The 57,671-nt window shown below is 60.0% G+C and carries 39 protein-coding genes (1 of these 39 running past the window's edge); 16 read left to right on the forward strand and 23 right to left on the reverse strand.

The window, feature by feature from the left end; all coding sequences use genetic code 11:
- The first annotated feature begins 214 nt into the window (after positions 1 to 214).
- From PY649_RS20575 to PY649_RS20590, 4 genes are all read left to right on the forward strand, one after another.
- On the forward strand, positions 215 to 895 hold the full coding sequence (locus PY649_RS20575) for a sugar transferase (protein WP_285870504.1): 681 nt from the start codon (positions 215 to 217) through the stop codon (positions 893 to 895).
- Positions 896 to 974: 79 nt separating this feature from the next.
- Positions 975 to 2,249: a polysaccharide biosynthesis/export family protein gene (locus tag PY649_RS20580; RefSeq protein WP_432761384.1), complete on the forward strand. Its 1,275-nt coding sequence runs from the start codon at positions 975 to 977 to the stop codon at positions 2,247 to 2,249.
- 9 nt (positions 2,250 to 2,258) lie between these two features.
- Positions 2,259 to 3,551: an O-antigen ligase family protein gene (locus PY649_RS20585; RefSeq protein ID WP_285870505.1), complete on the forward strand. Its 1,293-nt coding sequence runs from the start codon at positions 2,259 to 2,261 to the stop codon at positions 3,549 to 3,551.
- Positions 3,548 to 4,549: an acyltransferase family protein gene (locus PY649_RS20590; RefSeq protein ID WP_285870506.1), complete on the forward strand. Its 1,002-nt coding sequence runs from the start codon at positions 3,548 to 3,550 to the stop codon at positions 4,547 to 4,549. The genes PY649_RS20585 and PY649_RS20590 overlap by 4 nt, the downstream gene beginning before the upstream one ends.
- Positions 4,550 to 4,556: 7 nt before the next feature.
- Here the strand turns inward: PY649_RS20590 and PY649_RS20595 are convergent, their stop codons facing one another.
- The 9 genes from PY649_RS20595 to PY649_RS20635 form a co-directional block, all read right to left on the reverse strand.
- Entirely contained in the window at positions 4,557 to 5,336 is a 780-nt protein-coding gene (locus tag PY649_RS20595; RefSeq protein ID WP_285870507.1) for an anti-sigma factor family protein, read from the reverse strand.
- Entirely contained in the window at positions 5,333 to 5,860 is a 528-nt protein-coding gene (locus PY649_RS20600; protein WP_285870508.1) for a sigma-70 family RNA polymerase sigma factor, read from the reverse strand. The genes PY649_RS20595 and PY649_RS20600 overlap by 4 nt, the downstream gene beginning before the upstream one ends.
- A 94-nt stretch (positions 5,861 to 5,954) precedes the next feature.
- A complete protein-coding gene (locus PY649_RS20605) occupies positions 5,955 to 7,415 on the reverse strand; it encodes a YncE family protein (RefSeq protein WP_285870510.1) in 1,461 nt (486 codons plus the stop codon).
- 13 nt (positions 7,416 to 7,428) lie between these two features.
- Positions 7,429 to 7,923: a DUF305 domain-containing protein gene (locus tag PY649_RS20610; protein ID WP_285870511.1), complete on the reverse strand. Its 495-nt coding sequence runs from the start codon at positions 7,921 to 7,923 to the stop codon at positions 7,429 to 7,431.
- A gap of 158 nt (positions 7,924 to 8,081) precedes the next feature.
- On the reverse strand, positions 8,082 to 9,053 hold the full coding sequence (locus PY649_RS20615; RefSeq protein ID WP_285870512.1) for an ABC transporter permease: 972 nt from the start codon (positions 9,051 to 9,053) through the stop codon (positions 8,082 to 8,084).
- Positions 9,054 to 9,098: 45 nt separating this feature from the next.
- The gene (locus PY649_RS20620) at positions 9,099 to 10,649 is read right to left on the reverse strand and encodes a sugar ABC transporter ATP-binding protein (protein WP_285870513.1); all 1,551 of its coding nucleotides are present in this window, start codon (positions 10,647 to 10,649) and stop codon (positions 9,099 to 9,101) included.
- Between the two features lie 103 nt (positions 10,650 to 10,752).
- Positions 10,753 to 11,742, reverse strand: coding sequence for an ABC transporter substrate-binding protein (locus tag PY649_RS20625; protein ID WP_285870514.1), 990 nt, complete (start codon positions 11,740 to 11,742; stop codon positions 10,753 to 10,755).
- Positions 11,743 to 11,975: 233 nt separating this feature from the next.
- Entirely contained in the window at positions 11,976 to 12,995 is a 1,020-nt protein-coding gene (locus PY649_RS20630) for an aldo/keto reductase (protein WP_285870515.1), read from the reverse strand.
- Positions 12,996 to 13,085: 90 nt separating this feature from the next.
- Entirely contained in the window at positions 13,086 to 14,591 is a 1,506-nt protein-coding gene (locus tag PY649_RS20635; protein ID WP_285870516.1) for a UxaA family hydrolase, read from the reverse strand.
- Positions 14,592 to 14,843: 252 nt separating this feature from the next.
- Between PY649_RS20635 and PY649_RS20640 the strand changes: the two genes are divergently transcribed.
- Positions 14,844 to 15,770, forward strand: coding sequence for a GntR family transcriptional regulator (locus PY649_RS20640; RefSeq protein WP_285870517.1), 927 nt, complete (start codon positions 14,844 to 14,846; stop codon positions 15,768 to 15,770).
- Between the two features lie 63 nt (positions 15,771 to 15,833).
- Here the strand turns inward: PY649_RS20640 and PY649_RS20645 are convergent, their stop codons facing one another.
- From PY649_RS20645 to PY649_RS20660, 4 genes are all read right to left on the reverse strand, one after another.
- Entirely contained in the window at positions 15,834 to 16,601 is a 768-nt protein-coding gene (locus tag PY649_RS20645; protein ID WP_285870518.1) for a response regulator transcription factor, read from the reverse strand.
- A 279-nt stretch (positions 16,602 to 16,880) separates the two neighbouring features.
- On the reverse strand, positions 16,881 to 17,588 hold the full coding sequence (locus tag PY649_RS20650) for a Crp/Fnr family transcriptional regulator (protein WP_285870519.1): 708 nt from the start codon (positions 17,586 to 17,588) through the stop codon (positions 16,881 to 16,883).
- Positions 17,589 to 17,821: 233 nt separating this feature from the next.
- Positions 17,822 to 19,084, reverse strand: a complete 1,263-nt coding sequence (locus tag PY649_RS20655; protein WP_285870520.1) for a polysaccharide pyruvyl transferase family protein — start codon at positions 19,082 to 19,084, stop codon at positions 17,822 to 17,824.
- Positions 19,081 to 20,517: a hypothetical protein gene (locus PY649_RS20660; protein WP_285870521.1), complete on the reverse strand. Its 1,437-nt coding sequence runs from the start codon at positions 20,515 to 20,517 to the stop codon at positions 19,081 to 19,083. The genes PY649_RS20655 and PY649_RS20660 overlap by 4 nt, the downstream gene beginning before the upstream one ends.
- A gap of 156 nt (positions 20,518 to 20,673) precedes the next feature.
- On the opposite strand from PY649_RS20660, the gene PY649_RS20665 reads away from it, so the two are divergent.
- The 6 genes from PY649_RS20665 to PY649_RS20690 all read left to right on the forward strand — a co-directional run bounded on the left by PY649_RS20665 (position 20,674) and on the right by PY649_RS20690 (position 37,594).
- Positions 20,674 to 21,513: a glycoside hydrolase family 16 protein gene (locus PY649_RS20665; protein WP_285870522.1), complete on the forward strand. Its 840-nt coding sequence runs from the start codon at positions 20,674 to 20,676 to the stop codon at positions 21,511 to 21,513.
- Positions 21,514 to 21,848: 335 nt separating this feature from the next.
- Positions 21,849 to 23,768: a non-ribosomal peptide synthetase gene (locus PY649_RS20670; protein ID WP_285870523.1), complete on the forward strand. Its 1,920-nt coding sequence runs from the start codon at positions 21,849 to 21,851 to the stop codon at positions 23,766 to 23,768.
- Complete coding sequence (locus tag PY649_RS20675) at positions 23,765 to 31,879, forward strand: non-ribosomal peptide synthetase/type I polyketide synthase (protein ID WP_285870524.1); 8,115 nt, start codon at positions 23,765 to 23,767, stop codon at positions 31,877 to 31,879. Before PY649_RS20670 ends, PY649_RS20675 begins: the two co-directional genes overlap by 4 nt.
- The gene (locus PY649_RS20680; protein ID WP_285870525.1) at positions 31,876 to 34,350 is read left to right on the forward strand and encodes a condensation domain-containing protein; all 2,475 of its coding nucleotides are present in this window, start codon (positions 31,876 to 31,878) and stop codon (positions 34,348 to 34,350) included. The genes PY649_RS20675 and PY649_RS20680 overlap by 4 nt, the downstream gene beginning before the upstream one ends.
- Before the next feature lie 47 nt (positions 34,351 to 34,397).
- A complete protein-coding gene (locus PY649_RS20685; protein WP_285870526.1) occupies positions 34,398 to 35,999 on the forward strand; it encodes a glucosamine inositolphosphorylceramide transferase family protein in 1,602 nt (533 codons plus the stop codon).
- An 86-nt stretch (positions 36,000 to 36,085) separates the two neighbouring features.
- Complete coding sequence (locus PY649_RS20690) at positions 36,086 to 37,594, forward strand: arylsulfatase B (protein ID WP_285870527.1); 1,509 nt, start codon at positions 36,086 to 36,088, stop codon at positions 37,592 to 37,594.
- Positions 37,595 to 37,664: 70 nt separating this feature from the next.
- Here PY649_RS20690 and PY649_RS20695 read toward each other — a convergent pair whose 3' ends face one another.
- The 8 genes from PY649_RS20695 to PY649_RS20730 form a co-directional block, all read right to left on the reverse strand.
- A complete protein-coding gene (locus PY649_RS20695; protein WP_285870528.1) occupies positions 37,665 to 38,429 on the reverse strand; it encodes a 4'-phosphopantetheinyl transferase family protein in 765 nt (254 codons plus the stop codon).
- Positions 38,416 to 39,600 carry a DegT/DnrJ/EryC1/StrS family aminotransferase gene (locus PY649_RS20700; RefSeq protein ID WP_285870529.1) on the reverse strand — a complete coding sequence of 395 codons (1,185 nt, stop codon included), beginning with the start codon at positions 39,598 to 39,600 and terminating at the stop codon, positions 38,416 to 38,418. The genes PY649_RS20695 and PY649_RS20700 overlap by 14 nt, the downstream gene beginning before the upstream one ends.
- A 340-nt stretch (positions 39,601 to 39,940) precedes the next feature.
- Positions 39,941 to 40,762 (reverse strand): methyltransferase, TIGR04325 family, encoded by an 822-nt coding sequence (locus PY649_RS20705; protein WP_285870530.1) that lies wholly within the window; start codon positions 40,760 to 40,762, stop codon positions 39,941 to 39,943.
- A 60-nt stretch (positions 40,763 to 40,822) separates the two neighbouring features.
- A complete protein-coding gene (locus tag PY649_RS20710; RefSeq protein WP_285870531.1) occupies positions 40,823 to 42,343 on the reverse strand; it encodes an oligosaccharide flippase family protein in 1,521 nt (506 codons plus the stop codon).
- Positions 42,344 to 42,776: 433 nt separating this feature from the next.
- The gene (locus tag PY649_RS20715; protein ID WP_285870532.1) at positions 42,777 to 43,469 is read right to left on the reverse strand and encodes a sugar transferase; all 693 of its coding nucleotides are present in this window, start codon (positions 43,467 to 43,469) and stop codon (positions 42,777 to 42,779) included.
- A gap of 149 nt (positions 43,470 to 43,618) precedes the next feature.
- Positions 43,619 to 44,917 (reverse strand): glycosyltransferase family 4 protein, encoded by a 1,299-nt coding sequence (locus PY649_RS20720; RefSeq protein ID WP_285870533.1) that lies wholly within the window; start codon positions 44,915 to 44,917, stop codon positions 43,619 to 43,621.
- Positions 44,918 to 44,921: 4 nt separating this feature from the next.
- Positions 44,922 to 48,188 carry a nucleotide-binding protein gene (locus PY649_RS20725; protein ID WP_285870534.1) on the reverse strand — a complete coding sequence of 1,089 codons (3,267 nt, stop codon included), beginning with the start codon at positions 48,186 to 48,188 and terminating at the stop codon, positions 44,922 to 44,924.
- Positions 48,189 to 48,220: 32 nt separating this feature from the next.
- On the reverse strand, positions 48,221 to 49,555 hold the full coding sequence (locus PY649_RS20730; RefSeq protein WP_285870535.1) for a polysaccharide biosynthesis/export family protein: 1,335 nt from the start codon (positions 49,553 to 49,555) through the stop codon (positions 48,221 to 48,223).
- Between the two features lie 316 nt (positions 49,556 to 49,871).
- On the opposite strand from PY649_RS20730, the gene PY649_RS20735 reads away from it, so the two are divergent.
- The 3 genes from PY649_RS20735 (at position 49,872) to PY649_RS20745 (ending at position 52,385) form a co-directional block, all read left to right on the forward strand.
- Positions 49,872 to 51,104 (forward strand): glycosyltransferase, encoded by a 1,233-nt coding sequence (locus tag PY649_RS20735; protein WP_285870536.1) that lies wholly within the window; start codon positions 49,872 to 49,874, stop codon positions 51,102 to 51,104.
- Between the two features lie 69 nt (positions 51,105 to 51,173).
- Positions 51,174 to 51,455: a type II toxin-antitoxin system RelB/DinJ family antitoxin gene (locus PY649_RS20740; RefSeq protein WP_285870537.1), complete on the forward strand. Its 282-nt coding sequence runs from the start codon at positions 51,174 to 51,176 to the stop codon at positions 51,453 to 51,455.
- A gap of 120 nt (positions 51,456 to 51,575) precedes the next feature.
- A complete protein-coding gene (locus tag PY649_RS20745; protein ID WP_285870538.1) occupies positions 51,576 to 52,385 on the forward strand; it encodes a phosphate/phosphite/phosphonate ABC transporter substrate-binding protein in 810 nt (269 codons plus the stop codon).
- Positions 52,386 to 52,401: 16 nt separating this feature from the next.
- Here PY649_RS20745 and PY649_RS20750 read toward each other — a convergent pair whose 3' ends face one another.
- Entirely contained in the window at positions 52,402 to 54,645 is a 2,244-nt protein-coding gene (locus tag PY649_RS20750) for a glycoside hydrolase family 2 protein (RefSeq protein ID WP_285870539.1), read from the reverse strand.
- 224 nt (positions 54,646 to 54,869) lie between these two features.
- On the opposite strand from PY649_RS20750, the gene PY649_RS20755 reads away from it, so the two are divergent.
- Together PY649_RS20755 and PY649_RS20760 are read left to right on the forward strand one after the other, a co-directional pair.
- Positions 54,870 to 56,273 carry an aminotransferase-like domain-containing protein gene (locus PY649_RS20755; protein WP_285870541.1) on the forward strand — a complete coding sequence of 468 codons (1,404 nt, stop codon included), beginning with the start codon at positions 54,870 to 54,872 and terminating at the stop codon, positions 56,271 to 56,273.
- A 223-nt stretch (positions 56,274 to 56,496) separates the two neighbouring features.
- Positions 56,497 to 56,919 carry a DUF983 domain-containing protein gene (locus PY649_RS20760; RefSeq protein ID WP_285870543.1) on the forward strand — a complete coding sequence of 141 codons (423 nt, stop codon included), beginning with the start codon at positions 56,497 to 56,499 and terminating at the stop codon, positions 56,917 to 56,919.
- Positions 56,920 to 56,925: 6 nt separating this feature from the next.
- Here PY649_RS20760 and PY649_RS20765 read toward each other — a convergent pair whose 3' ends face one another.
- Positions 56,926 to 57,671, reverse strand: the 3' portion of a protein-coding gene (locus PY649_RS20765) for an AraC family transcriptional regulator (protein ID WP_285870545.1). The gene runs 157 nt beyond the window's last position; 746 of the gene's 903 nt are visible here — the last part of the coding sequence; the start codon falls outside the window, past its right edge; its stop codon occupies positions 56,926 to 56,928.

Below are 57,671 nucleotides of genomic sequence, written 5' to 3' on the forward strand. Positions count from 1 at the left end.
ATACAATACTTTCTTTAGTATAATCGTTATATAAGAACTATCTAAACTTACCAAATCTGCCATATTCGCGGTGGGCCCGTACCGCAAATCCGTGTTGCCATAAAAATTTGGCTTAAAAAATCATAATCGCTACCTACACTCCGTCATGCACAGCGCTAACTAAGGCGCCCGAGACATTCCCGACCAATTCGCCAACATGAATGGAGTCACCTCTATGAAGTCTGCGACGAGATCGGCCACATCGGCTTTTTTCAGCGCTCCGGAAACCGACGTCTTTCCGCCAACAGGCGGAGTCCTGAAAAGGATGTTCGACGTTACGACTGCAATGACGGCGCTGATCTTCATCAGCCCCATCTTCCTTATGTTGATGCTCCTGGTAAAGCTCTCGGACCGCGGTCCTGTCTTTTACGGCCACCGCCGCATCGGACATAACGGCAAAACCTTCCGCTGCCTGAAGTTCCGTACCATGGTTGTCGACGGCGACAAGGTTCTGCAGGCCTATCTGCAGGCCAACCCCCGAGCGATGGAAGAATGGCGTGCAACACGCAAACTGCAGAACGATCCCCGCGTCACCCTTGTCGGCGCGGTGCTCCGCAAGCTCAGCCTCGACGAGTTGCCGCAGCTGATCAACATCATTCGCGGTGAAATGAGTGTCGTCGGGCCGCGTCCTGTCGTTGAGGATGAGCTGGAACTCTACGAAACCGCTGCGATCTACTACCTTCAGTCTCGCCCGGGCCTGACGGGTCTTTGGCAGGTCAGTGGGCGCAACGACGTATCCTACGCCAGCCGCGTCGCCTTCGACACGCATTACGTCAAGAACTGGTCACTCAGCAGCGATGTGGTCATCATCGCCAAGACCATTCCTGCTGTCTGCCTGTCACGCGGCAGCTATTAAGGACGAACGCAGATACCGCAGGAGAGTTCCTGCGGTGTCCCGCAAATGCGGGCTGCTCAAATAACAGGGAAGATCCTGCATGATTGAAATTCAGTCTCCTGGTAAGTTTGTTGGCAAAGCCACACCTCTTCGTTGCACCGCGCTAGTTCTTCTCAGCCTGTGCATGCTATCGGGCCGCAGCTATGCTGATAATCTGCCTGGATATCATCTGGGCGTCATGGACAAGCTGCACATTCGCGTTGCCGAATGGCAGACTGCGGAGGGCACGATCCGTGACTGGTCGACGATCTCAGGCGACTACACCGTCGGCCCCTCCGGCTCCGTTTCCGTTCCCTTTATTGGCGATATGCCGGCTGTCGGTAAGACAACGGACCAAATTGCCGAAGCGATCGGTGTCGGCCTGCAAAAACAATTCGGCTTGCGCGATCGGCCGTCGGCCTCTGTAGAGCTATCGCAATTCCGGCCGATCTACCTCGCCGGCGAAGTTCAGAACCCGGGCCAATATCCATTTGTACCCGATCTCACTGTCCTCAAGGCAGTCAGCCTTGGTGGCGGCACCCGACGTACCGATGCTGGCCAGCGTTTCGCACGCGATTTCATCACCGCCAAGGGCGACGCGGTCGTCCTCATGGCGGAACGCGGACGGCTGCTGATGCGCAAGCAGCGTCTGTTGGCTGAGCTCGCAGGGAAGGATCAGATCGATGTTCCGCCGGAGCTGAAAAAACTGCCGCAATCAGCTGAGCTGCTTGCCAGCGAAGAGGCCCTGATGAAAGCGCGTAGCGTCCGCTTGTCGACACAATTGCAGGCGCTGGGGGACCTGAAGGTGCTGCTGCAAAGCGAGGTCGAGTCGCTGGGGAAGAAAACCGATACGCTAAGCCGCCAGCTCGACCTGGCCAAGGCGGACCGCGACAAGGTCGAGAGCCTGGCGGAAAAAGGATTGGAACTTGCCTCGCGTAAGATTTCGGCCGAACAGCGCGCTTCCGACGTGGAGACCAATCTTTTGGATACCGACAGGGCATCGCTGAACGCCAAGCAGAGCATAAGCAAGGCCGATCAGGACGAGGCCACGCTGCGCAACGATTGGCAAAATTCGCTTGCCCAGGATATGCAGGATACCGACACCCAATTGGAAACCCTGCAGCTCAAGCTCTCCACGAGCCAGTCGTTGATGCAGGAAGCGGTCGCGCAGTCGGCCGATGCCAGCAATATTGATCCCGGCGGCCAGGACGTCAAAGTTTCCTATACCATCGTGCGGGATGACAACGGCCAGGCGAAGGAAATTCAGGCGGACGAGACTACCCAAGTTATGCCTGGTGACCTCATCAAGGTCAGCGCCGCTTTAGCCATGCGATAAGGAGGGTCGATGCAGATCGCCAAATCGACCTTTATTCGCCCAGGCAGCAACAGCACCTATGGCATGGTGGCTGTTGCGCTCTCTTTCTTCGTCTTTGCGTATTCATCCATCTTCGGCCAGCCGTCCATCCTTGTCTATTATGCGCTCTGGTTTCCGTTGGTACTGATCGACTACCGGCACGCGCTCGGCAGTTACCAAAAGCAGCTCTGGCTCTTCGCCTTCGGCGTTTTCACTTGCCTTTCGATCTTCTGGTCGGCCGTGCCGTCAGTGACGGCGCGTGCCGCAATCCAGTACGTGACGCATATCGTGTGTGCACTGATCGCCATGCGCACGCTCGATATCCGCACGCTTTCGCGCGGCGCGATCGCCGGTACGGGCATCGTTTTGATCTATTCGATCCTCTTCGGCTACACGGCTTATGATCCGCTCGACGGCACTTATAGCTTCGTTGGTGCTTTTGCCTCGAAGAACCAGCTCGGCTTCTATGCATCGCTCGGCATCTATTTCGCTTTCGCCGCCATCTTCATCCTCGGCGAGCGCCGCATCTGGATGGTTGGGGCGGGCATCGCCGGTCTGCTATCCGCCTATTGTTTGCTCAAGTCGGGATCGGCGACATCGGTGTTGGCCACCGCGGTCGTCGTCGCGCTCGGCATCGGCATGCGCGCCATCCTGTTCCTGTCGCCCAGGCAGCGTACAAGGCTGTTTGCCGTCTTGGCCATAACCGGTCTCGCGGTCGCTGTCGCCGGTGTCAATCTCGGCGGCGTCGATCTGGTGCTCGGTGCCTTCGGCAAGGATTCGACGCTGACGGGTCGTACCTATCTATGGCAACAGGGCATCGAAGCCGCCGCCCAGCATCCCTTCTTCGGTGTCGGTTATCAGGCCTATTGGGTACAAGGCTTTTCCGAGCCAGAGCGTCTGTGGGAAGAATTCTACATCGGCTCCCGCGCCGGTTTCCATTTCCACAACACCTTCATCGAAACGACCGTCGAGACCGGACTGATCGGCGTCTCCCTGCTTGCGGCGATCCTGCTTACCGCCTTTATCGGCCATCTTAAGCGGTTTCTGAACGATATCAGAAACGATGAATCCTATGTCCTTTTCGGCGTAGCGGCACTCCTTCTGATCCGTGCCTTCGTCGAGATCGATATCCTCAATCCCTACCACGTCGGCTCGTTCCTGTTTTATTTCACGGCGGGTAAGCTGGCGATGAAAACCCGGGCGACACGGGTTGTTCCGCTCGCTCCCGACGATCGACTGGAATTTGCGCAGCCGGTGAGCTGGGAGCAGCAGATCAGCAGATGAAAACTCTTTATGGCATTCAATACCTGCGCGGCTTCGCCGCTCTCGCGGTGGTCCTGTTCCACGCTGCAGAGCGCACTGACGACCATTTCGTCATCGGAGCGGCCGGCGTCGACGTCTTTTTCGTCATCAGCGGATTTATCATGTGGACGATGAGCGAGCGCCGGCCGGTGACGCCGTCGCGCTTCCTGCTCGATCGTCTGCAGCGCATCGCACCATCCTACTGGATCGTCACGGCCATCATGATTGCCGGCGCAATCGCCGGCTTGTTTCCGAATATGAAGCTGACGATCACCCACATCCTGGGCTCGCTGTTTTTCATCCCCGTCCGCTCGCCGAGCAACGGTGCGATCTGGCCGGTTCTCGTGCAGGGGTGGACGTTGGATTTCGAGATGTTCTTCTACGTCATATTCGCCGCGACCCTGTTGTTGCCGCGCCGCCTGCGGCTTCCCAGCATGGCCGGCATCTTCCTTGCCTTCGTCATTGCCGGCAGCATCTTCAATCCGCAGTCGTCGTTGCTGCTCACCTTTACGCGGCCGATCATCCTGGAATTCGTCGCCGGCGCGATCCTTGGCTGGCTATGGCTATCGGGCAGAATACCCGGCGCCGGCCTCGGCCTTGCTTTGGTCGTCCTCGCATTGTCGGGTTTTGCCGCCATCCAGCTTTTCGGCCTGGCCTTCAACGAACTGACCTGCGGCCCACTTGCCGTGGCGCTGGTGTGTGGCGTGGTATCGCTGGAGCGCAGTGGCAAGCTCGCGAATATTCCGCTGCTGACCTATCTCGGCAACAGCTCCTATTCGATTTATCTCTGGCACACGCTGGCAATTTCGGTGGTGGCAAAACTGGTGGCGTCGACGCAAATGCCCTCTGACGTCGCGACGTTCATCTGCGTCATTGCGGGCACATTGGTGGGCATCTGCGCCTACGAAGCGGTCGAAAAACCGCTGCGTAACCTGTTGAAGAGCTTGAGCTGGCAAAGGTCGCGCCCATCGCCGGCATGACGGACGCTCAAATCCTGGTCTCGACCTGATGCCGTATATCGTTCGCCAAGGGGTGCAGATCTCTCGACGTTGACGGGCCAACGAGGCTGTAGCCCATGCCGTCGTTCGCCCAGGTGACGCCGCTGGTCGTGCCCTCGGAATGTTCGGCCATCGGCTTGTTCTGGTCTACCAGCATAGGTCGGGTTAGCAGAACCAGGCGCGTGCCGTGGTCATTGTCATACATCAGCATCAGCCCCGGCCCGTGCGCTGTCGCGATCATCCGCCCGCCCATCAGGCTATATCCGGAAGCGGAAAGATCGGGAAGCATGACAGGGCGCTGCAGCCGCTCCGAGGCCCAGGCGACCAATTTGGCGCTGTCGTCCGCACGCAGTTCGACCGGGCGAACACTGTCGGAGGCGTAGGCGCCATAGGTGTTGGCCGCTTCGCGCTCCAAGGCGAGGACGCCTTCGTTTGCCGGCAACGACAATCCATGCAGCCACCAGCCACCGCCGCCGCCGAGAACAAGCAATGCGGCGGCTGCCGCCGCCATCCACCAGGGCGTCATAGGTGCCTTTTGCCGCCGGGCTTCGATCATATGCGCGAGATTGAGCCCTGTCGGGACGGGCTCCTCGGCTATCGGATCGAAGACGTCGCGCAGCTTCAGCCGCTGCGAATGGTAACTTTCCACGCGGGCGGCCACGTCGGCATGGCTTTCCAGATAGGCTGCGACTTCCGCCCGCCGCGCCGTACCCAGCGCATCGTCGATATAGGCTTGGAGATCGTCCTCGGTAATCGGTTGCATGGTCATTTTATTCTCCGCAGATGTGCGCCCGAGCGGGCGGCTCCGCCTTCTCCTTCCAGTAGATGTCGCAGCCGCTCGCGGGCTCGCGCGAGCCGCGACATGACAGTGCCGATGGGTATGCTCAGCACTTCGGCGGCCTGGGCATAGGACAGATCCTCCACGGATACCAGCAGTAGAACGCTACGCTGCTCTTCCGGCAGAAGCGCCAAGGCTGCAACGATGTCTCGCCGCATCAGCGCATCCTCCTGCGCCGGCGGCCGCGACAACATGGCATCTTCCGCATCCTCCAGCGGCACGTGCACGCCGCGCCGCGCCGACTGGCGCAATCGGTTGATCGCAAGATTGTGCAGAATGGCAAAAACCCAGGTGCGCGGATCTCCATCCCGACGGCGTTGGTGCCAGTGGCTGATCACCCGTTCCAGGCAATCCTGCACCAGGTCGTCCGCTCCCGTCGCATCGTGCAGCAGCGCCCGCGCATAACGGCGCAATGCTGGTATCAGCGGCTCGACAAGACGGAGAATGTCATTCATGCGCGTGAGACCCTCTGGCCAATCCAAGAAATGGACACCGCCCGCCATTCTATATCACGGCAGAAGACGGGCGGATCATTCTCATATTTCTGGCTCAATGCTTCTGGATTTGAACGATCGCTCCCGGCCGGCCATCCGCACCCGCGGATGCGATCACCAGATAACGCCGTTCAGCCTTTGCGTCGTTCTGGACGATCTGGCGGATCGGCCCGACGGCATTGACGATCGCGGAACCCGCCGGATTCGTCATGAAGGAAGAAAGCGGCTCCAACATGCCGCTGCCGTCGGCATGCGAAGCAAGCGCCAGAATAAAAGGCTTCTTCGGCTCAAGGCCGGTCACGGATGCCTGCAAGACCTGAGACAGTCCCTGATCGAACAGCGTGACACTCGTCGGCACCTTGTCGCCTTCGGCCTTGCCTTTGGCCACCATCTGCAGATGCGCGGACTGGCCGGCGACGCCGAGAGGCTGCAAATTCTGGGCGCCGTCGCCATCGGGAACCGCATTCGGTACATAGGCGACAGCTTGCGGCGCCTGGCCGATCGGGATGGTGGCGATAACCTTGTTGGTCAGGGTATCGATGGCGGCGAAGGCGTCGGCATTTTCAAGGCCGACATAGACGCGCGTGCCGTCGCCCGAGGGCCACACGCCATGCGGCAGGTTGCCGACCGGAATGGTTGCGACCTGCTCGAAATCGTCCGTGCGGAAGACCTTCACCTCGTTCAGACCGCCAACCGTGACATAGGCAAACGTGCCATTGGCATTGTGCACGATGTTGACGTGGTTGGTGATCGGACCGGTATCCAGCGTCTTGATGGCATCGAACGGCGCTTGCGCGTTAAAGACCTGGGTCTTGCCGATGTCCTTCAGCGTGAACCAGACCTGCTTGCCGTCCGGCGTGGCGGCGATGTTGGGGCAGAAGGGGCTCTCCTGTTTCACATGGCCGACGATCTGGTGATCGGCGACGGAGACCACCACCGTATCCGGGTTGAAGGACGAACAGATGTAACCGTATTTGCCGTCGGGTGAGAAGATCTGCATGCCGGGACCTGCCGGCACCTTGATCTGCAGCTTTTCCTGATAGGTCTTGGCGTCGATGACCGAAATGTAGTCTTCGCCACGGACCGTCACCCAGACCTCATTGCCATCGGGTGTAAAGAAGGCCTCGTGCGGCGAGCGACCGACATAGGTCGTGTGCTTGACTGTGTTCGTCGCAGTGTCGATGAAGGTCACCGAATTCGAACCGATCGAGACGACCGCGAGCGTCTTGTGGTCCGGCGAAAAACCCATGCCGTGCACCAGAACCTGGCCTTTATAGAGGGGGCTCAGATTGCCCGGCTGCGGATCGCCGAGCTTGATAACCCCGAGCAGCTTGTTGTCGGCCGGATCGGTCACCGACACGGTGTTGGAAAACTGTTCGGCCGCATAGACGCGATCCTTGTGGCTGATCGCGATATCCGGGTCGGCAGCGGCGCCCGGCGCCTGGCCGGCAAAGCTCGCGACGGGCGCGAACATCGTGCCGGCGAGCAGGCCGAGGGTGAGGAGGGTAGGCTTCATGGCGGGGTCCTTTTCAATTGCCCATTTTCATATTCATCATGGACATGCCCGAGGACATGGACGACGAATTCTGACCGGAGGAGATGGGAGGGGTATTCGGGTCGACCTGCGTCGGCGCGGCCGTCGAGGGCGGCAGGGGATCGCCAAGTGCCAGCCGCATCGCAGCGATTTCCTGCTGCTGATCGACGATGATTTCCTGCGCGATGCGCTTCAACTGCTCGTTCGTGCCGTAACGCAGATAGGCCTGCGCCATGTCGATGGCGCCCTGATGATGCGGGATCATCATCTCGACGAAGTCGCGGTCGACGTTACCGGTCGGCTTGACCGCCATATCGTTCATCATCTTCGTCATCGCCGCATCGTTTTCCGTGAGATAGGGCGCCTCCGCCTGAATGGCTGGCGATGCAGGCGCCTGTGATGCGGGCGCATCCTGCGCGAACGCGAATGTTGTGGACGAAAGCGTTGCGGCGATGATAGCCAGATTTCGAATAGGAAGGGATTTGCTCATGTCGTGCCTCCTGAAGGGGTTGCCGAGCGGCTTCATGGAGGTAGACAAACGTCACCGCGGTTTATTCCGCGGCAGGGGAATTATTTTGTGGCGGACCAAAAACGCCGATCGGCGAGCCTTTCGGCCCGCCGACATCCATTATTCGGTTTCGAGGGTCCTTAGAGACGCCGCCGCCGCAGCTGATCGAAATAGACGATCACGATGATCAACACGCCGGTGATGATGCGTTGCCAGAAGGAATTCAGATTCAGCAGGTTGGCGCCGTTATTGATGGTGGCGAGAATGAAGGCGCCGATCAGCGGGCCATAGACGGAGCCGACAGCGCCGAAAAGGCTGGTGCCGCCGATGACGGAAGAGGCGATGGCCTGCAATTCCCAACCATCCGCCTGGGTCGCATTGCCGATGGCGATGCGCGAGGCGAGCAGGACACCGACGAAAGCGGCGCAGGTTCCCGACAGAATATAGGCGAGGTAGATCATCCAGGTGACGTTGACGCCTGAGAGACGCGCGGCTTCACGGTTCGAACCGACGGCAAAAAGATAGCGGCCCCAGCGGCTGAGATGCAGGAAGATGAAAGCCGGTATGGCCACCAGGATGACCATCCAGAACAGGCTCGGAATGCCCAAGAAATCGGAGACGGCGAAATTGGTGAAATCGTCGTTGACGATATTGATCGTCGCGCCGTTGGTGATAAGCAGGCCGATACCACGCAAGGATGTCAGTGTCGCTAGCGTGATGATGAAGGGCGGCAGGCCCATGCGCACGATGCCGAAGGCGTGGAATGCGCCGATCAGCACGCCGAAGGCCAGCGTAATGAGAATGGCGGCCGAAACCGGAAATCCGGCCTGCAGCAGCCAGGCGATAATGACCGTACAGAAGCCGACGATGGCGCCGACGGACAAATCGATGCCGGCTGTGATGATAACGAAGGTCTGGCCGAGGGCCAGGATCGCCGTCATCGAGCCCTGGCGCATCAGGTTGGTGATGTTGAGCGGCGTCCAGAACTTGTCGGTCCAGAAGCCCAGGACGATCCAAAGAGCAAGCAGGAGAAGGATAAGCGTCAAGCTGAAGAGGATGTTCATCTTGCGCCGCGGCGCAACTGTGGGGCCTTCGGTAGTATTCACGGCCATTGTTCTTCTCCCAATTTCTATTCTTGTCTTCTTTGTCTTTGTCGTTCAGACGCCGATTGCTTCGCCGAGGACTTCCTCATGTGTGGCGGCGTGGAAATCATGGCTGGCGACGAGCTGGCCGCGGCGGAAGACATGGAGCTGGTCCGCAAGCTCGTAAACTTCCGGCAGATAGGACGAAATGACGATGATGCCCGCGCCACCCCGCAAAAGCTTGGCGAACAACCGGTAGATTTCCGCCTTGGTACCGACATCGACCCCGACTGTCGGCTCATCGAAAATGAAGAGCTTGGCGCCGTAGCTAAGCCACTTGCCGATGACGACCTTCTGTTGGTTGCCGCCGGACATGGCCGAAACGAGAACGCGCCGGCTCGGCGTCTTGATGCTGAGGTCGCGGATTTGCTTGTCGGCATTGGCCGCTTCACCACTGCGATTGATAACCGGCCCCTGGCTCAGCCGCTTGAAGACCGGCAGATTGATGTTGAGCCCGATCGGCAGGTTGAGGCATAGCCCCTGGTCGCGGCGGCTTTCCGGCGCTAGCGCTATGCCGAGCTCCATCGCATCCCGCTCGCTGCGGATATTGACCTTCCGGCCCTGCCAGTAGATCTCGCCAGCAGACAGTGGCTGTCGGCCGTAAAGCCCAAGCGCGAACTCGCTGCGGCCCGCGCCGATCAGCCCGTAGAGCCCAACGATTTCACCGGCCTTGACGGTCAGCGAGACATTTTCGAAGCCCGGGCCGGAAAGGCCGCGGGTTTCCAGGATGGTCTCGCCGATCGGAATCTCTTCCTTGTGATAGATCTGCTCGATCGAACGGTTGATCATCAGCTTGATCAGCTCGTCCTCATTGGTCTCGCTGACCTCGCGCGTGCCCACATGGGTGCCGTCCCGCAGGACCGAGACGCGGTTCGCCAGTTCGAAGACCTCTTCCATGCGGTGGCTGATATAGACGATCGTGACGCCTTCGCTCTGCAGGCGACGAATGAGCTTGAACAGTTGCGCCGATTCCTTGCGGGTGAGGTAGGCGGTCGGTTCGTCGAAGATCAGGAACTGCGTGCCGCGCATCGCGGCGCGGGCGGTGGCCACGAGCTGCTGCTGACCGATTGTCAGCGAGCTCAGCAGCTCGCCTGCCGGCAGACCGAAGCCGAGATCGTCGAGCACGGTCTGCCCTAGCTTCTCCATCTGCTTCTTGCGCATCAGCCCAAAGCGATTGACCTCGTCGCCAAGAAAAAGATTGGCCGCGACCGTCAGGTGCGGGCAGAGCACGACCTCCTGATGCACGGCATTGATGCCGCGGGCGATCGCCTCGTTCGGATTGGCAAGCGCGACCGGATGGCCGCACCAGAATATTTCGCCCGCCGTCCTTGTTATGACGCCGGTCAGGAGCTTGATGAGGGTCGATTTGCCGGCGCCGTTTTCGCCGACGATGGCGTGGATTTCGCCCGCGAGGAAGGTGATCGTCGCCGGCTTCAGCGCTTCGACATAGCCATAGCGCTTCTGCAGTCCTCGGAGCTCGAGGATGGGCGAACCTGTCGGAATGCGGTTTCCTTCCGTCCGGACGGTGTCATCGTGCCGATGACTGATCTCTTCGAGGTTCGTCATAAGGTCTTCTCCTTCGCCGACCATTCGCTCCACTTGCCTCCATGAAAACAGAGGCGGAATGAGAACAGGCCGCGCCCGGCTTTTCAGGCGCGGCCTTAAGTCGTTACTTGACCTTCGGATTGATCAGGGCGTCGATCTTCGGATCGCTCATATTGGCCTTGGTCACAAGGTTTGCGCCTGTATCGACGTTAGCCTCGACCTTCTCCTTCTTGGAGGCAGCGAGCGCGGTCTTGATGCCGTCATAGCCCATGCGATAGGGGTCCTGAACGACGAGGCCGGCGAGAACGCCAGACTTCAGGAAGCCGACAGTCTTGTCGTCATTGTCGAAGCCGATGACCTTGATCTTGTCGCCGAGCTTGTTTTCGGCAATGGCCTGGCCGACGCCCTGCGCCATGATGAGGTTCGAGGCGAAGACGCCGACAAGCTTCGGATTGGCTGTGATCAGGTCGGTCATGATGTTGAGGCCGGTCGTGGCCTGACCGTCCGCATATTTGTCGGCAACGACTTTCAGGCCCGGATATTTGCTCTTGACCTCATCCAGGAAGCCCTGGCGGCGTTGGTCGAGCGAGCCGACGCCCGGAAGGCTGGTGATGATGGCGACTTCGCCTTCTTCCTTGCCGGTCATTCCCTTGATCGCCGCGGCAAGACCGTCAGCAGCGATGCGGCCGCCCTGTACATTGTCAGTGGTCAGGAACGATACGAAAGCCTTGGAATCTGCGGCCGAGTCAATGCCGACCACCGGCACGGACTTGGCAGCTTCATCCACGGGCTTGCCGAGCGCTTTGCGTTCGGTCGGCGCGATCACCACGGCCGCCGGCTTGCCGGCGACGGTGTTTTCGAGAATGCTGATCTGGCCATTGATGTCGGATTCAGACTGGGCACCGAGTTCCGGCACCTTGACGCCAAGATCCTTGCCCGCCTGGCGAGCGCCGGCGAGAACGATCTGCCAGTAGAAGGATGTCGTGTCCTTGACGATGATCGGGATGGTCACATCCGCCGCAAAGGACTGCACTGGCATGGCTACGGCAATGATCGCCGCGCCGGCAAGGCCGGCAAAAGTGCGGCGGGACAGAAGGGATTTGGCGATGTTCATTGATTTCTCCTCTCAACGCGCTCTGCTCCTGCACACCGGCCGTTGAACGCTTGCGGCTCGGTATCGTGAGCACCAGATGGGCTCACGCATCGCGGAGATGTTTGCTGCGCATGACCTTATCCGAAAACCGTTTCACACTTTTCGGGATCATGCCGTACCACCCACGCCAAAACAGGCTTTCCTCCTCCTCGAAGCCGCCTCTCGAGACGGCCCGATAGCTCCTTATCTTCCTTTCAAACCCGAACCGCCTCGTCTCCCAACGGTGGCGCAACCAGGGTCAATCCTTCGAATTCCGCATAGAGACTGGCCGGAAGCTCAGGCTCCGCGAGCTGCATATTGCGGATGAGGCTTGCCGGTTTCGCCGTGCCGATCAGCACCGAGGCCACGGCCGGGTGGCGAAGCGGAAACTGAATTGCTGGCGCCGCAAGCGGCAGGCCATGGCGGCGGGCTATATCCTCCATCGCCCCGACCTTGGCCAGAATATCCGCTGTCGCCGGAAGATAGTCGAAATGCGCGTCAGGCACGGGGCCGGTGGCGAGAATGCCAGAATTGAAAACACCGCCAACCACAAGCGAAGTGCCCTTCTTCTCACAGAGTGGCAGCAGCTCGGCCACGGCCGAACGGTCGAGCAGGGTATAGCGGCCGGCCAGCAGTATGCAGTCGATATCGGCTTCACGCATGACGTCGAGGCATACGGGCACCTCGTTGACGCCGAGGCCGTAGGCCTTGATCGCACCCGACGACTTCAATTCCTCCAATGCCTTCAGTCCGGAACCCAGGAGTTGGCCGAGATGGTGTTCATTCAGCGCCTTGCCATGGGTATAGCCGCCGATGTCGTGAACATAGAGGATGTCGATTCGGTTGAGGCCGAGGCGGGCATAGCTGAATTCCACCGACCGCATGATGCCGTCATAGGAATAGTCGTAATCCGCATCGAAGGGCAGGGGATCGACATAGCCGTAGTTCGGCACCTTGTCGCTCGGAACAGGCCGCATCAACCGCCCGACCTTGGTCGACAGAACATAGCTGTCTTCCGGTTGGTCGCGCAGGAAATCGCCGACGCGGCGTTCACCGAGACCGAAGCCATACCAGGGCGCAACATCGAAATAGCGGATGCCGCTAGCCCATGCCGCTTGCAGGGTTTCCATGGCCTGGTCACGAGGGCAGGCGCGGTAGAGACCGCCGAGCGCTGCGGCCCCGAAACTGATTTCGGTGACCTCCAGGCTTGTCCTGCCGATTCTTCTCCTTTTCATCACCTCTCCCTTGTGATGATTGGTCGATCAGTTCCGCCGTACTTGGCTCATTGCGGAGCCGGGTACAGCGGCGTGGTATGCACTATTTATCTAGAGCGTAGCTCCGAGATGCCAGGGCACAAACTCGTTATCGCCGTAGCCGAAGGCTTCGCTTTTCGTCTTCTTGCCGGATGCGATTTCGATGATCAGTTCGAAAATCTCACGGCCCTTACCCGATATCGTTGCCTCGCCTGTGGCGATGGTACCGCAATCGATGTCCATGTCCTCTTCCATGGATTGGTAAAGCGCCGAGTTGCTCGACAGCTTGAACGAAGGCGCCGGGCGGGAACCGAAACAGCTGCCGCGGCCGGTCGTGAAGGCGATCATATTCGCACCGCCTGCCACCTGACCCGTCGCCGAGACTGGATCGTAGCCGGGCGTGTCCATAAAGACGAGCCCATGGTCCGTTACCCGTTCGGCGTAGCTGTAGACGGCGGTCAGCGGCGAGCGTCCGCCTTTGGCGACGGCGCCCAGCGATTTTTCGAGGATGGTGGTCAACCCGCCACGCTTGTTGCCGGGCGACGGATTGTTGTCCAGCGATGCGCCGTGCAGGGCGACATACTTTTCCCACCAGTCGATTTTCGCGTCGAGCTTGGCGGCAACGGCGTCGTTGACCGCGCGACTGCGCAGCAAATGTTCGGCGCCGTAGATTTCCGAGGTTTCGGACAGGATCGCCGTGCCGCCGGCGGCTGCCAGCAGGTCGGCGGCAGCGCCCAGCGCCGGATTGGCGGTGATACCGGAAAAACCGTCCGAGCCGCCGCATTGCAGGCCGACGATGATTTCGCTGATCGAGATCGGCTCGCGGCGCTCCTGGCCGACTTCCTCGGCGATTTCCTTCAGGACACCCATGGCAAGCGCCACCGCGCGGCGCGAGCCGCCGGCATCCTGGATGTTGAAGTGCCGCTTGCTGGCGCCCGCGCCGCTCTGGCCGTAAAGCGTAAGCTGGTTGACTTCGCAGCCCAGCCCGATCATCAGCACGCCGCCGAAATTCACGTGACGCGTATAGCCGGCAAGCGTGCGGTGCAATGTCTGCATGCCGTCACCGGTCGAGCTCATGCCGCAGCCCTGGTCATGCACGATCGGCACGAAACCGTCGATGCCGTCATAAAGCGGCAGGAGCGTACGGTTTGCCTCTTCCGCAATGGCGCGGCAAACCGTGGTGGAACAGTTCACGCTGGCGATGATGCCGATGTAGTTGCGGGTCGCAGCGCGGCCGTCGGCGCGGCGATAACCCATGAAGGTACGCGCCTTGTCCGCCTCCGTCGCCGCTTCCGGTGCCGCATTGGCTGTCGCCGCCAGACGATCGTTTTCGAAGTGCAGGTTATGGCTGTGGACGTGATCGCCGGCCTTTACCACGGCTGTCGTGCGGCCGATCGCCTGGCCGTATTTCACGACGGGCATGCCGATGCCGATGTCGCGAATGGCAAATTTATGACCGGGATCGATCTTGTCCCGTGTCAAAACACCGTTGGCAACCGCAGCGCCGGCCGCGATCGCCGCCGTCGCCACCGCGACATTGTCGCCTTCCGACAGAAGGATCCAAGGTTGGCTGTTCAACGTCCTCTCCCTGAACAATCTTGTTTTTCGGCGTTTGCCAGACAAGCCATCGCCAATTGATTTTGTTTTTTATCTACAATAAACATTTTAGTGTCAACGAGGAAATCGCGCGTCGATCAGGGAGGAGATCGGCGAAAAGGGCGTGGACGCGATCGCGACGCATCCGGCAGCACCGCCGAATTTGACTGCCATTCGAGCATGGTTCAGACATCGCCGCCGAAGCAGAGCTGCGGACTAGAAGCGAGGGGGAAAATGGCGAGACAAAACACGCTCTTCAAGGACGCGTACAATCGCTACGTGGCTGGTCTGACGCCCGACGCCGCCTTGCCGAGCGAGCCTGAAATCGCCGCCGAGCTCGGCATCAGCCGTAGCACGGCGCGCGCCATTCTGCTGCGTCTAAGTGACGCTGGCATCATCCGCTGGAATAAGCGGGAGAAGATCGTGCTGCGGCAGCCGACCGAAGCCGATTTCTTTCCGGAGGAAGAAACCAATTCGCTGCACGAGATCATTGAGCGCAGCTTCATGCTGCGAATTCTCTCAGACGAAGCGCAGCCCGGCATGCAGATCAACGAGTTGGAACTGGCGCGCGAAATCGGCACGGGGACCTCGGTCGTGCGCGAATTCCTCATCCGCTTCAGCCGCTTCGGTCTGATCGAAAAGAGGCCGAACAGCCATTGGATACTGAAGGGCTTTACCAGCGAATTCGCCCTGGAACTTGCCGACGTGCGCGAAATGTTCGAGCTGCATTCGGCCGCCGAGTTCGGGCGCCTGCCGGCAGAACATCCTGCCTGGGCCGCTCTGGCGGCCATCAAGCAGGAACATTACGACCTGCAGGACGATTTCGATGAGCGCTATCGTGATTTTTCGCAGCTCGACGAGCGCTTCCATCTTCTCATTCATCGCGCCTCGAACAATCGCTTCATCGCCGATTTCTACGATGCGATCGCGATCGTCTTCCACTATCACTATCAGTGGAACAAGGCTTTCGCCCGCGAGCGCAATTCTCGCGCCATCGTCGAGCATCTCGACTATATCGAAGCGTTACAGTCTTGCGATCCGGCGCGGATCGACAGGGCTTGCCGCACGCATCTCGCCTCAGCGCGACAGACGCTGCTGCAATCCATTCCGAAGAATGCGAGCGAGGCTGTCGTATCAAACGCTCAGAATATCCGAGCCTAAACATATTCGCCAGCGCCGCGGTTAAACGGCACCGGCGAAAGCTTGCTGACACCGAGATCGGTGTTATCTCACGAATTCCCTGATCTTGTAGGCGACTTCCGTCCGGTTCGTCGCATTCAGTTTCTTCATGATGTTGCGGATGTGTACTTTGACCGTGCTCTCGCAAAGGTCCATTTCATAGGCGATGATCTTGTTTGCCTTGCCGCGGCGAAGAGCTTCGGCAACGACGACTTCACGCGGCGTAAACAGACTGTCGGCGCAGCGGGTTCCGCTGGTTACGGAGGCGATGACCTCCTTGGCCGCCAGAATGCTGCTTGCCGGCACGAATACGCCGCCAGCACGGGCGAGAGCTACGGCTTCCGCGGCGACATTGATCCCGACGCTGGTCGGAATGTAACCGCGAGCGCCGCATTCGAGCGCCTTGAGAAGTTGCGCGAGCTCGTCGCTTTCGGCGCCGACGATAACGGGGCTCGCTTTGAACCTCTCCGCGAGAGCGGAGATTTTATCGCTGACGTCTGCATCCGAAACCTTGCGTCCGCCGATCATGAAAAGAATCGCGGACGGTTCGCTTTGCATACGGCGCTTCTGCCATTCTTCGAATGACCCGACGGTGACGATGTTCATGTTCTCGTCATATTCCGTCAGGCTCCGGGACAGGCATTCTCTGTCCAGGGCGCGTGCGTCGATTAGCAGAAGATAGTCCTCGCATTCGTCGGTGCTGACCGCGCTTGCTGCGGTAAAAGCCCGCACTGAATCCGATGCTCGGACTGAAATAAGACGGGTTGCAGTTTCTGTTCCAAATTTCTCATTCGCTAAAGACTGCCTGTCCATGGCCATTACTCCTTACTCCACACTTGGCCTCTATTCTTTTGAATTCTTGTGAATAGGTAATATTTTAAAGTAACTGAATAGATACGCTGAACCAAATCGATGGAACTCGCTTTGACTCATAGCATTCCTCCTGTTGTCGGTTTAAAATTTACCTGCTCACAAGATGGATAATCGCCGATTCTATTTATGATGACATTAACATATGTTAATAAGATCTAAAAAATTTCGCCTCACGATTGTTTTCGACTTGAAATAACGCGAGTGCGCTCGCGGCACGCCTTAGATCATATGCGGCTTGAAATAGGTCTCATCGAAGTCGACGAGTTCTGCGAGCTTGTGACGGTCCAGAAATTCGACGATTCCGTTCCGGAACGACAGGAGCCCGCCCATGCGCATGTCTCGCAGAACGCGGTTGATATGCACCGTCGACAGACCGACGGCATCGCCGATATCGGCTTGCGTCAACGGGCATTCGAAGCCGTCGAAATTCGGCCTCAGACGTGACGGGCCAAGCCTGGTAGCCAACTCGAGCAGCAGGTGACCGGTACGCTCCAGCGCGTCGCGTCTACCGATATTGGCAAGCCGCTCGGACATGCGCGCCTGCCGCCGCATCATCTCGGTGAGTACGATGCGATAGAGGCGTGGAGAAACTTCCATGCCCGCATGGGACGTGAAATCGGGGAATTCCATGACGGTGACCTGGGAGAGAGCCTGTACGGTCTCGCGCGCCAATTCAACCGACGGTGTGGAGATCATGTCTCCACGGACCGCAAATTCGATGACGATGCGCGTGCCGTTCGGCAGCATCTTGCTGGAAACCGCCCATCCGCTGACGAGGAAAAGAAGACGCGGTGTATCGTCCTCATAATCGTAGATGGTTTCGCCGGGAGCGTACGTGCGCGGAATACCGCCCGTCAGCTCCGGCTTTTGACGGTAAACATCAGGACTCAAGGCCTGAAGGCGCCCTATGGAAACCTGCGTGGTCATTCTCTGCCCCCGAACCACATACCATATCGGGAAGGTTCCGATTAACCTGTCCCTGAAGGTATATCACGTTACGTATGGCAAGTATATAGCACGCAACTTTCGGCGTGGCTCGTAGTCTATATTGCTTATGTGAATTCTCTTCAAAATGACACTGCGGTTAAGTTAGCCGCAATATGCTTAAAACATCTAATTTTGGTCATTATACGTGGTAATTACTCCCGATTTTCTTTGTGCTAATTCGACGTCGCCGCGCGATGATCATTTAGTATTACTGGTGCTATCCCAGCGACAATATTCTGATCCCTCCGGGTGAGATTCCGGCGCATATCGGCAATTCCCGCTTCAGCCTGCGACATAGTCGCCCGATGGCGGAATGATTCGATTCCTTCTGAATCAGCCGCTCTCAGCAACTTGGCGATATCGGACGGCGACGTCCCGCCGCCATTGAGGAAATAGGATTGCCGGCCGACAGCGCGGAAGAAGCCCTCGACCTTCTTGTCCCAGCCAAGACCGACGTGCGGGATCTCCAGGGAATAGGCTGCGATACAGGCGTGCAGCCTATGGGCAAGGATGACATCGGTCGACAGAAGTATCCGAATCAGCTCTTCCGGCAAACATGGACGCAGGGCAAGTTGGAGTGCGCCAGTGGCAGCGAAGCGCTGCATCGAAGGCTCATCCCATATCCGCTTGGCAAAGGTCTGATCCTCGCTGGCGCCGTTGCAAAACAAACGGACGCGGTATCCATCCTGGACCAGCAAGCGAATCAGATCCCGATATTCCGCGATGTCCGTCAACGGGATGGCCGAGGCCTTCTGGCTTGCATGCCGTTGCAGAATGACAGGCTCGGTCACGCAAAGGCCGACTGTCGGTGGATGTTTCGATGGCGCCGACCTGCTGGCTTCGCTGACGAGCGCTCGGGTCAGCAATCCCGGATCGTGAACGATCATAGCTTCCGGCCCTTCAGGAAAATGCTGACGCCAGCTGTCCTGGGCGAAGCTGTCGCGCACCGAGAGGTGGACGAGATTGGTCCGCTTCAGCCGGCCAAAAAGGCGCGACGCCGGCGCGGACCAATGTCCGCTGACGCCGACCGCATAGATCGCCAGTGGCCGATTATGTCGCCGGACACAATCAAGCACGGTGCCGACCTTCAATGGAAAGTTCAGATCGTCATCCTGAAAGAGATTACCGCCGCCAATCACCACCGCATCGGCCGCGGCAATCTTGGCATCCCATTGGCCGCGCAATTTCCGCAGGGTGCGTCCCAGGACATAGCCCACCGCCCAACGTCGCGCAAAAGCGGGCAGGCGATGCAGCACCTTCAGCGCCTGTTGACGCCGACCGTTTCCGCCCGTGCCGAAACCTTCACGGCCGGCGAGATCGATCGTCTCCACTTCGATATGGCCGGCTCCCTTCGTCAGGCCGGCCTCGACACATTGTGCTAGGAGGCCGTCTCCAAGATTCTCGCTGTATTTGACATTGAATACGACAATCTTCACTGCAATCTCCCCACAACACCGATTTGCTGCATGCGCGCCGCCGGCGCGTTTGTTGCGCGGACTCGAGATGGAGCCGTGACGGCGGCGACGCTGCCTGCGAGAATGTAGAACATCAATCCGAGATCATAGACGGTGCCCGATGTGGCGGCCGACACCAGCACCGTGATGATCCCGGCCTTGGCGGCGCGGGCAACAGCGGCGGCCTGCCGATCCGGCAGGTGCCCAGGTCGCGTATCGGCTTTCAGGATAAGCACCACGAAGAGCGCAAAGATTAGCGCACCGAGGACGCCGAGATTGGACAAAAGCACGAGGCCGAAACTCGATGCGCGCGCGCTGCCCAATCCGGCGCCGAAGCCGTTCGTGTCCACAAATGTCTGATAGGCCATCGCATTCCACATGAAGCGCTCGCGCCCCGACTGGCTGTCGGCTTTTGAGAACAACATCTCGTTGAGAAAGTCGTGCAGCCCGTTGGCAAGGTCTGGCATCGCGATCAGGACAAAAAGAATGACAAGCGGCATCGCGGCCAAAATGCCGACGATCATGACCGGCCGTCCGGCCCCTGGTTCGTGGCGCGAAGCCAAAAATGACTGCAGGCAAAGAACAGGTAACACCAATCCGAGGCCGACTAGGGCGGTCGCCGAGGTCGAGAGGATCAGGGCAACCAGAAGCAGGCCCGCGACGATCCCGGTGGCGCGGGATCGGATGCCGCTGAGCCACAGGCTGGCGATCATCGCGAAGAGCACAAGGGTGAAATCGGCAAAGGCCGAAGCCTCCGGAAATGTCCCGGAGATCCGCTTCAATCCGCCTTTTTCGGCATTGGTCAGCAGCGCGTAGTTGGCGGTGCGCACGAAGCCGAGAAGGAATTCGGTGTGGCTAAAATAAGTGATGATGTCGGCAAGGGCGAAACCGAGATTGACGCTCGCGACCACCAGCATGCCGTTGATCAAATTGGTCGGGGTGCCGCCTTTGCGAATGAAGCCGTAAGTGGTTGCAAAACAAACGAGGCCGCCGAGGGCATAGACGGACTGGGTGATATTGTTCGACGAGAACTTTAACGGCACCAGCGAAATGAAGTTGTGCCCGCCAACCGTACGCTCGACGGTCATCGTCGACGTCATGCCTTGAAAGAGGCGCGGGAAAAAGACGGCTGTCGTCAAGCCGAAGACGGTCAGCACCAGAAGGCAGAAACCGGGACCTGGCGGCGCCAAGGCTGCAAAGATCGGTCCTTCGCCATAGGCCAGAAACAATCGTATAAAAAAAAACAGGAGAAAGAGGCTCGGCACCAGAACCGACGCGCCACCAAGGCCAGGCACGCTGAAGGCTGCGGCCGCACCGAACACCGTGCACAGAATCATGACGGTAAACGACCACCGAACGGGCGCAGTCAGCATTGCCATGCCGACGACAAACGTTATTACCCCCATGAGATTCATATGCCGTCCGCTCCGAAATATCGTCTATTTCACTGCGGCAAAAACTATCACGGCGCTGATTGGCTTGTATTTCCGCCGCGCTTAAGCCCTTTGGGGTACCGCATAAACCGAAATGGGTTCTGTACCGTCCAGCCGCCGCCGCGTTAGCGTCAGAGTATGGATCACTCGTTCAAACATAGACGACCATGGTCGGTCAGCCGTCGCGGATTTCTGCATGCCGGCTTTGGCGCGACGCTTGCGCTGCTTGGCGGCGACCTGGCCGCGCAAGCGGGCGACACGGGAGACGCGCTCGACATCAGCCAGATGAACCTGACTTTCGAGGATAATTTCGACAGTCTCAGCGTCTCCCCCTGGGGCCCGGGCACCCGCTGGATCGCGCACACACCCTGGAACGGCGATTTCGGCGGCGCGCGCTTTACCGACCCCAAGGGCGATTTCCCCTTCAAGACGGAAGACGGCATACTGCGCATCACGGCAGCGCGCGACGGTAAAGGCGAGTGGCGCTCCGGCCTGCTTGCCTCCGTCGATGCGAAAGGCGACGGTTTTTCGCAGGAATACGGCTATTTCGAAATGCGCGCCCGGCTGCCGGATGGCCCCGGCGTCTGGCCGGCCTTCTGGCTGATCGGCAAAGACCGCTCGAAAGCCACCGCCGAAATCGATGTCATAGAATATTATGGCGATAAGCCGGGTGCCTATTCTTCCACCGTGCATGTCTGGCACCGCGGCGGAAAACATGATTCCGATTATTCGCGCATCAATGTCTTTGGAACGGCAAGCCCAACGGACATGCACACCTACGGCGTAAAGATCGACACCGATTTCATCCGCATGTATTTCGACGGTAAATTCGTCTGGAAAACCAAAGTTCTGCCGGAACACCGGCAACCGATGTACATTCTTGTGAATCTCGGCATCGTCGATAGCATCACGAAAATGGTGGCTCCGGATCCTTCCTTCATGTTTGTCGACTATGTCAGGGCCTATCAGTTCAAGTAGGCATCGCGCGTTGATGTCTTCTCCCGACAGCGACACCCATAGTCGACACTTCTCAACAAGCGCAGAGCGGCAGCCTTCTCCCCGCGGGGCAGGGGTATTTTCGCGCGTCGTGCTCTCGGCCTTATCACCCGTAATGCTTTTGGCCAGCCCGCGTTTAGCCCGGCTGCCGCTTCCAACGAAATGTCTACGTCGCCTAAGGCTTAAGACTTTCGTTGAGGACGGCGGTCATCCCAATGATCAACTGGTGATTTTCCGACAGCGTGAAATTCTGCAAGCGACGATGAGGCACGCATATCGTGCCGTCGCAGGCAGCAAACGTAGCCCGGAGCACAGCGATGATCGATTTCGATTCCGATGAGAAAACCAGTTTTGCCGTAGCCATGCATTACGACAGAAACCGCAGCCTGCATGACATGGTGCATGAACAGGCGCAGGCCGTTCCGCACGCGACGGCTGTCGTTTTCGGCGAGACGGCGCTCACCTACCGCGAGCTCGACAAGGTCTCCGATGCGCTGGCGTCCTATCTCGTAAAGCTCGGCATCCGCAAAGCCGATATCGTCGGCCTGTTCCTGCCGCGCAGCCTCAATGCCATTGTCTGCAAGCTGGCCATTCTCAAGGCCGGCGGCGCCTATCTTCCCCTCGACCCTGCCTTTCCGATCGAGCATCTCGATTATGTCATCGGCGAATGCGAGCCGAAGGTCATCTTCGTCGATTCCGCCTACTGCGAGAAGATCAGCGCCGTTCCCAGCATGCGCGGGAGGGTCATCGAGGCCAGTGCGATCATTGCGGAAATGACGATCAGCCCGCCCCAGCCGAGACCTTCGGTAAAAATCGGCGGCGAGGATGTCGCCTATGTCATGTACACATCCGGTTCCACCGGCCGGCCGAAAGGCACCGCCATCGCGCATCGCAGCATTGCGCGAGTCGTGCTGGATCAGACCTATGTCGACTTTCAGCCGGATGACGTTGTCCTCCACACCGCCACCATCGCCTTCGACGCGGCGACCCTCGAGATTTGGGGCGCATTGCTGAACGGCTGCACGCTTGCCGGCATGCCGGATACCAGTTTCTCGGTCGCTCGGCTCTGCGATGTCATGCGCGAAACCGGCGTCAGTATCACCTTCTTGACGACGGGGCTCTTCAACCTGTTCGCCGACCACGCGGACCGCGATCTGCCGAATCTTCGCCACGTCCTGTTCGGCGGAGATGTCGGATCGGCGGTCCATGCGCGGCGTTTTCTCGACCGTCATCCCGGCTGCAAGCTCACGAACGCCTATGGACCGACCGAAACGACGGTTTTTGCCACAGCCTTCGAAGTGCCTGCAAACTTTTCCGGCCAGGAACTGCCGATCGGCAAGGCGATCGCGCATACCGGCATTGCGGTCCTCGACGAAGAATTGCGCGAAGTGCCGCCGGAGACCGAAGGGCAATTGGCGATTTCGGGCGACGGGCTTGCGATCGGCTATTTCAAACGTCCGGACATGACCGCGGAAAAATTCGTGACGATCAACACGAACAGCGGACAAAAGCGATACTATCTGACGGGCGATCTCGCGATTTTGCAAACGGACGGCACGGTTGCCTTCAAAGGGCGGCGCGACCGTCAGGTCAAGATCAACGGCAAGCGTATCGAGCTCGATGAAATCGAGGCGACGCTGAGACGCGATCCACGCCTTGCCGACGGCATCGTCCTCTGCCACGTCCAAAGTCCGACGCTGAAGCGGATCGTCGCCTACCTATGCCCCCGCCACGGGATCGCGGGCGCGGGTCCTGATTTCGTGCCGAGCGTCATGGCGGGGCTGCGCGCGGCACTTCCGGCCTACATGATCCCGAGTGCCGCCGTGGTGATCGATGCATTCCCGTTGACGCCGGCCGGCAAGGTCGATCGCTCCAAGCTTCAACCGCCGCCGATGGAATCCATCGAAATCGCGCCGGACGCTATCGCCAAGAGCCAGACGGAGACACTTCTGGCAAGGCTCTGGCAGGACGCACTGGGCACGGGGAAAATCGACCTCGACAAAAACTTCTTCGATCTCGGCGGAACCTCACTCCAGCTCATGGAGATCCATGCCGGCCTTGAGGCTGAGCTCGAGCGCTCCGTCGACGTCGTCGCCCTGTTCAAGCATCCGACGATCCGCGAATTGGCGCGCCACGTCGACGGCAAGGCTTCGGGTTCGGCGCGGGCGATCGCCGCCGCCCAGCGTGCAGCCCTTCAGAGAAAGACCATGTCCCAATTCCGCAGGAGTTCTTCATGACGAAAAATCATGACACCGGTCATGCCAATGGCGATCAGATTGATTTCGATGACAGTCAGAATTGGGACAATCAGGATTCAGGCGGTATCGCGATTATCGGCATGTCCGGTCGTTTCCCGGGAGCGCCTTCGGTAGACGCACTTTGGCAGCTCGTTTGCGAGGGGCGGGATGCCTTTTCTCAGTTCTCGCCGGAAGAACTGGAAGACGCCTTTACCGATGAAGAGCGCGCCCAGCCGAATTTCGTTCCGGCCCGGCCGCATCTTCGTGACGTCGAGATGTTCGATGCCGACTTCTTCGGCATGTATCCGCGCGAGGCGGCACTGACCGACCCGCAGCATCGGGTCTTCCTGGAGATCTGCTGGGAAGCGCTCGAAAACGGCGGCTACGATCCGCAGCGCTATCCGGGGATGATAGGCGTCTTCGCCGGCTCCTCCATGCCGACCTATCTCATCAACAACGTTTTGGGCGACCGCGCCAAGGCGGAAGAATTTACGTCCAACTATCAGATCGGCTGCTTCCAACAGCTTGTCGGCGCACTCAATGACACGCTTGCGACGCGCATCGCCTACAAATTCAATTTGCGCGGCCCGGCCTTCACGCTGCAATCGGCCTGCTCGACCTCGCTCCTGGCGGTATCGCAGGCCTGCCAGAATTTGCTCACCTATAGCTGCGACATGGCGCTTGCCGGCGGTGTCTCGATCACCATTCCGCAAAGGCGCGGCTATATCTATCAGGAAGGCGGCATGGCTTCGCCGGACGGCACTTGCCGCCCGTTCGATGCGAATGCCGCGGGGACCGTCTTCGCCAGCGGCGCCGGCGTTGTCCTTCTGAAGCGCCAGGAAGACGCGCTGCGGGACGGCGACCATATCTATGCGGTCATCCGCGGTTACGGCGTCAACAATGATGGCTCCGACAAGGTCGGCTTCGTCGCACCGAGCGTCGAGGGCCAGGCTGAAGCGATCTCCGCAGCCTTTGCGAATGCCGGTGTCTCACCCGCAACGATTGGCTATGTCGAATGCCACGGAACAGCGACACCGCTTGGCGACCCCATCGAATTCAGCGGATTGAAAGGCGCTTTTTCGGAAGATCCGCCCGCGCCGGCCAGCTGTGCGCTCGGATCGGTGAAAGGCAATATCGGCCATACGGATGCCGCCGCCGGCGTCACCGGCTTGATCAAGACGGCTTTGGCGCTGGGCAAGGCGAAGATTCCGCCGATGGCCAATTATCAGAAGCCAAATCCGCGCATCAATCTCGATCGCAGCCCCTTCTATATTCCGACCGAAATGATCGATTGGCCAGAAACGGAGGGACCGCGCCGGGCCGGTGTCAGCGCGTTCGGCGTCGGTGGCACGAACATTCATGTTATCGTCGAAGAACCGCCGGTTCGTTACGCCGAGCCGGCCAATGAACGTGAAGGACCGTTTATTCTTCCGCTTTCGGCAAACAACCCCGCCGCCCTTTCGGAAATGCGCGCCAATCTCGGCGACTACCTCACCAGGGATCCGGGACTGCCCTTGTCGCAACTGGCGCACACGCTACAGATCGGCCGGCGTGAGTTCGATCATCGTCTCGCGATCGTCGCCAGCACGACGGAGGAAGCGATCGATCGCCTGGCGGCGGAGCGCTATCAGCCGCTCTTGGCCTCCGATGAACCGCCGGTGGCCTTCATGTTTCCGGGGCAGGGTGCTCAATATGCCGGCATGGGCGCTGGCCTTTACAGTTCGGAGCCGGAATTCGCCCGCTGGATCGACCGCGGCGCCGAATTGTTGAAGATGACGCTCGGCGTCGATCTGCGCGACTATATCTGCCATACCGGCCCCGTGACGCAGTCCATGGCCGACGAGCAGCGCGAGACACGCATCGCCCAGCCCTGCCTCTATCTGGTCGAATATGCGCTGGCGCGGCTGTGGCTGAGCCGCGGCGTCAAGCCCTATGCGATGATCGGCCACAGCGTCGGCGAATTCGTCGCCGCAACGCTTGCCAACGTCATTTCCTTCGAGGACGGCTTGCGGTTGGTCGCCAATCGCGGGCGGCTGATGCAGAACCAGCCGCACGGTGCAATGGTGTCCGTGCGCGCCGATGCCGAAACCGTATCGGTGCATCTGCGCGGAAACGTTGAGATCGCCGCGATCAATGCGCCGAAGCTCTGCGTCATCTCGGGACCCTTCGATGATATCGACACGGTCTGCGCCGGGCTCGAATCCGCCGGCATCGCCTTCAGCCGGCTGCATACCTCGCATGCGTTCCACTCGGCAATGATGGATGAAGCCACCGTTGCCCTGCGTGAAGAGACGGCGAAGGCCACCTACGGCACCGCCACCATGCCGTATATTTCCTGCGTCACCGGCGATTGGCAGACCGGCGAACGGGGGACCTCACCGGACTACTGGGCGACACATTGCCGTGACGCCGTTCACTTCGCCGATGGGCTCGTGACGCTCTGCCGCGGTCGAAAACCGGTGCTTCTCGAAGTCGGTCCCGGCCGAACGCTCTCGGTCTTTGCCGCGCAGACGATCGGCCGTGACGATCTTGCCGCGATCGTGCAATCGCTGCCCGAACATGACCGTGCTTTCGCCGCCTCCGAAACCCTAGCGGAAGCACACGGCAAGCTCTGGATGGCCGGCTACGCGCTGGAATGGCCGAGCCTGCCCGCCAGCGCCCAGCAGCGCCTGGCCCTGCCAACCTATCCGTTCCAGCGCCAGCGCCACTGGATCGATGCGCCGCAGTCCGCACGCCGCGCCTCGAGTCAGCCGGCTCTGCCCGCTCCAGTCCCTGCGCCCGCTGCCTCTCCCGCAGCCGATGTCAACCTTGTCGATGAGAACCAAGCCATGAACGCTGTAACACCTCTTTCCGTTTCTAATCGCGTCCTCACACTTGAAACCTCCCTGTTGACCTTGCTCAGTGAAATGTCGGGGGAGACGCTGGGGCCCAGCGAACGTGCCGTGACGTTCCTCGAACTCGGTTTCGACTCGCTGTTCGTCGGGCAGTTCGCGCAGCGCATTGAGAAGGAATACAAGGTCAAGCTTTCCTTCCGCGAGCTGCTCAGCAACATTCCTTCCGTCGCCGATCTCGCACTTCATCTCGACCTACAGATGCCGCCGGACGCTGTGAAACCCGTCGAGGTACCGGTGGCGACGCCGGTTGTCGCTCCCGCCGTGCCGGTTGCTGCGATAGCGTCGCCCGTCGCAATTCCGGCAGCACTTCCGGTCGCTCCAATGCCGATGCTGTCTGCAGGTTCGCCTGATCTGGCAGCCGTGTTGCAATCGCAGATCCAGCTCGCACAGTCGTTGTTTGCCCAACAGCTGCTGATCCTTCAGGGCAGCACCGCGATCGTCCCGCCCGTCGCGGCGGTGGCAGTACCCGTCGCGCCGCCGGTACCAGTCGCTGTAGCCGCTCCCGCACCTGCCGTTGCAACAGCGGCTAAGCCGGCCGCGGATGCGACAGAAACCGAATTCGGCACGGAGCGCATCAAGCTCTATCGCCCGGGCGCAAAGAACCTCGCGCCGGAAATATCCAACGCCAAGCGCGCCTTCATCGCCGATCTGACCACTGCCTACGAAACGAAGAATGCCAAGTCTAAGGCATTCACCAAGGACAATCGCCACTGGCTTGCAGACCCGCGCACCGCTTCCGGCTTCCGCGCCGACTGGAAGGAAATGGTCTTCCCGATCGTCTGCGACCATTCGAAAGGCGCGCATATCTGGGACATCGACGGCAACAAATACGTCGATCTGGTCAACGGTTTCGGGCAGACGGCCTTCGGCCATGCCCCGGACTTCGTCATCGATGCCATCAAGGCCCAGGCCGACATCGGCTTCGCCATCGGCCCGCAAACACCGCTCGCCGGCGACGTTGCCGGGATGATCGCCGAGGTGACCGGCCATGAGCGCGTCACCTTCTGCAACACCGGCTCGGAAGCCGTCATGGCCGCCATGCGTCTCGCCCGTGCCGTCACAGGCCGAGACCGTATCGTGGTCTTCGCCAACGACTATCACGGCCAGTTCGATGAAGTGCTGGTCAAGGGCCGCAACCGCGCCGACAAGCCGATCGCCCTGCCAATCGCTTCGGGCATCCCGATGGGCTCCGTGTCCAATATGACCGTGCTGCGCTACGGCGCTCCGGAAAGCCTCGATTTCATCCGCGCCAATGCCGATGACATCGCGGCAGTCATCATAGAGCCGATCCAGAGCCGGCATCCGGAGTTGCAGCCAGTCGAATTCGTCCGTGAGCTGCGCGATGTAGCCACCAACTCTGAATTCGCCCTGGTCTTCGATGAAGTCGTCACCGGCTTCCGCGTCGATCCAGGCGGCATGCAGGCGATCTGGGGCATCAAGGGCGATATGGCGACCTATGGCAAAGTTGTCGGTGGCGGCATGCCGATCGGCGTTCTGGTTGGAAGCTCGCGTTTCATGGATGCTCTCGACGGCGGCCACTGGAATTACGGCGATGACTCCGTTCCCATGACCGCCCCGACTTTTTTTGCCGGCACATTCGTGCGTCATCCGCTGGTGCTTGCCGCGGCGCATGCGGTGCTACATCACATCAAGGGTGAGGGGGCAGCACTTTATGGCCGCGTCGCGGAACGAACCCAGGCGCTTGTCGCTGAAATCAAGGCGGATCTTGCGAGACGCGGCATTGCCGATGTCGTCCATGGTTACAAGAGCTGGTTCGCCACCGATTTCAGCAGCCAGGATTCGCTGGGTGCGCTGTTCTACGCCCAGATGCGCCTCAACGGCGTGCACATCCAGGACGGCTATCCATGCTTCCTGACCACTGCCCACAGCGAAGATGATTTCCAGACGATCGCCAAGGCCTTCCGCGACAGCCTTGATGCCCTCCAGTCGGTGGGTATCCTCGGGCCCGCCGAAGATAGGCCAGCCCCGACAGTCGAGCCGAAAATGCCGGCTGTAGCCCGCGCGCCGCGGCCGCAATCTGCGCCGCTGACGGAGGCGCAGACGGAAATCTGGCTTGCGGCACAGGCAGGCGACGAAGCCTCGTGCTCTTTCAATGAGTCTTTTTCGCTAAAGCTCGAGGGCGCTTTCGATGAGAGGGCATTCCGCAAAGCGCTCGATACGGTCGTTGCCCGCCACGACGCATTCCACATCCGCTTCGACCGCAGCGGCCAGTTCTTCCATTTCATTCCGGATTTCAAGCTCGATGCACCGCTGGTCGGCGGTGCCGATGAAGCGCTGCTGCGGCAGATCGTCGAAGATGAGGCGCTGACACCCTTCGACCTCGTGAACGGTCCTCTGGCCCGTGCCAGCATCGTGAAGCTCGGTAGTGACAAGCATGTCTTCATCTTCACCGGCCACCACATCGTCTGCGACGGCTGGTCGATCAACGTCTTCGTCGATGAGCTTTCGACCGCCTATGCTGCCTACCAGCAGGGTGAAACGCCGAACTTCGAACCGGCTCTGTCCTTCGCCACCTACTCCACGGATTTTGCGCCGAAGCCGGAGAAGTCCGGGGCAACGGAACAATTCTGGCTCGACCAGTTCAAGACGGTTCCCGAACTGCCGGAAATGCCGCTTGACCGGCCGCGTCCGGAATATCGCAGCTTTGCCGGCGGAACCTGCACCGGCTTCATCGGCGAAGAGGTCTACAAAACACTGAAGAAGGCGGGGGCAAAGTCGGGCGCGACACTGTTCTCCACCCTGCTTGCAGCCCTGCAGGTGACGATCTCGCGGCTTTCCGGCCAGGAGGACATCGTCATCGCCATTCCCTCGGCCGGCCAGAGCCTGATCGGCGACCAGATCCTTGTCGGGCACTGCGTCAATCTCCTGCCGCTACGCCAGACCGTGACGCCGGCGGAATCCTTCGTCACCCATCTGAAAGCGACGCAGCAATTGGTCTTCCAGGCCTTCGAGCATCAGGACTACACCTACGGCACGCTGGTGCGCAAACTCGGCATCAAGCGTGACTCACGGCGCCTGCCGCTCACCGAGATCCAGTTCAACCTGGAGCGCATGGCCGGCGGCTCGGCTTTCGGCAATCTCAAACCCTCGATCGAGCCGAACGCCAAGGCCTTCTCCAATTTCGACATGTTCTTCAACATGATCGAGGCTCCGGATCACATTCGCATCGACGTCGATTACAATGCCGACGTCTTCGACCGTACCACGATCGAGCGCTGGATCGGCCATTTCTCGACGCTGGCTGCGGCACTTGCGAGAGATATGGATCACAGGATCTCCGAACTGTCGCTGCTGACGGCGGACGAAAAATCTTGGCTGATCGATGGTCTGAACCATACGACGATGGAGTACAATCACGACGAGTTCATCTTCTCGCTCTTTGCCCGCAAGGCAGCAGAACATCCGAACACCATTGCCGCCGAACATGACGGCCACACGATCACCTACGGCGAACTTGAAACCCGGTCGAACCAGCTTGCTCTCTATCTGCAGATGGCGATCCCGGAGCCCGGCCAGCGCATCGCGCTTCTGGTCGAGCGCTCGCTCGAAATGATCGTCGCTCTTCTCGCGGTCATGAAGGCCGGGCACACCTACGTGCCCATGGACCCGGCGCATCCCGAGCCGCGGTTGCGCCAGACGCTGGATATTGCCCGTGTCGGCGGCGTCATTTGCGACAGCGATGCAATGGAGCACATTGCAGCCTCGGGCACGCCAGTCATCCGCGTTGACAAGGATGCCAAGGCGATCGGCTCGATGGCAGGCGCGACCCTGAGGAACCTGCCGACCGATAACACGGCTCCCGCCTATATCATCTTTACCTCGGGCTCGACCGGCATGCCGAAGGGTGTCGAAGTATCCCACCGTGCGCTGACCAATTTTCTTCTCTCCATGGGGAAGGAACCCGGCTTCACCGCCAATGATACGCTGATCGCGGTAACGACGATCTCCTTCGATATTGCCGGGCTGGAAATATACCTGCCCTTGATCTCAGGCGGAAAGGTCGTCATCGCCAGCCGCACGCAGGTCCAGGACGGCTTTGCACTGGTGAAACTGGTCAATGATCACAATGCCACGGTATTGCAGGCGACCCCGACACTCTGGCAGATGTTGACCGAGGCAGGCCTCAAGGAGCGGCCGAACCTGAAAATGCTCTGCGGTGGCGAGCCACTGCGGAAAGAGCTGGCGAAGTCACTGCTGACGATCGGGGCAGAGCTCTGGAATATGTACGGCCCGACGGAAACGACCATCTGGTCGTCGCTGCAGCGGATCACCGATGCGGAGCAGCCGATCACCATCGGCCATCCGATCGCCAATACCCAGCTCTATATCCTCGATCAGCACAACGGCATCGCGCCGATCGGCGTCACCGGTGAACTGCATATCGGTGGCGACGGCCTGGCGAACGGCTATTTCGACCGGCTCGATCTGACCGAAAAAGCCTTCGTGCCCTTCTGCTTCGCCGTCGGCCGGCCGAAGCGGCTCTATAAGACGGGCGATGTCGGACGGCGCCTTGCCGACGGCTCGCTGCAACTGCTCGGCCGGCGCGACCAGCAGATCAAGTTGCGTGGTTTCCGCATCGAGCTCGGCGACATCGAAGCCGTGGTCTCGAAAGCGGAAGGTGTTCGCCAATGCGCTGTCGTCGCGGCGGAAAACCAGAAGGGCGATCGTTCTCTCGTCTGCTACGTCGTCCCCGCCATCGGCGGCACCGAGCTTTCGCCCGCCGATCTCGCCGCCTACGCCAAGGCTAATCTGCCAGGCCATATGGTGCCGAGCTTCTGGGTAACGGAAAGCGAACTGCCGCAGACCGCCAATGGCAAGCTCGACCGCAAGACCCTGCAGTTGCGCGGCGTGCCGCAGCGCGAGGCTGCAATCGTCAAGGTTCAACCCAAGACAGAGACGGAGCGACGGATCCTGACGATCTGGGAGGAGGTGTTGAACCTCGGCGACATCAGCGTTGACGACAATCTCTATGCGCTCGGTGCCGACTCGCTGACGATCTTCCGCATCGCCGCACGCATGCTCGACACCGGCCTGTCGCTGGAAGCGAAGCATCTGCTGCGCCATCCGTCGGTGGCCGAGCTGGCGGCCTTTGCCGACAGCCGCGGAGAGACAGCGGCTGATCCGGTTCAGTTCCACGTTCCATCATTGAAAGACTTCCGTAACGGCGCACGCCGCGGAATGGAGAGGGCAATATGAGTACTGTTGAAAATAGCCCCGCAGGCCAGGTTGCCGATCTGGAGATCATCGGCGAGTTTCCCTGCACGCAGACACAATTGCGCTGCTGGATTCTCGACCAATTGCTCCCTGGCAATCCAGCGCTCAATGTTGCCGTCCGCTGGGAAATTCGCGGCGCGTTCAAAGCCTCCACCATCGAGGCAGCCTTTCGCAAGGTGATCCAACGCCACGAAATTCTCAGGACGCGGTTCATCGAAAGGGAAGGTCAGCCCTTCCAGCAGGCGGTCGACAGGATCGATTTCAAGATGTCGGTGATCGATCTGCGCAGCATGGCGTCCGATCAGCGCCAGGCGAGGATTATGTCTATAGGCGAGGAGACGGCACAGGCTCCCTTCGATCTCGGCAAGCCTGGGCTCTTCCGCGTCTCTCTGTTGATGGCCGAAAATGACCGCGGCGTGCTACTCATCACCGCTCATCAGAGCTGCTTCGATGGCTGGTCGATCCGTGTGCTCGGACGCGAAGTGGGGGAAATCGCCGCCGCTATCGATGCCGGCCGGCAGCCAGTAGTGCCGGACTTGCCGCTGCAATATGGCGATTATGCTCTCTGGCAGCAGGAATATCTGCAGAGCTACGGTTTCGAGACGGAGAAGACCTTCTGGCGGGAGAAACTCGTCGGCGCGCCTTACTTTGAAGTCGCGCCTGACCATCCGCGCGGCCGCGTGAAGACCAATCACGGCAATATTCTTTCCATCGCGCAGCCGATCGCCTTCAGCGAGCGCATGGATGCCGCCGCACGCGCTCATCGTGTCTCGCAATACAGCTACGGCGCCGCCATCATCAGCGCCATGCTGCATCGGCTGACGCAGGCCTCGACCGTGATGTTCGGTTCGCAGGTAGCGGGTCGCGAACATGCCGATCTCGAAGATATGATCGGCGTCTTCATCAACAACCTGGTGCTGCGCTTCGACTTCTCCTCCGACGCTTCGTTCGCGCAGCATATTCATTCGGTCAGTGAGACGGTGGAGGGGGCGCTAAACCATCAGCGAATGCCCTTTAACAAGCTGGTGGAACTGATCAATCCGGTCCGCGATCCCTCGCGCAATCCGCTGATCTCCGTGAACTTCAACCTGCAGAAGGCGTTCCTGGAGGATCACCGCTATGGCGGCTTCGAACTCATCAGCTCGCCATCGCAATCGCCGGGCGTCATCTACGATCTGAGTTTCATCATGATCGGCCGGCCGTCGGGTTGGCGCATGTCGATCGAATATAATGCTGATCTCTTCGAGGCGAGCACCATCGAAAGCCTGCTGCAGCTCTGGCAGAAGGCCTATGAGATCGCGCTCGACCATCCCGAGGCATTGCTGTCGTCGCTGCCCGTGCCCGAACGGCATGCCGTTGCGGCCGCTAAAGGCGCATCAGCCGGGCTTCCCGCAAGCCAGACCTCCGCCGATACGCCGGTGGCGAAGAAGATGGCGACGCTCGCAGCCCTCTGGCAGGACATCCTGCAAGTTCCGCAGGTGCTGCCGAAAGACGACTTCTTTGCGCTCGGCGGTCACTCGTTGCTGGCGCTGCGGCTGCTGTCGGCGGTGCGGGATAAATTCCATGTCCAGCCGACCCTGGAGCTTCTGTTCAAGGAGCCGACGCTCGAGGGCTTTGCCGCTGCGATCTTCGATACCCCGAAGACGGAGGAAACTGCTGCCGCGATCGCCAATCCCTGGGATTTGATCACCTGCAAACGCGGCACGGGGCCGGCCTCGGTTTATACTCTAAACCATCCCTTCCTCTACTACCGCCTCGCGAACGAATTGCCGGATACGGTGTCGGTCCACAACGTCAACATGTTCAATACCGACCTCGGAGATCTGGCTAGCCTGCGGTTTGAGGATATCGCTCGCTATGCGGTCGATGCAATGCAGATCGACGTGAAAGCCGGACCTGTTGCCCTCGTCGGGCTCTGCGTCAACGGCACATTGGCCATGGAGGTGACCCGGCAGCTGCGAGAGAGGGGCGCTGATGTCAGCTTTACCGCTATGATCGACTCATGGGCGCCAGGTTACTTCCGCTCGCTGCCGAAACGGGAACAGAAGCGATGGAACAGGGAGCGGCGCGTCAAACGCCTCGGCTATTTCACCAGGAAGGTATTGTCGGGCCGCACGTCGCTGATCGTGTTCCTCAAGGAGTTCAACTTCTCGCTCGCGCTCCTGAAAATGTTCGGTGTCAAAGCTGGGAAATATACCCCGGAGGAAGAGGCCAATGCGGCGGTCACGGATCTGCTGGTGGCGGCTTCGCGCAGCTACAAGCCGGTGCAGAACAAGGACCCTTCCGTGATCCTGCTGCGCAGCCAGGCCAATCATCCCCGCGCTCGCAAACTGCTGTTCGGCTGGGGCGATGCGGTGGCGGCAGATACCACCGTTCTCGACATCGAAGGTTGGCATGAGGACTCGGTGGCCGAACTGGCATCGGCCATCTCCAAGAAGTTCGGCGGCGCCTAGGCGCCGCCTCGACAGATATCCGGCGAAACCGCACAGGAAACGCGACTATGGATATGACCAAGCCTTTGAGGATCTGCATTCTTGTTGGGCACAAGGATGGGTTCGAGAACTGGGAGCTGATGGTCTTCGACCGGATCCTTGGCGATCCGCGCTTTGAGCTCGTTACCCTGCTTGTCCACCCGCATCCTTTTGGCGATCGGACGGCCTCGTCATTATTTGCTTTGGAGGCACGGCTGGAGGGCAAACTTCTCGCCCGGCAGCCTGCCTATACCCCGAAGCGTTTCGACGCCGGCAGGCAGCGCATAGACTATCTCGAAGCCATCAGTGGCCGCGACACCACCGATGGCAGCGTCGCCTCCGCATTGCTCAAGCGCCTGGATATTGATCTGGTCATGCGTACCACGCCTGAAGGCTTGCCCGAAGATGCAATTCGGGCTTTGCCATTCGGTGAATGGGCCTTCAATTTCTCCGACCAGCAATCCGAGCATGCCGATTGGTTCAGCTATGCCGATGTCATTGCCAGGGCACCGACCACGGAGCTGATGCTTTGTTGCAAGCGCGGCGGGGAAACGCAGCCTGCCCAGATCGCTACCTCCTCGTTCAACATCAAGTTCAGCGCGGCGCGCAATGCCGCCTTCGTGCGGGAGCGCGGCGTGACGCTTCTGATGCGCGAACTCGGTCGTTTGGCCGATACGCGCCAGATCAACGCGACACCAATGGCACGCCTGCCGGCTATCTCCGCTCCATCGTTCGGCGATCTCTTTCGCTACACCGGCGCATTGTCAGGTTATCTCTCAGCAAAAGCGCTTAAAGCATTGAAATCAAAGCTGCGCTTCGGTTCGTCCATCTGGACGCTCTATACCGGTAGTGGGCGGATCGACGATTTTGATCCCAGCCAGGCGATCGAAATCCCGCCGACCAAGGGCGACATCAAGGCCGATCCTTTCCTCTTCCAGCACGATGGCGAGTGCTATCTGTTCTACGAAGCCTATGCCGATGGCGATCGCAAGGCGCATATCGCCGTCGGCCGCTTCAACGGCGACAAGGTGGAACGGCTCGGCGTTGTGCTCGATTGCCCGCACCATCTTTCCTATCCATTCGTATTCCGCGATGGTGACGACATCTTCATGATGCCGGAGACCCATCAGTCGCACCGTCTCGAGATCTGGCGCTGCACCGAATTCCCATTGAAATGGGAGCTCTATTCCACCGCCTTCGAAGGCCAATCCGCTGCCGACAGCATTCTGACGCGTCACGGCGGCAAATGGTGGCTCTTCACCAATCTCTCGGATCATCACGCCTACGAAGATCACTGCAACGAGCTCTACCTCTTCGAGGTCGACGGTCCGGCGCTGAAGCACGTCGTGCCGCACAAGCGCAATCCCGTCGTCATCGGCAGCACCGTGGCCCGCAATGCCGGACGCATCTTCGAGCGTGACGGCAAGATCTACAGGCCGTCGCAGCGAAATTCCCATGGCCTCTACGGCTACGGGCTGAACATCATGGAGATCGAACAGCTCACGCTCGATGATTATCGCGAACGCTGCATCCGCACGATCACGCCGGACTTCAAGACCGGACTTCTCGGCTGTCATCATTTCGATGCAGCTGATGGCCGTTATATTCTGGACGCGAGATTGAGCATTTAAAGCCTGTCGCGCGTGAAGGTCATCAACGAACTGTTCTTGCGCGAAATGCCGGACAAAGGCCGCCCAGCTAGGGGGAGACTGAGCTGATGGACAAGAACGCTGATAGCAAGGCCGATCATATCGGCCCAAAGCCGTTTACGCGTCGGGCAATGCTCACGACCGGCGGTTCGCTGGCGGCGGCGCAAATCGCTGGCAGGATTGGTGTCGGCGGATTGGCCGCCGCGCTTGCTTCCGGAACGGCGGCGTTCGCACAGTCGGCCAAGCCCAACATTGTTTTTATCCTGGCCGACGATTTGGGCTGGAAGGACGTCGGATTTCACGGCTCTGACATAAAGACGCCAAACATCGACGAGCTGGCGGAAAAAGGCGCCCGGCTTGAGCAATACTACGCCCAGCCCATGTGTACGCCCACCCGGGCGGCGTTCATGACGGGCCGCTACCCGTTCCGCTACGGCATGCAGACCGCCGTCATTCCCCAGGGCGGCACTTACGGCCTCGCGCTCGATGACTATCTCTTGCCGGAATTGCTGAAGGAGGCAGGCTATACGACGGCCGCCAGCGGCAAGTGGCACCTCGGCCACGCCAAAGCGGCATTCTGGCCGCGCCAGCGCGGATTCGATTCATTCTATGGCGCTCTGCTTGGCGAGATCGATCACTTCACGCACAAGTCGGCAAACGGCAATGCGGATTGGTACCGGAACAACGACGCGATCGAGGAGGAAGGATTCGACAATATTCTCTTCGCTACCGAAGCCGTGCGAGTGATCAACGAGCACGATCAGTCGAAACCTTTATTCCTGTATCTGGCCTTCACGGCGCCGCATACGCCCTTCCAGGCGCCGAAGGAATATCTTGAACGCAACAGCCACATCGCCGACGAGAGCCGGCGAAACTATGCGGCGATGATCTCGGTGATGGACGATGGCATCGGCAGGGTCGTCGAAGCTCTCGAAATGCGCGGCATGCGCGAGAATACGATCATTGTCTTTCACAGCGACAATGGCGGCGTGGTCGATTCTTTCTTTGCGGGGGAAAGCGACGTCAAGGGCAAGCTTCCAGCAGACAACGGTCCTTACCGGGAAGGCAAGGGGACGACCTATGAGGGGGGTACGCGCGTCGCTGGCCTGATCAACTGGCCGGGAAAGATCGGGCCTGGCACTGCCGAGGGAATGATGCATGTCGTAGACATGTACCCGACCTTGGCGGCTCTGGCCGGTGCTGAACTCGGCAAGAACAAGCCGCTGGACGGAATGGACATGTGGCCGATGCTTAGCGAGGGAAAGCCATCGCCCCGCAGCGAGATCGTCTACAACATCGAACCAATGACGGCCGCCGTGCGCCGGGGCGATTGGAAGCTTGTGTGGAAGGCGACGTTGCCGCCGAAACTCGAACTCTTCGATCTTTCGAAGGATGCGTCCGAGACCACAAACCTTGCCGATCAGAACCCCGAAATGGTCCAGAAGCTACAGGCGCGGATCATCGAGCTTGCCTCACAGATGTCTCCTCCTTTGATCCTGCAGGACGCTGTACGATTGCTGTTACATTCGGACACGGTACTGCCCGACGCGGCCGAAATGTTCAATGTCGGAGATTGATGGGCAATTCTTTCGTGGCGGCAAACGTGGCGTGACAGCGGGAGACATCAACGCCGCGTTGATCCGGGCTTCAGCATCTACACTCCGAAAGATCGCGAAGCGCTTTGGACGGCTCATCCTCTTCGCTGCGATAGCGCAAGCCGACCGGATGCCCCTTTGTCAGAGCGACGACGGCGCCGGCGAATGTGACCGGTGTTTCGAGCTCCAGAATTCGCCAGTTCGAAGGCGCGTCCGGGTCGCCGTCCAGCCGCACCAATCTTGGCTCGTTTGCCCAATCGAAGGTCACGTCGAAGCTGTCGAGCGGCAGCGATAGCCCGGCGCCATGTGCCTTGACGAAAGCCTCCTTGCGCGTCCAGCAGCGGTAGAAACCGTCGAGATAGGCCTCCGGCGGCAGTGCCTGCAGGGTCAGGTATTCCTTGCGGGAAAAGAAACGGCCGGCGATGTCTTCCTTGAGGAACCGGATCTCCTCGATATCAATGCCAAGCTCGTAGCGATCCGAGACGGCAAGGGCCGCGAGATCGGCGCTGTGGCTGAGATTGAAGCTGAACGGAGTGCCGCCTGGAAGGGCCACGGATGGCTTGCCGTAGTCGTTATAGGCAAAAGCCAATGATTTTGGCGGCAGGCCGAGATAGCGCCCCAGGATGGACCGCAACCGTCCCCGTCCGACAATGAATCGCCGCCCGTCGTGCTCACGAACGAAACGCGCGGCTCTCGCCAGCTCTTCAGCGGATAGCTGCGCCGCATAGCGATCGACCGAAGACGGCGGCGCATCGACGCTCCAGGTCCAGACGTCGATAAGGTCGGGACCGATAGTTTCGCGGTCAGCTGGTTGCATAGGACAGCTTGCCGCTGGCGGCCGGGCTCTGGCGAACCATACGTCGCGCCAGATAGGCGACCAGCGTTGCCGGGTAGTTCTCGCCAAGGCTGATGCGGCAGGTACGTTTCAGAATATCCAGCGTCTGCGCGCACATGTCAGGCGTATATTCGATCTTCCGATCCGTCCAGTTGTAGGGATTCATCGCGGGATGGCCGCTGCGTTGCTGCAGCACGGGTTGCCAGTTGGTGTAGACATGGCGACTGGAATCGTAAAGCCGATAGACGCCGCGCCTGTTCTCCTCGGCAAACTGCTTGGCATCATCGGGCGTTTCGAAGATGACATGCAGGCCCGCGGCATTGGCGACATCATTGTGCGGACCGACGCGCATCCTGTCGCTCTTCGACAGGATTTCGGTCATCATGTCGTAGCGCTTGCGCATGCGGGCGATCATCGGATCAAGCCGCTTCAGTTGGACGCGCAACATGGCGCCCTGGATCTGGCTCGCCTTGAAATTCACGCCAAGCATCGGCGGTTCATTGGCATTGTCGAGATAGCCGCGAAAGAGCGAGCCGATGTCGTGATACATGCGCGCCCGGGCGAAAAGCTGCGGATCGTTGGTGACGACGGCTCCGCCTTCGCCGATGTTCATGTTCTTGAACTGGTTGAAGCTGTAGGCACCGAGGTCGCCGATCGTGCCTGTGCGCTTATTCTTGTAGCTGAGGCCAACGGCCTGGCAGGCATCTTCGATAACGATCAGATTGTGCTCGCGGGCAATGCGCATGATGCTGTCCATGTCGCACACCATGTTCGACATGTGCACCGGGATGATTGCTTTTGTCTGCGGCGTGATCTTCCTGACGATATCGGCAGGGTCCATCGTCAAAGTCTGGTCGATATCGACGAGGATCGGCACGGCGCCGGCCGCCAGCGGGGCCGCGGCGGTCGCGATCCAGGTGTAGGCGGGTACTAGCACTTCATCGCCTGGGCCTATGCCGGCTGCGACCAGTGCCGAAATCAACGCCCCGGTGCCGCTGCTCATCGTCAGTGCATGCTGCACGCCGAACTTGGCGCAGAAATCAGCCTCGAACCGCAGCAGGGGACCGCCGGTATCGTCGCCAAAGCGTGCCAATTTTCCTGAGGCAAACACCGGCGCAAGCGCCATCCATTCCCGCAATCCGACTTTAGCCATATCTTTCGCTCCCGATGAAAATCAGCGGCTTTCTTGTTGGAGACTAGCGCCCGTTCACACCGTTTTCAGCATGGCTTTCCGGCCAGAAAGGCTTGCTGCGGAGCCAAACGACCTATCCAAAATCGGTAGCTGGCATGCGCGTCCATGCCTGATTGGAGGATTATCCGCCAAGCCGCGATTCCGATAGAAAAACAAGGAATTGTCGGAGAATGTTATCATGGCGATTTGCAACCTCAGATCAGCCCCGGATAACGCGCTGCTGTGTGCCGATATCGCCATTGTGGGCGGCCTCGACTGCGGGACCTGACGAAATCCGCTACGCACCATTTCGGGAAAATCGCTAGCCGAGGCGGAAGTAGAAGCCGGCGCTTTCGCTTCGTCCCAGTTCCGGATGGGTGTCGATAAGATGAGACAGCGACGGGATCGCCCAGCGGTCAACCTGCTTGTAACCGAGCTGTGTCACATCGCTCAGGAAAGTGGCCTCGTCGCGCATCTGATAGGGCACATATGCGCCGCTTATTCGTTCCAGCGTCACAACCATGCCGCTCTTGTGGAACGCGACTTTGTTGAGGATCAAATGTCGGGGCAAGGCGGGCAGGCGCTGCAGCAGGCCGGACAGCGGCACGTCCAGATACTGCATCAGGCCGGAACCGAGAAAAAGCGGTATGCCGCCGGCGTCCTCGATCCGGTCGACGAAGGTGAGGCCGGTCAAGCCTTCCTGCTCCGCCAAACGCCGGCCGACACGGGTAATCGAGGGCAGGTCGTAAACGATCCAGCGGAAGGATTCGTCGAGCGACAGCAACGGCCGGAAAGCCCTGTATTTCGTCCCCATGTGGCCGCCGGCATCGATCACGCCGTCAATCTCCTGCATCAGGTTGCGCATCCAGAACATCACCGGATAGTCCCATGGCAAGACCTGGCACATCAGGGAGAAACCGGCATTGGCGATTTCCTCATGGTCGTAGCCTGCCATTGGCATTGTCTTGGCGGCTGCGAAGGCGGCCTCATAGGAGCTATAAGCTCCCGTGAATCGCCGCGGGAAGGGCGATAGATAGCGCAGGCGCCCGCCAGCGGCGCGCAGCGGCGACAAGGAGCGGCCAAGGCTGCGTACGGTGCCGTCGAGGATCAAGCGCGTGTTCTTTGACAAGGATGCGGTCGGCATTACTGTTTCCTCAATCGGCCTCGGGCGCGAGTGGCCTTTCTCGTTTGAAACTTCCGGAGATTATCCTCGACCTGCGGCAAAGATCGGGATCGGGATGCCGATCACCTTCTGAAGGATAGCAAGGGTGAGCACGTAGATCGTTCCGCCGAACACGACCTGTATTGCCAGGGTCGACAGGTGCCGCAAGGCGGACGCTTCGGCAAGATAACCGAGCGAATAGACCGTTGCCGCCATTGCTGCGATGGCGACGGCGACGTAGGCGCAATCGCGTATCACCCGGCTCCATGCGAGGCCGCCGTAATTGCGCTGCAGATGCATCGAGACCGCAAAGGAGATCAGCGATGCCAGGCATTGACCCCAAGCGGTTATCTCGACACCGAAGGGTGCAAAGATCACGATCAGGCCAACGGAAGCTGCGCCATTGAGCAAAAGGGCCATGGGCATGTGCCTGATATTGCCGGTGAGCGACAGCAGCGGCTCGGTGACGTATCCGGGGGTCAGCAGCACCTGCTTGACCGACAGGATGGTTACCAGGATCGCAGCCGGCGCCCATTTTTCGCCAAGGACCACGTAGATCAGACCCGAAGAGATCAGCGACAGGCCAAGATAGATCGGCGCTGAGGCGGCCATCAGAATGGTCATGAAGGTTGTCGCGGACGCACCGACATCACGCGACGCCCTGCCGTCGGCATCGATCGTGACGGCTGCCCGGCGAAACAACGTCCAGGCGAGCATGCGAGCCGGCTCGCCGATAAGTTCGGAAAAGGCAGCAATGATGCGCTCGGCGACGCGATAATAACCTGCCTCGGTAAGGCCGAGAAAACTGCCGATCGCCAGCGTGCCGGAATAGGAGCGCAGGAAAATGATGAGGCGGTTCGCCAGAATATGACGCGAGAATTCGAGGATTTCGCGCGCGAATGGCCAGGTCAAGCGCAGCTTCGGAATCCAGCGTGCGACGATGGCGGAGGCGAAGAGGCCGACAAGCTGTGTTGCCAGCCGTCCCGCTACAATCGAGAAGACGTTCCAGCCGATCCACAGGCCGAGGATGGTGATGCAAAGCCCGGTGACCTCGGACGCGATGCGGATAGCTGCCTGTTTGCGCAATAGTCCTCTGGCGACCAGCAGCCCGTCATAGACGACCGAAAGCGACGAGGGGAGGAACCAGCAACTGAAGAGGCCGAGCAACATGGCTTCCCAAGACTGATGGAAGGCAAGCCACACCGTAGCGGCGATGCCTAGTCCGACTATCGTGACCAGCACGCCCGAAATGATTGAAATCGTTCCGATCTGGTCGAGTTCATGCTCGCTGCATTCCGTCTTCATGACGAATTCGCCCCATCCGCCTTCGGCAACGACGACGAGCAGGATCATGATGGCGGAACTATAGGCATAGAGACCGAATTCCGCCGATTCCAGCACACGTGCCGCAACGAGGAAAACAAGGAGCTGCACGACCTGGGAGACGATCTTCGAACATAAGGTCGAAGCGCCGTCACCGATAACGGACGGTAAACGCAGGCGAAGCCAACGCGGCAAGCCGAAGCGCCCGGGAGAGGACGGGGGAAGGTGAAAGCCGTCCATCAACGCACCGCCTGAGCCGAATGAAAGGACGCGAAAATCCCCCGGTTTATCCACCGTTGACTCATCACTGCCTCGTAATATTGAATGGTTTTCCTTAAGGAAAACCGGCTATGCTGTAGACAACTGACGTATTGTTCCCATTCGGAACACAATCTTGCGCCATGGGGAACAATCAAAAAACCAAGTAAATTGGCGTTGAATGGCCTAACGTTGCGTAAGCTGCCGTCCAGGCCCAAATTGGTTTTAACTGGTACTCGCTCAACCGAGGGCTTTTCGTAAACAGTCATGAGACAACAAGCAAAAGAGGTCATGAAGGACGTCGATCCCGATCGCGCCACAACCGGGCAGCGGCGCTCCCCGCGGCAGAAATTTGTACTTCGTTGGCTGCTGATATTGTTTTGTCTCGCTATCTGGGCTGCGGTCGCCATCTTCTTCATTTGGTGAGTCGTTCCTTTTCATTGCGAGCAAGCAGCACGACGCCGACGGTCTGCCAAAGAATGGCGATGTCCGTCCAGAAGGAGCATGTGTGGTAATAGTCGACGTCGAACTGCACACGCTCCTCATAGGAGGTGTCGGCGCATCGGTTGACCTGCCACAGGCCGGTGATGCCGGGCTGCAGCGCCACGTAGCAGTGCAGTTGCGATCCGTAGCGCTCGAGTTCCGCAGCCACGACTGGGCGTGGCCCGACCAAGCTCATCTCGCCACGCAGCACATTGAGGAGCTGCGGTAGTTCGTCGGCACTGCTCATGCGCAGGTATTTGCCAAGCCAGTGCACACGCGGATCGTTCATCAGCTTCCGGGTGGCCAGCCATTCTTTCTTCCGCTCCGGCTCGCGCTCCAGCAATTCGGCCAGGCGCGCATCGGCATCCCTGCGCATCGTGCGGAATTTCAGGCACTCGAACGTGCGGCCTTCACGACCGATGCGCGTGTGGCGGTAGATGATTGGGCGGCCATCGACCAATAGCAGCGCGATGGCGATCAAAAGAAGTGCGGGAGCGAGAAACAGAAGCCCCACGACCGAAAGCGAAAAATCGACAGCGCGCTTGGTGCGGCTGCGCCTCGCTGTCTGTTTCAAATCGTGAAGCGATTGCTCGTCATGAGCATAGCCATCAAAAGCCGACAGCATTTTTGGGAACCTCTCGACATTCCGAACCATTACCGCAAAGCTGCCAGTTGCCCCGAAACTTGACAATTGACCCTGCGGGTATTGCCCTAGTCCCATTGACGTAAAGCCGGGAAAGCTCGGCTAGGTCAGCGGGTAATTCGTCTACTCGACTACCCGATCGGCGACTGTTCAGCTGTTTCGGGATAATCATCTTCGATCGCGGTCGGGGCCGTCCTGGGGCTGGCCGCGCGCTCCAGAATGCGACCGTAGAGAGAGATCAGCGCATCGCGCCAGGAGGCTGGCGTGTGGGCTAGACCGCTTGACCGGCGTATGCAATTGACGCTCATCAGGCGGATCAGCATGTTGTCGCTCGCAAGCCGGCGCATCGCGGCGGCAAGCGATTCCACCTTGCCGCTCTGGAACGTCACTCCACAGCCAAGCTCGGCAATCTCTTGACTGAGAAGCGCGGCGTCGGGGAGGATGACTGGTATGCCGCTGGTCACGGCCTCTAGCGCCGCCAGCCCGAAAGGCTCCGGCACACGCGAGGAAACGACGAGCGCGCGGGCACCGGCGATGATGCCTCGCATCTCTTCCTTGGATTTCCATCCATGAATGACCACCTCGGGGTAGTGGCGCTCCAGCAGCGCGCGGCCGGCGCCGTCGCCGATGATATGGAGATCTACGCCGGCAAGCCGCGCCGCCATAGCAGCATCTTCAAACCCTTTTTCGGGCTCGAGCCGCCCGACGAAGAAGAAATCATGTTTGTTCCACGGCGCCATAGGCTGCTTCAGAAAGGGTTCGACAGGATTACGGATGATCTCGATATTGTCTGATCCCATGCCGCTGCGGTCGAAATAGTCCCGCATGCGCTGGTGCACGATGACGATATTGGCTGGCGTTTGGCGGGTCGGGTAAAAGTGCTCGCGCAGCAGATGCCGCGCCGATCGCCAGACCTTCTCGTGGTAGCCGCGCTTGTCGCACTGCGTCATCATGCATTGCATCGACATCGGCGTGAGATGGCAGACATCGTTCTTGCGATAATTCGCAAAGCCGCCGTTCGGGCATGACAGGAAATAGTCATGGGCATGCAGGACGACGCGCTCGCGCACCGGCCACAGCGCCCGAAAAATCGACGGCGACAGAATCTTCGACCAACCATGCACATGGTAGATCGTAGCTGGCGTGTCTCCGCGAGCGATGAGGCCCTGCAGGGCGGTGTACGCGCTCCTGCTGTAGAGCCCGCCGGCAAGGGCGCTCATGCGCCCCTGCTGTGTCAGGGGCTGACCATTGAGATTGATGGTATCGGGCGCCGGCGGATCGCCCCCGGGGGCATCGCCGGCAAAATAAGCGACCGGAATTCCGGCGCGTTGCAACAGATCGGCAGAAAGGATCGCCAGGTTCGACGCTCCGCCGACCTTGACGGAGCGGTCGTTGATGATGACGACCCTATCGGGACGGGGCAAGGTCACAAGACTACTCCATCGCTTCGACATTTTGCGGCGCAAGCTTGCCCCTCAGCAGGTCGAGGCAGGCCATTGCATTGCCCTTCAGGCGCCCCTTGCGATCGACCCAAGGCTCGGGCCGCCATGCCTTGACGAAATTGGCAATCAGGTTGCGGCTGATCTGGATCGAAGCGTGGCGGAAGCTCATGGTACGCTTGCGCATGAGATAGACAGGATTGGCGATCTGCGAATAACCGAGCCGGATGCCTGGCGACCGGCCGACCTTCGTGCCGAGATGCACGCCTTCCAGTTGCTTGGCGCTCACCACCTGGCCATATCGGGCGACGAGCCGGCTGAAATCGACATCCTCGAGCCAGCCATAAAAAGGCAGGTTCTCGTCGAAGCGCAGATTGCCAGCTTTGATGCTTGTGGTGCGGATAGCCATGTTGCAGCCATAGGCATTGTAGATCGGCTGGAACCGTGCCACCGGCTCCGACCGCCGCCGGCTCTTGGATTCGACCAGCCGCAATCCGTCGCGGACGGAAATACCGGGGCCGGTGATGCCATCGGCAAGTACTGTGCCGGTGCACATGACGATGTCGGGATGGAGCTGGAACAGCCGTTCGGTCTCTTCCAGATAATTCGGCGTCATGAGGAAATCGTCATCGAGGAAGAGGACTATGTCGGCATCCGGAGTATTGTCGAGGATCCGGTTGCGCTGGCGGCAAAGCCCCCGCTCGGAAATCAGCACCCGCACGGCGAAATCCAGATCACGTAGGCAGCTCGGATCGATGTCTTCCGGAGAGGCAAGGCAGACGACCACTTCGTCGGGCTTGCGCGTCTGGCGAGCGATATGCGGAAGGATCGAGGACAGGATGTCCCGACGACCGGTGCTCGCAATGCCGACAACAAGCTTGAGTGGACGGCCCGACGGCCGGCCTTCGAGCCGCCTGTCGGTAAAGCGGGTTTCGCGAGCCTGCGGTTTGCGCCACCAATGACGGCGTTCGACATGCCGGCGCTTTTCGCTGCTGCGATTGGCAATGATGCCAAGGATATTGATCGGCGTCGTACCGAAGCTTGCCAGCGCGTCGGACAGCCGTTCCACCGTCATCTTGTTGGTATGTCCGACAACGACGACGATGCCTTCGAGATAGGAGCAGATGACGCGTGTATCGGCCGAATCCTCGAAAGCCGACATGTCGACGATGACCACCTTATAGCGCCGGCGCAGCAGATCGATCTCCGCCTTTAGTGCCGGTAGGTGGCCATAGCGCTGGAACGCGGCGACGGATTTCTCCGTCTCGTCGACTGTAACGACCGGAACGCCGCCGCCATAGGCCTGAGCTGCCTGCCGGTCGGCTTCCGGATCATGTTCGATGGTCGCAATGGATAGGCCGTTTTCATGCGCGACGGAATAGCGTCGCGGCACTTCGTTCATGCGCAGCACTTCCATGCCAAAATCCGCTCCCGATTCCATCGCCACACCGCTCAAGCGTGCGTTGAGGAAATCGGCATCGACCAGCACCACCGACGCTCCCTCGTTCTGATAGAGCTGAGCGAGATTGGTCGCGATCGTCGTTTTGCCTTCGCCCGTGCCGACCGAGGTGATGCCGATCACCATCGGCGCGTTCGTCGGGAAGGCGGAGTCGACCGAATGTTTTACCCTCCGCAAAGCTTCGGAAAATTGCGAGTAGGGCGTGTCGAGCACGGATCTGAGCGGCGACATCGTTCGTCGCCAGGAGGTGCTAGCCGCCACAACATGACCAGGCACGAAGGCCGGGCTAGCGTAGACGGGCACATGGCCGAGCGAGGTGATGCCGAGCTCGCGCCGCAGCTTTTCGCTGGAGCTAACGCGCCGATCCATCCCGTCGCGCATGAGCGCTACTCCGAGCCCTGCGGCAAGGCCAAGCATGGCGGAGAAGGGGATGACGATCGAGGATTTCGGCCAGGTCTTCGCCAAGGGCACGGCGGCGGCCGTGACGATGCGAGCATTGCCGAGCGGGAAGGATTCCTTCTGCAGCGCGCCGATCAGCTGCTGCAGGATGCTTTCATACATCCGGCGATAGGTCGTCGCCCGGCTCTCCATTTCGGAGAGTTCGACACGCGCCAGGTTCTTGTCTGTGCCGGTCTCCGTCAGCGCGGCCAGTTCGTCGTTGAGCAGTTGCTCCCGAGTTTGCGCCACTTCCAGGTTGGAGCGGTAGACGGCCTGGATGCGGGCGTATTCCTTCTGCATCTCACCCTTAATCCGATCGATCTCATCTTGGGCGGCCGCAATTGCCGGGTTGCCGACATCGTACCGGCTGGCCAGATTGTTGAGCTTGGTCGTCGCCGCGCCGAGATCTTCCTGCAGCTTCTGTACCCGCGGGTTGTTGATCATCTCGTCGACATCGCCCTCGACCTTCTCGCCGGCCATCAGCCGGTTGAGGGTCGCAAGCTTGGCGGATTCGGCCGCCGTCTGTGCCCGGGCCGCCAGCGCCTGGCTGCTGATCTCCGACAATTGCTGCTGATCGAGCGAGGAAGAGCTGCTGATCTCCATGATGCCGTTCTTGGCGCGAAATTCTTCGACGCTCATTGCGGCTTCTCGCGCCTGCCGCCCGACTTCGATTAGCCGAGTCTCTAGCCATTTCGCGCCGCTTTGCGCCGCTGAGGCGCGCTCGGTGAGCCCTGTGCGAATGTAAGCGGCGGCAATGGCGTTGGCGGCCAGCGCAGCCTTGCGCGGATCGATGGAACTGTAGCCGATTTCTAGAATGTAAGATTGGCCGACACGATTGACCGTGACATGCGAGAGGAACGAAGCCATCGTGCGGCGCATCAGATCGTCTTCGGTCGGCGCAGCCTTGACGGGTTCGTCGGTGGAATGCTTGAAATAAGAGATAAGACCATGCAGCTGGTCGCGCAGCTCCGATTGCCACGACATACCGCCGACGATCTCAGGGTCTTCGCTGAGATTGAGCTTCTCGATCACTGCGCGGGCGATCGCCTCCGATTTGACGATTTCGACCTGGCTGGCAATCTCGGCAGCTTCGATTATGACTGTGCCGGTGAAGGCATCCTGGGATGCAATGCGACCCTGTTCGGGGTCCATCACAAGCCGCGTCGTCGCTGTGTAGATCGGCTGGGTGGTCTGTACATAGAACCCGCCGATGCCGAGCCCGACCGCCGTCGCGACGATGAAGATCAGCATGTGACGATGCAGGAAACGCCAAATATCGCGAAAGGAAATGTATTCGCTTCCATTTGATCGCTTGGCCTCAGACTGAGCACCGGGTACGCTTTTACTAATCTCGTGAACTGCCATGATATTTCCGCCCGACCTTGCTTCGATAAAATCTATTGAGATTGTGTGGGATCGGCCGAGGACAGCATCGCGCTATCTAGGCTGTTGGAAACGTTGTAGCGAACGTCCAGCACATCGCCCGGCTGCAGCTCTGCCGTTTCCGGCACCTCGGTAGCGGTGCCATTGTCGCCACCGCGGGTGACCCAATATTCAAGCGGCTGAAGATCGATCGCCTTCATGCTCTCGGAGCGAGACACCGAAGCGCCGGCGATCTGCAGCAGTTGCAGCGTCGTGGTGCGCTTCAGCTTGGTGTCCTCGATTTCGGTTTCGGTCGCCTGCAGTTGCTGTCCGACCTCGGTCTTGCGCTGCCCTTTGAGGTTCAGCGCATCGCGTTCCGTTTCGCTCAGCTTTTGCTTGGCCTGCATGGAGGCGACGACGAGATCGAGCTTGCCGCTCTGCATGTCGGCGACGACGCGTTCCAAGGAGGTCTTGCGCGACGTGGTGAGGATCTTAGTGTCGACCAGCTTGGAAATGTCCTGCAATTCGTCCTGGGCGATCTTCACCTGCTCGTCCTGGGACGCCATTTTCTCATCGAGAATGTCGATCTCGTTGCGCAGCAAGGTTTCGAGTTCTGCCGCAGCTTGAAGCTGTTGGCGCATCGCTTCAGCCCTGGCATTGAACACATCGATTTCGCTGGTCATGATCTGCCGGATGGCAGAGCCTTCGGGTGCCGCCTTGATTTCCGGCGGAAAATCGATGGTCGTCTGGTCGTTCAATTCGGCCATTAATCGGGCGCGCCGTGCGCTGAGCTGCTTCAATTGCAGCTCCATCCGATTGATCTCGCCCGCATAGCTGATCTGTTGCGCGTCGTTGTATTCACCGGTCGGACTGGAGCGGCGTTCGCGGCCGCCAGCCATCGCGACGGCCTGTTTAACCGTCAGGCCCGGCCGGAATTCGAATTCGCTCGGCTTCTCGACCGCACCAGAGACGTAGAGCATCGGATATTTCACCACTTCGACGGAAGCCGTGGGCGCGGTGGCAAGACCGGTGATTTGCTTCAGCCGGTCGCCGATTTGGGCGGAGACATCGCCGGTTGTTTTATCGGCGACGGACATCTCGCCGATCATCGGGATGGAGATCGTGCCGGCCTGGGAGACGACATATTCGCCGTTCAGCGCCGTCCACTCCTTATATTCGCCGGTCGAAGCGACCCATTCGACGATCGCCACCTTCATCCGCGTCTGGGGCTTGATGTGGTAGACCTGGTCGGACGCGGCGCTTGCCCGGTCGACAAAGGCGGTTCCAGAAAGTGCGAGCGTGAGAAACAGGCTGAGGATGGTGCCCGTTTTCCGTCGGGCTCGTCTGTGAAGAGCAGAAACTGTCAACATGAGGCGCGATCTCGTTTTCGTGTCCGTCGCGCCGCTGCAAATTTGCTGCAGCGCTATGGACTGAGATCATCCCCTGAACGCATTTCGAGTAAATCCCCTGCCGTAGGGTTACGCCTAATCCCTTCTGAGGAAAGAAAGGGCGGCGCGCAGCGTTGGGGTAACGGCGAATATATCATTGAGTTTAAACCTTTTTCGCCGCCTAGACCTTTTGGTCATGACGTTCAACCATTTGGATGCGATGGAGGACCGATGTGGGTTCTGTCGCATTGCTCGCCGCCCGCACAATGATGTCTCGGTCAACGGCGGAGGCGGTGGGATGCGGGTAGCGATCGTTCATTATTGGCTGGTGTCGATGCGGGGCGGCGAGAAGGTGATCGAGGCGCTCTGCGACATGTATCCGGACGCCGATATCTTCACGCTCGTCTATGACGAAAACCGCGTTTCCGAAAAGATCAGGAAACACAAGGTCACGACATCGTTCCTGCAGCGCATCCCCGGCGCAATCAAGGGCTATCAATCGTTGCTGCCGCTGATGCCCTTCGCGCTGGAAAGCTTCGACCTCAGCGGCTACGACCTGATCATCTCCAGCGAATCAGGCCCGGCGAAGGGTATTATCCCGTCGCCGCAGGCGACGCATATCTGCTACTGCCACTCGCCGATGCGCTATCTCTGGGATCACTATCATTTCTATCGCTCCAATGCCGGTCTCGCCTCGCGACTGATGTTGCCGGTGCTGGCGCCATTGTTGCGGTCCTGGGACGTCAACACCAGCCTGCGCGTCGATCGCTTCATCGCCAATTCCCACCATGTCAGCGCCCGCATCGGCAAATATTACCGTCGGCCGGCGACGGTCCTCTATCCGCCGGTCTCGGTCGACGATTTCACCCCGGCCGCGGCGACCGAAGACTTCTACCTCTGCGCCGGCCAGCTCATTGCCTACAAGCGGATCGACCTCGCGGTGCGGGCTTTTACAAAAATGAACCGCAACCTAGTCATTGTCGGCGAGGGCAAGGAAATGGAGAACCTCAAGCGTTTGGCCGGACCGACCGTCACATTTCTCGGCCGCGCGCCGTTCTCGGTGCTGAAAGAGAAACTGGCCCGCTGCCGCGCGCTGATTTTCCCAGGGGAAGAAGATTTCGGCATCGTTCCGGTCGAGGCTATGGCAAGCGGCCGGCCTGTCATTGCCTTTGGCAGCGGCGGCGCACTGGAAACCGTCGTTCCCGGAGTCAGCGGGATGTTGTTCGAGGAACAATCGGAGGAAGCGCTGATCAAAGCGGTGCATGACTTCGAAGACAATGAAGCTGCCTTCCACCCGGACATTCTGCGCGCGCATGCGGCTCAATTCAGCCTCCGCAATTTCACGGAGGGCATGCAGGCGATCATCGATGAGGAATTACTGGCACGCAAACCGGTCTCGCCACGCAGCAACAACCGGAGTTCCGTCGCCATCCAGCGTCTGTTCGAGGGACAATTCCCCGCGCCCGCGGTGGAAACGCCGCAACGGGTCGCCACGACCGATCCGGTGACGGTGCACGCACCGACCTTTTGAATTCATGTTCGGCCGCAGGAAGATGTCATTTGAATGCATTATACTATTGCGCAGCCAAAGGAGGCTGAAATGGCGTCGAATGTATTGCTTCAGACCCGAATCGACGCGGAAATCAAAGACCGTGCGACGGCCGTTCTTGAGAAAATGGGATTAACGGTGTCGGACGCCGTCCGCATCCTGCTGACCCGTACGGCGAATGAGGGCGCCCTGCCACTCGAACTCTTCAGCAGCAGCGATACCCACGATGCATGGTTCCGTGCGAAGGTTCTGCAGGCGCTCGAAGATGTCAGACCCGATGTCTATGACGTCGATGAGGAAAGACATTTTGCGCCAGCGCGAAGGCACGCCTGACGTACCCGAACGTTGAAGGTGTATGCCTCGACGGAGCAAATGCGCTTTCCGGGATGCGCCAGCAGCCGGAGCGGTGTAAGTGATTGGCAACGTCCGCCGATCTCCAGAGAAATCCGCCCCATGCGCCTCAGCAACATTGCCATGTATACCGGTCAGCCGCCGCTCGTTGCCGCAACGGACGCTCTCTGGGCCTATACACGCGACCGGCTGCGCAAGGCCGGCGTGACGGATGTTCCCGAGACACTGGATAAGGACATCACGCATGACGAAGCCTGGATACGGCCTGGACTCCTGCTGGCGCAGACCTGCGGCTTTCCCTATGTCAAGCGGCTGCGGGCCACGGTGCAACTGGTAGCAACGCCGGTCTATGACCTGCCTGGCTGTGACGGCCCGTCGATGCGTAGCTTCATCATCGTCCGCAAGGATTCGCGGGCTGAGGCGCTTGCCGATCTCCGGGGCCTTATCGCCGCCATCAACGATCCCGGCAGCAATTCCGGCACAAATCTCTTCCGCGCCGCCATCGCGCCGCTTGCGGAAAACGGCCGCTTCTTCAACCGCGTCATCGAAACCGGCGGGCATCTCCGCAGCGTCGATGCCGTGGCTGCTGGAGAAGCCGATGTCGCCGCGATCGACTGCATCACTTTCGGCAATGCCAAGCGCTTCGATCCCGACCGTGTCGCGGGTGTCCGCATTCTCGCGGAAACGGCCAGTGGGCCAGGCTTGCCATTCATCACCGGCTTGGAAACATCGGCGGAGAAGTTGGCGCTACTGCGCCAGATTCTCGCCGACATTGCAAACGAACCGACGCTCGCGAATGTCTGCGATACCTTGTCGCTACGCCGTTTCGAGGCTCTCGGCGATGCCGACTACGAACTGCTGGTTGAGCTTGAGCGGCAGGCGATTGTGTTGGGTTGTCCCGTCATCGCCTGAGCCGTTCTTCAGCTGGTCACTCCGCCGTCAACCTCACCGTTTGCGTCGCAAAGCGCGCGGACGAAACTTCGACGGCGATGGCCCCCGCTTCGCCGGTTGCCCGCAGCCAGAAGCCCGTGGTGCCGCCTTGGAAGGCCACTGTCTCCGGCCCGATGACCTTGGCGGGGCCATTAATCCTGATTGTTGCGATGTCGTTGAGGAAGGGCAGGCGGGAGCCAGCCTGGTCGAGTGCACGGATAATGACACGGGTCGTGTCGCGATCGCCGGCGCGAAGCGTCACGCTGTCGGCCTTTACCTCCAGAGTCGTTGGAACGGGATCGGCGACCGTGTGCAGCGTCGTGGCAGCCTTGCCGCCGATGAGACCGGTGAAATGCGCGTCCTCCCACTCCATGCCCCAAACGCCCAATTCGTCCTGGGTGAAATGGCGATGGTCGAAGATGACGGGCGGATGCGGCAGATGCGGGAAACTCTCTCGATCCGGTCCGAGACGCTTGGTCAGCGAGCCATAACGCAGCTCGATCTCGTCACAATTGGTCAGCACGATGAGGGGCAGCGCACCACCAATATTGCGCTCGCCACGCGCCCAGATCGTCACGGGCTTCATCACGATCTCCTCGGATGGTTCGCATTGGCTGGCGTAGGCATAGGCCGCGAATTTCGGCTCGCGGAACATGTCCATGACGCCGTGATAGCAGATGCGGTCACCGGAGCCGAAGTCGCTGTGCGTGTTGTAGTCGAACATGCACCAGCCGATGGCGCCGGAAATCGAAGGATCGCCATAAGCCGCATTCAGCACCTCCAGGTGTCGGCGCACGTGCTCGGCCTGCCGTTGTTCCTGGTCGTAGATCTTTGTCGGATACATGTGGCCGCCGAATTCGGTGATCAGATAGGGCACATTCTTTGAGAGACCGGTATTCTCCTGCTGCGGCCGCAGAGGCGTGCGCGGACGATTGGCGCCTGGCAGCTCCTCGTTGCCGAGGATGAAGTCGTTCATCGTATAGACGTCTTCAAGCAGCTCGCTCTCGGTGATGTAGCGCACGCCGCCGGTCTGGCGGGTCGGATCGAGCTCGCGCGCAAGCCGGTTGGTTTCAGAGTAGAAATCGTGGGAATCCTGCGATTCGTTGATGCGTACGCCCCAGATGATGATCGACGGGTGGTTCCAGTCGCGTTCGATCATGCGACGAACGTTGCGAATCGATTCCTGCTTCCACTCTTCGCCGCCGATATGCTGCCAACCGGGGATTTCCTCGAAGACCAGCAGACCGATGCGATCGCAATGATCGAGGAACCAGGTCGATTGCGGATAATGCGATGTGCGCACGACGTTGCATTTCAATGTGCGCTTCATGATCTCGGCGTCACGCTCCTGCGCCGAGCGGCCCATGGCGTAGCCGGCATAGGGGAAGGCCTGGTGACGGTTGAGGCCGCGCAGCTTCAACTTGCGGCCGTTGAGCAGAAAGCCTTCGGCCGTGAACTCGGCGGTGCGGAAACCGAATGTCGCGACATATCGATCGGAACCGTGTTCTGTCTTCAGTTCGGCCTCGACGGTATAAAGTACGGGATTGTCGAGTTCCCACAGCGAGACGCCGGCCAGATTGTCGAAGGTGAAGGTGACGCTGTTGCCCGAGGTTTCGGCGACGGCCGAAGCCAGCGCCGTACCATCAGGCGCGCGGAGGCTGACGGTTACCGTGCCCTTGAAGGCGAGACCTTGCGGATTGGTGATGTCGCAGCGAACGGTGGCGGATTTTGCCGCGGCCAGCACGTTACCGGTCTCGACCTTGACGTTGGCGATCGAGACAGGTGCTGCGACCTTCAGCCAGACGTCGCGATAGATGCCGGCATAGGTGAGATAATCGATACGACCACCGAAGGGCGGAATCTCCGGATTCTCGCTTCCGTCGATCTTGACGGTGATCAGGTTGTCGCCCTCCTTCAGACGACCGGTCAGCCGCGCTTCGAAGGGTGTGTAGCCGTCCTTGTGCGCGATGATCTCCTCGCCGTTGAGATAGACGACCGCATCGGCCATGGCAGCGTCGAAGACCAGCGAGACTTCACGTCCGGCAAAATCCGCGCTCCAAGGCAGGACCTTCTGGTAGGTGAAAGCGCGCTGATAGGATTTTTCATCAAAATAATTGAACGGCAGCTCAACCGCAGTATGAGGCAGGGTGACAGGCCGCCCTTCATGGAGATTGCCGGCATCGGCGGCCGAGAACCCCTCGTGAAAAGTCCAGGATTCATTGAAGGCGACAACAGAACGCATATTCAATCCTATCGATAGAGCCGTCGCACCCTGGACGAAGGCGTGTTGGTTAGAAAAAGTACGATTGCGACGTCGAACGTTGTCGCGGTCGGGCGACATCTATACAGGCCTGCCGCGACCGTGCAACGAAATCGGATATCGGATCTGGATTTCCTGATTGCTGCCCTCTTGCTCGAATGCCAAAAAACATACAATATACATACATTCCCTTGAGAGATACCGACATGAGCGATGATCAGGCAACGTCTTTCTGGACTCCCTCCGTCAGCAAGACGGCGGGACCGGTCTACCTGGCGATCGCCGATGCGTTGCAGGCCGACATCCGCGCTGGCCGTCTGGTAACGGGCACGCGCCTGCCGGCGCAGCGAGCGCTGGCCGAAGCGCTCGGCATCGACTTCACCACCGTCACCCGGGCCTATGCCGAAGCGCGCAGGCGCGGGCTGGTGGAAGGTCGGGTCGGGCAGGGCACCTATGTCAGCCAGGGCCGGACGGCGCCGCCGCGACAAAAGCCTCTTCCGAGCGGGCTGGTCGACATGAGCATGAACCTGCCGCCACGCTTCGACGATCAGGTGCTGACGGCGCGGATGTGGCAAGGGATCAGCGGGTTGGAAACCACCGATGGGCTGGACCTGCTGCTGCGTTACCAACAACCCGGCGGCGCGGCGCGCGACCGCGAGGCGGGAGCAGGATGGCTCGCCAACAGGCTGCCCGGTATCGGGCCGGAACGTGTTCTCGTTTGTCCCGGCGCTCAGGGTGCGCTGCTTGCGGTCACCGGCATGCTGACAGCTCCGGGCGACACCATCTGCGCCGAGGCGTTGGCATACCCCGGCCTCCTCTCGGTCGCAGCGCACTTGCGCCTATCCATCGCCGCTATAGAAACCGACGATAAGGGATTGATTCCGGAAGCTTTTGAACAAGTCTGTATTAGCAGGCGACCCAAGGCGCTTTACTGCAATCCTACCATCAATAATCCAACGACGATTACCCTGCCTTTGGCACGGCGCAAGGCCCTTCTCGATACCGCCGCCCGTTATGATGTCGCTGTTATCGAGGACGATGCCTATGGCGCGCTGCCGGTGCAACCGGTCGCGCCGCTGGCCGCGCTTGCACCGGAGCGGGTCTATCATATTGCCGGCCTTGCCAAATGCCTGTCGCCGGCGCTGCGTATCGCCTATCTCGCCGTACCGGATCTGCGCGCGGCAACCAGGCTAGCCGGTATCATCCGGGCCACCTCGGCCATGGCCTCGCCGCTTTCGGCCGCGATCGCCAGCCGCTGGATCGAAGACGGCACGGCAGAGGCTGTGCTAGCGGCCATCCGCCGTGAAACCAAGCTCCGCCAGGCTATTGCGGCGGAATTGCTGCCTGCCGCCAATCTGCTTGTAGATCCCGAGGGTTTCCACGCCTGGCTGCGGCTGCCTTTCGCCTGGTCGCGTGGCGAGTTTACGGCGCGGCTGCGTTCCGCCGGTATCGGCGTAGTGGCCAGCGATGCCTTTGCGCTTGGCCCGGCGCCGGAAGCGGTCCGTCTTGGGCTCGGCGCCGCGGAAGACTGCGAACATCTGCGCCAAAGCCTCGGTATTGTCGCAGATCTCCTGGCGGAGACACCAGCCGCTTCGGCGATCGTCATCTGATTGGACAAATTGCCGCGGCTGCATATATCTCGAAGCAATATGCATACAATAATTGACAATGTATGTATTTCGTGTCATACAACTTTCAACAGGACGGCCGGCGGCTTGAAAGTTGCCGATAGGGCCGCCCAGCTTCGGGACGACCCGCATGGGGCGCTTCGCCTGCGAGGCTCTCGGACATCACGCCCCAGGCGAATGCCCGATTTTTGGAAGGGACAAAACAATGTCATCCGAAGATTCATGGCCACCGCTTTCTCCGTTCCAGACCGGCGTGCGCAGCCGCTGCCCACGCTGTGGTCAGGGTCATCTGTTCAACGGCTTCCTGACGCTCGCTCCGTCCTGCGAAGTCTGCGGCCTCGACTATTCCTTTGCCGATCCGGCCGATGGCCCTGCCTTCTTCGTCATCTGCTTCGCCTGCATCCCGAGCGTCGCGCTTGCCGTCTGGCTCGAAGTCGCCCTCCAGGCTCCTTATTGGGTGCATGCCTTCACGACACTACCGTTCATGCTGCTCACCTGTATCCCGCCGCTGCGTCCGCTGAAGGGCTGGCTGGTGGCGAGCCAATATTTCTACAAGGCGGAAGAGGGTAAGCTGGCGCGCCTGGAAACGCCGCGTCACGACGGCGACCCGCATCCGCATTCCGCATAGGCGGGCCTATCTGGCCCTTGTATTCCTGATTTCCTCCCCAGGGCTCCGCACTGCCGCATACATGCCGGTGGTGCGGAATTCTGTAGGATTGATGCCGTAGGTACGTCGGAAAGCCTTCGAGAAATAATTGGCGTCGTCGAAGCCCGACATGATCGCGACTTCCTTGACCGGAATGAACGCCGCCTTGGTCAATAGCTTCGCTGCTCGTTGCATACGCTGCTGCAGGACGAATTCGGCCGGTGGCAGGCCTTCGCTGTCGGCGAAGACGCGTGAGAAATGGGCGCGGCTGAGACCGCTGACCTTGGCAAGTTCGCTCACCGGCAGCGGCTTCTCCAGATTGGCGTCGATATAGTCGATGACCGTCTGCATGGCGGAACGGTCGGTAGCGACCGCATGTGAGCCGAAAACGTCGTCGTAAAGCGCCATTGCGGCTTCATAAGCCACCGCCGAGGCGGAAGCCGGCGTGGTGGCGCTCCTGACAAGCCGCAGGCTGCAATCGGCAAGGTGGTCGATCGTTGACTGCTGCAATTTCAACATCGGCCCGGCGGCAGCCAGGATAAGGCGGTGGATACGCAACGCTTCCTCGCCGTTCATCGATATCCAGAAATATTCCCAACGCTCGCCCTTTTCCAGCCAGTAGCGATGATTGTGCGGCACCAGCACTAGCAGCGTATCCCCGGAACCCAGACGGTAGTTGCGGTTCTCGTAGCGCAGCCGGCCGCTGCCGCTGATCGTATGCTGCAACACCGTGA

It is taken from the genome of Rhizobium mayense (genome assembly GCF_030272705.1).
Taxonomy (GTDB): domain Bacteria; phylum Pseudomonadota; class Alphaproteobacteria; order Rhizobiales; family Rhizobiaceae; genus Rhizobium; species Rhizobium mayense.

Bases quoted from the DNA above. Each gene is read 5' to 3' on its own strand.
- PY649_RS20730 (WP_285870535.1), bottom strand. From the start codon at position 49,555: ATGTTGACAGTTTCTGCTCTTCACAGACGAGCCCGACGGAAAACGGGC.
- PY649_RS20645 (WP_285870518.1), bottom strand. From the start codon at position 16,601: ATGGACAGGCAGTCTTTAGCGAATGAGAAATTTGGAACAGAAACTGCA.
- PY649_RS20625 (WP_285870514.1), bottom strand. From the start codon at position 11,742: ATGAACATCGCCAAATCCCTTCTGTCCCGCCGCACTTTTGCCGGCCTT.
- PY649_RS20755 (WP_285870541.1), top strand. From the start codon at position 54,870: ATGAGCGATGATCAGGCAACGTCTTTCTGGACTCCCTCCGTCAGCAAG.
- PY649_RS20695 (WP_285870528.1), bottom strand. From the start codon at position 38,429: ATGCAACCAGCTGACCGCGAAACTATCGGTCCCGACCTTATCGACGTC.
- PY649_RS20680 (WP_285870525.1), top strand. From the start codon at position 31,876: ATGAGTACTGTTGAAAATAGCCCCGCAGGCCAGGTTGCCGATCTGGAG.
- PY649_RS20630 (WP_285870515.1), bottom strand. From the start codon at position 12,995: ATGAAAAGGAGAAGAATCGGCAGGACAAGCCTGGAGGTCACCGAAATC.
- PY649_RS20705 (WP_285870530.1), bottom strand. From the start codon at position 40,762: ATGCCGACCGCATCCTTGTCAAAGAACACGCGCTTGATCCTCGACGGC.
- PY649_RS20690 (WP_285870527.1), top strand. From the start codon at position 36,086: ATGGACAAGAACGCTGATAGCAAGGCCGATCATATCGGCCCAAAGCCG.
- PY649_RS20640 (WP_285870517.1), top strand. From the start codon at position 14,844: ATGGCGAGACAAAACACGCTCTTCAAGGACGCGTACAATCGCTACGTG.
- PY649_RS20750 (WP_285870539.1), bottom strand. From the start codon at position 54,645: ATGCGTTCTGTTGTCGCCTTCAATGAATCCTGGACTTTTCACGAGGGG.
- PY649_RS20590 (WP_285870506.1), top strand. From the start codon at position 3,548: ATGAAAACTCTTTATGGCATTCAATACCTGCGCGGCTTCGCCGCTCTC.
- PY649_RS20675 (WP_285870524.1), top strand. From the start codon at position 23,765: ATGACGAAAAATCATGACACCGGTCATGCCAATGGCGATCAGATTGAT.
- PY649_RS20735 (WP_285870536.1), top strand. From the start codon at position 49,872: ATGCGGGTAGCGATCGTTCATTATTGGCTGGTGTCGATGCGGGGCGGC.
- PY649_RS20600 (WP_285870508.1), bottom strand. From the start codon at position 5,860: ATGAATGACATTCTCCGTCTTGTCGAGCCGCTGATACCAGCATTGCGC.
- PY649_RS20580 (WP_432761384.1), top strand. From the start codon at position 975: ATGATTGAAATTCAGTCTCCTGGTAAGTTTGTTGGCAAAGCCACACCT.
- PY649_RS20660 (WP_285870521.1), bottom strand. From the start codon at position 20,517: ATGAATCTCATGGGGGTAATAACGTTTGTCGTCGGCATGGCAATGCTG.
- PY649_RS20745 (WP_285870538.1), top strand. From the start codon at position 51,576: ATGCGCCTCAGCAACATTGCCATGTATACCGGTCAGCCGCCGCTCGTT.
- PY649_RS20575 (WP_285870504.1), top strand. From the start codon at position 215: ATGAAGTCTGCGACGAGATCGGCCACATCGGCTTTTTTCAGCGCTCCG.
- PY649_RS20605 (WP_285870510.1), bottom strand. From the start codon at position 7,415: ATGAAGCCTACCCTCCTCACCCTCGGCCTGCTCGCCGGCACGATGTTC.
- PY649_RS20615 (WP_285870512.1), bottom strand. From the start codon at position 9,053: ATGGCCGTGAATACTACCGAAGGCCCCACAGTTGCGCCGCGGCGCAAG.
- PY649_RS20595 (WP_285870507.1), bottom strand. From the start codon at position 5,336: ATGACCATGCAACCGATTACCGAGGACGATCTCCAAGCCTATATCGAC.
- PY649_RS20620 (WP_285870513.1), bottom strand. From the start codon at position 10,649: ATGACGAACCTCGAAGAGATCAGTCATCGGCACGATGACACCGTCCGG.
- PY649_RS20700 (WP_285870529.1), bottom strand. From the start codon at position 39,600: ATGGCTAAAGTCGGATTGCGGGAATGGATGGCGCTTGCGCCGGTGTTT.
- PY649_RS20670 (WP_285870523.1), top strand. From the start codon at position 21,849: ATGATCGATTTCGATTCCGATGAGAAAACCAGTTTTGCCGTAGCCATG.
- PY649_RS20725 (WP_285870534.1), bottom strand. From the start codon at position 48,188: ATGGCAGTTCACGAGATTAGTAAAAGCGTACCCGGTGCTCAGTCTGAG.
- PY649_RS20650 (WP_285870519.1), bottom strand. From the start codon at position 17,588: ATGACCACGCAGGTTTCCATAGGGCGCCTTCAGGCCTTGAGTCCTGAT.
- PY649_RS20585 (WP_285870505.1), top strand. From the start codon at position 2,259: ATGCAGATCGCCAAATCGACCTTTATTCGCCCAGGCAGCAACAGCACC.
- PY649_RS20760 (WP_285870543.1), top strand. From the start codon at position 56,497: ATGTCATCCGAAGATTCATGGCCACCGCTTTCTCCGTTCCAGACCGGC.
- PY649_RS20710 (WP_285870531.1), bottom strand. From the start codon at position 42,343: ATGGACGGCTTTCACCTTCCCCCGTCCTCTCCCGGGCGCTTCGGCTTG.
- PY649_RS20665 (WP_285870522.1), top strand. From the start codon at position 20,674: ATGGATCACTCGTTCAAACATAGACGACCATGGTCGGTCAGCCGTCGC.
- PY649_RS20685 (WP_285870526.1), top strand. From the start codon at position 34,398: ATGGATATGACCAAGCCTTTGAGGATCTGCATTCTTGTTGGGCACAAG.
- PY649_RS20610 (WP_285870511.1), bottom strand. From the start codon at position 7,923: ATGAGCAAATCCCTTCCTATTCGAAATCTGGCTATCATCGCCGCAACG.
- PY649_RS20715 (WP_285870532.1), bottom strand. From the start codon at position 43,469: ATGCTGTCGGCTTTTGATGGCTATGCTCATGACGAGCAATCGCTTCAC.
- PY649_RS20740 (WP_285870537.1), top strand. From the start codon at position 51,174: ATGGCGTCGAATGTATTGCTTCAGACCCGAATCGACGCGGAAATCAAA.